This is a genomic window from Vasconcelosia minhoensis LEGE 07310, from assembly GCF_015207255.1.
Classification (GTDB): Bacteria; Cyanobacteriota; Cyanobacteriia; order Phormidesmidales; family Phormidesmidaceae; genus Vasconcelosia; species Vasconcelosia minhoensis.
On the sequence record NZ_JADEXG010000012.1, the window covers coordinates 1 to 55,067 of the forward strand.

Genomic DNA, 55,067 nt, shown 5'->3' on the forward strand with positions numbered 1-55,067 from the left:
CCTCCACCCACTACCCCCTTACCCCATCACTCCCCAGCCCATCACCCTAAATGCGCCTCCGCAGCCGCAACACCCCCATCCCCACCATCGACCTCATCCCCATGCTCACCGTGATGATGGGCGTTCTAGCATTCTTCGTAGTGCTCGCCGTCTCCCTCGGCAGCGAACAGCTGATCGAAATTCAGCTGCCGCCGGAGTCGTCCGACCCGCCGCCCGCGGAGCCGATTGTCGCCGACCCGTTTATTGTCGAAGTGGATTCCCAGGGTCAGCGCCTGCTCAACCAGCAGCCGATTGAAGCCGAGCAGCTGAATGCCGAAATTCAAGCCTATCTGGCCCGCAGTCCCGAGAATACGGTCTATCTGCTCCCCAGCCAGGAGCTGCCCTACGAAACGGTGATGCAGTTTCTGGGCGAGATGCGGGCCGTCGGCGGCGATCGCGTTTCCCTAGCGATTGAGGAACCCTGATGGCGCTGCGCTCCAGAGACCGACCGCGATCGCGGATTCCTGAAGTCAACCTCGTGCCGATGATGGACGTGCTGATGACGGTGCTGATCTTCTTTGTCGTGATCGCGATGAACCTGACCGGCGTACAGATCGCCGGCGTCACCCTGCCCAGGTCGGTCGAAGGCACCGAAGAAGAGCTGATTAACCAGGCCGATATTGAACCTTTAGTCGTCGGCCTGACTGCTCAGGGCGAGCTCATCCTGGCGGGCGAATCGATTACCCTAGATCAGCTATCCCGCGAAATTCGCACCTACTTCGCCGCAAACCCGGAGGGCAACCTCATGCTCAAAGCCGACCGCACCCTGCCCTACAAACAGGTCGCCGACCTGCTCACCGACCTGCGCAGCCTGGGCGGCAACCGAGTCACCTTAGCGGTGGAATAGCCCACCCACTACCCATCACCCCATCACCCCATGAACCCCCACCACCTCACCCGCCTCCTCGACGCCCTCAAAGCCGCCGATGAAGGGATCCGCGAGCAGGCCACCGCCGAACTCTGGCATACCTGGTTTCACCAAAAGGGCGTCGCTGGCATTGAGCGTCTGGTCCAGAGCCAAACCCAGCTCAACGGCGGGGATGTCCGCTCTGCCGAAGCTGAGCTGACGGCGCTGATTCAGGCTCAGCCCGACTTTGCCGAAGCCTGGAATCGACGGGCGGTGCTCTACTACATACAGCAGCGATATCGAGACGCGATCGCCGACTGCCAGATGACCCTTGAGCTAGTGCCCTATCACTTTGGGGCACTGCACGGCTTAGGGCTATCCTACATGGCCCTGGGCCAATATGCCGCCGCTATTCAGTCCTTTCGCCAGGCGCTAGAGATTCAGCCCTTTGCCTCGGTGAATCAGCGGCTGATTTTAGAATGTACGGCCCAGCTGAGCTAGGCCACTCAAAAGGCCTGCTTCTATGGCACCCTGAAGGAAGTCACCCGACCTGAACCCCACCTACGGCACCATGCAAACCCTGTCCTCACCTCCCGCTGCCGCCCCCGAAGCGGCTTTCGACACTAAAATTACCCGCCGCCGCACCCGTCCGGTGAAGGTGGGCGACGTCACGATTGGCGGCAGCGCCCCGGTCGTCGTCCAGTCGATGATCAACGAAGATACGCTGGATGTAGAAGCGGCGGTCGCGGCGATTCAGCGGCTGCACGAACAGGGCTGCGAAATTGTCCGGGTGACGGTGCCCAGTATGGCCCATGCCCGGGCGCTGGCGGATATTCGAACGCGGCTGTTACAGGACTATCAGCCGGTGCCGCTGGTGGCCGATGTCCACCACAACGGCATGAAAATTGCCCTGGAGGTGGCCAAGCACGTCGATAAGGTGCGGATTAACCCAGGGCTCTATGTCTTTGAGAAGCCTACTAGCGATCGCACCGAATACACCCCCGAAGAATTCGCCAAGATCGGCACTAAAATTCGCGAAACCCTGGAGCCGCTGGTGATTTCACTGCGCGACCAGGGCAAGGCGATGCGAATCGGCGTCAATCACGGTTCGCTGGCCGAGCGGATGCTGTTCACCTACGGCGATACGCCCGAGGGCATGGTCGAGTCGGCGCTGGAGTTTATCCGCATTTGCGAATCGCTAGAGTTCTACAATCTGGTGATTTCGCTCAAGGCCTCTCGGGTGCCGGTGATGCTGGCTGCCTATCGGCTGATGGTTCACCGGATGGACGAGTTAGGGATGGACTATCCGCTGCATCTCGGCGTCACCGAGGCAGGCGATGGTGACTACGGTCGGATTAAGTCTACCGCCGGAATCGCGACGCTGCTGGCGGCGGGCATTGGCGATACGATTCGAGTGTCGCTAACCGAGGCCCCGGAGAAAGAAATCCCCGTCTGCTACAGCATTCTCCAGGCGCTGGGGCTGCGCAAGACGATGGTTGAATATGTTGCCTGTCCCTCCTGCGGCCGGACGCTGTTTAACCTGGAGGATGTCCTCCATAAGGTGCGATCGGCCACCAGCCACTTAACCGGACTGGATATTGCCGTAATGGGCTGCATCGTCAACGGGCCGGGGGAAATGGCCGACGCCGACTATGGCTATGTGGGTAAACAGGCCGGCGCGATCGCGCTCTACCGCGGTCGGGAGGAAATTAAGCGGGTGCCCGAAGCGCAGGGAGTCGAAGAGCTAATTAACCTGATCAAGGCCGATGGTCGCTGGGTGGATCCTTAGTTCACAGATCAGATCAGGAGTCGAACAAGAGTCGAACAAGAAAAGCTTGAAGATACGAACAATCCCGCTTGACTCTAAAAAGTCTATGCTAGATTGGGCGTAGTTCCCCCTCTATAAACATTGGATTTTCTTTGTCTATGGTGATTACAAAGCGTGGCCTAGTGCTCGGCGCAACGGCACTAGCGAGTATGGCAGCTGTTGTGACGGGCGCGGGGATTCATCTCTCCCAGGGTCAGGCTTTCTTCAAAGAAAGTCCAAAAGAGCTGGTCGATGAGGTTTGGCAGCTGATCGACCGCGAATACGTCGATGGTTCCTTCAACGAAACCGACTGGATTGAGGTGCGCTCGGAGTATCTGGGCCGCAGCTACGAGTCCCAGGAAGATGCCTACGAAGCCATTCGCGAAATGCTGGAGCAGCTGGAGGATCCCTACACTCGATTCATGGATCCCCAAGAATTTCGCAACATGCAGATCGATACCTCGGGCGAACTAACGGGCGTCGGCATCCAGATTTCCCAGGACGAAGAGACCGAAGAAATTGTCGTCGTCGCGCCGATTGAGCAAACCCCGGCGTTTGAGGCCGGGGTGCGCCCTGGCGATGTTATCACTGCGATCGACGGCCAAAGCACGGAAGGGATGGACCTGAATCAGGCCGTTAGCCTGATTCGGGGGCCGGTGAACTCGCAGGTGACGCTAACCCTCAGGCGCGAAGACGAGTCGATTGACTTTGAGCTGACTCGGGCGCAGATTGAGATCCACCCCGTCCGCTACAGCGTTAAGGACGGCCCTGAGGGAACCGTGGGCTACATTCGGCTTAACCAGTTCAGCGCCAATGCCGCAGATGAGATGCGCGAGGCCATTCAGGCGCTGGAAGAGCGCGATGTGACGGGCTATGTCCTCGACCTGCGCTCTAATCCGGGTGGGCTACTCTACGCCAGCATTGACATTGCCGAAATGTGGCTTGAGTCTGGGACTATCGTTTCCACCGTAGACCGTGAGGGCATTACCGACGAAGAGGTCGCCCACAACCGGGCACTGACGGATAAGCCCCTGGTTATCCTGGTCGATGGCGGCTCAGCCAGCGCCAGCGAAATTCTCTCCGGCGCGCTGCAAGACAATCACCGGGCTTCCCTAGTCGGTACAAAGACCTTTGGCAAAGGACTGGTGCAGTCAGTTCGGGGGCTGGCTGACGGCTCAGGGGTCGCGGTCACCATTGCCAAGTATCTCACCCCCAGCGGTCGCGATATCAACAAGCTCGGTATCGAGCCCGACGTCGTGCTTGAGCTTTCAGACGAGCAGCGCGACGTACTCGGCGAAGATCTGGAAAAAATCGGCACTGCCGAAGATCCCCAATATGTCGAAGCGTTAGACGTGCTTGGCGACGTCATCCGCAGCGGGCGTCAGTCGATCAGCAGCGCCCCCGAAAACTAAGCGCCAATGCCTGTCTGAAGGGATTGCCCTGACGATTGAATTAACCTGCCCTATCTCAGCAGTGAGGTAGGGCAAGTTTTTGACGTGAAACGTCGAGTTGGACGGTGAATCTTATTTATCGGCTGAGACCGGAAAAGATAGCCTGTAGGTAGCCGGGTACACTTTTCACCCGCCGCCTGTTCAGATAATGCAGTACAAATGTTTTATCAAAATCTCTGAACCAGCTTTACAGTAGGAATAGTTTGACCTATTGAGGTGGCGCGATGGCGGAGTACCAGCGGGTTGAATATCGGATTGGGAAGGACGGCAAGGTGACCGAAACCGTCCTCGACGGTCAGGGCGAAAGCTGTACCCTGGCGACGGCGGAGATGGAGCGTTCCCTAGGCCTGGTGGAGTCGCGGGAGCTGCTGCCCGAGTATACCGCCGAGGCGCAAAATGGGCTTGGGGTTGAGCAGACTCAGTCGGTTCAGGAGTAGCCAATGACTGCGGTACCGCTAGCGATCTCGCTCCTCCCCGAGCCTACCGCTAGCCTGATGACGCTGGGGTAGCCGTGCCGCCGGTGGGCCGTTCATAGCCGAGAAAAGCCTATTTTGCTTAGGGTACCCTGAACCATTGCCAGTTAGGACAGCTATTTAGCGCCGCGATCGCCAGCGCTGCTGGTCAAACCTGAATTAAACTTACGAACGAATGTACTATTCGCCAGGTCTTTCATGGACAATGAGTCCATGAAAGACCCGTTACAGACTTGGAGATGCTAGGTACAATCAACTAGACTGAAAAATACAGATACTTCGGATCGCCTCAGATTCGGGTCATGTTGCAGGCAGGGAGGCCCTCGTTTTGGCTAAGCGTAAAGGGATTCGAAAGCAGCTTTCCCAGCTTTCAGCTACAGGTCAAACGCTGGAGAAGCAGGTCAATAGCCTGATCGAGCAGAAAAAGTTTTCGCAGGCGATTCGCAAGCTGCAGCAGGGGCTAAAGCGCGACCCCAACCAGCAGCTGGCGGTGAGTGAGGCCAACATCTGGCAGCAGCAGGGTGAGTATGAGCTGGAGCAGACCCGCTATCCTCAGGCGGAGTCTTCCTTCCGCCGGGCGATCGGCCTGGGGCTGCGGGGCGATTCTGACTATGGCCTGGCCAAAACCCTGCTGGCCCAGCAAAAGCAGGCTGCGGCCTTGGAAGGTATGCAGGCCGCCTTTGAAGACAAAACCCTGCCGAAAGATCTGGGCGGGTGCTACCTGAAGCTGCTGTTTCTGAATCACCAAGCCGATCTGGTTAAACAGCTGGTCAAAGCCCAGGCCAAGCGTTTCCAGGCTGCTCACCTGCACTGGGCCAGGGGGGCCCTAGCCCTTGAGTCAGGCGATCCTAAGTCTGCCCTATCTCACTTCAAGAAAATGGGGCAACCGGTCAGCCCCGACGACCATTTGATGGTTTGGGAAGCCTATGCCCGCCAGCGGGCAGGCGACTGGTCTCAGGCGGAAAAAGATCTGGAGATGACCCAGCCGTCATCTAGTTCGCCCTTTAGCTCACTATTTGGGGGGAGCCTTCGCCCCAAGCGGCACAAACACCCTGCGGAAGCGCGGCTGACGATGCTCCAGGCCACTCATACCGAGCGCAGTCTGTCTGACTTTGTAGATCTAGACGACCCCGAGCTGCCAGAGCGCGATGCCGCCTGGGCTTTAGCAATCCTACAGCTGGTTCGCGCAGAGAATTTCCACGACGCCGCCCATTTAGCCCTGGATCTGCCCGAGCAGACGCTGGCCCAATATCCCGAGCTCAAGGCCCTGTACCGACCGCTGATGCTGCTAGCGGGAGATCAGGCCCGTCAGCAGGGCGAGCTGGACTGTACCGCCCTGTTTTTGGCTGACGTGGTCAACGAACCGGAGTTTGACCCCAAGGTTGCCCTGCATTTGTACAAGGCGCTAGAGCTGACCGAAGCGCACCATCAGGCAGAGCAGCAGCTGGAGCAGCTTTTGGCCTGGGTGCAGCAAGCGGCGAAACAAGATCCCGCCGCCTGGCCTGAGTCGCGGCTGAGCTCGACTTTAGCCAAGCTGCACTGCTTGATAGCCGATAACCAGGTGGTGGCAGGGCGCGATCGCGAGGCCAGACGCAGCGTTCGCAAAGCGGAGCAGCTGGCCCCCAAGCACCCAGATGTGATTGGTCGGAAGGGGCTGGAGGCCGTCGCTAGCGGCGAAGCAAAAGCCGCAGTGCCGCTGCTGACCCAGGCGCTAGAGGCGGGCTGTCGCTTTCCCGAAGTTTACAGCGTGCTGCTAGAGGCTTTGGCAGCCGACCCGGATACGGCTAAAGCGGTCCGGCGCAAGTTTGGCAAGCATTTTGGCGATCTGGGAATCGAGACCGAAGTGGAGGTGCCCGCCTGGGTTGAGGCTCTGACCTTCCAAAACTACACGGTGATGGAGCAGTTCGTCAGCGAGGAGAAGCGGGCTACGCCTGCCCTAGAGGCGCTGAAAATTTTTCTAGACTCGGCGGCGGACCGGCCCAGCAGCAGCCAGAAGGTGGCGCTGAACCAGGTGCAGGCGGTGCCGCAGTGGGAGGAGCTGCTGCGATCGCACCCCCCGGTTGAGCAGGTTGAGATCATCAAGGCGATCTATCTGGTTCTTCAGCAGCACGCTAGGCGCAATCAAAAAGGCATGGTGGCGCTGCAAGCCAACTATTTGGACAAAATTGCTCAGCTCTCGTCACAGCAGGTGCCCGGAGCGGATATCGCCTACCTGATGATTCTGGCTCTGCGAACGACGCCGCAGGATCAGCTGGAACCGGTTGCCGCCCAGATCCTGAGCCGCGCTCGCCAACCGGCGACGACCCTGGCTCAGGCGCAGCTAGAGCTGTGTCGGTTTGGTCCCAACCGAACCCTCATGCCCTTGATTGAAGCCCAGCTCAAACAGGAGCCCCAGCATCCGCAGCTGCTGCTGGCTAAGGCTAACCTGTACCCCAGAAATAGCGAAGAATACCAGACATTTTACGACCAGGGGTTTGAAATTGCCCGGCGGCTGCAAGATGCCGCTGCCCTGCAAGCCTTCCGGGAAGAAGACTGGTTTAAGGCTCAAGCGATGGCCGGTCGGGTCATGGGCGCTCAGATGGGTAAGCTGAATGACCCCAGCCAGATAGACGTCATTGATATGCTCACGCGCATGGCCCGTGAGGCGTTTGGCGTGGATATGCCGCCTGAGGTGATTGCCCAGATGATTCCAGAGCTCGAAGCCCAGATGGATAGCGACTTTCTAGATGACGATGAGGATGAGTTTGAACCGATCTTTCTGCCGCTGCCGCCGCGCCGGGGCAAATCGTCGAAAAAGCGCAAGTCCTGGTACCAGCTTTAAGATTTCGCTCTGGTTTACGCTCTGCTTTGATTTACGCTCTGCTCTGACTTAAAGGAATCCGATGCAAGACCATTACAATCAGCTGGGGCTGACACCTGGGGCTAGCCCAGCTGAAATTAAAGCCGCCTATCACGCCAAGCTCAAAGCGTTCCCGGCCCACAGCCACCCCCGGGAGTTTAAGGCGACCCGAGCCGCCTACGAAGCCCTGCGCAAAGCTCCCCAGGCCGCCGATGACTTTTTCGACCTGAAGTCGTTTGCAGCAGAGCTCGACCCGGCCCTGCTCAAGCAGATCCAGCAGCGGGCCACAGCGGCGGTGGATGTGACTTTAGCAGATCTAATCCTACTGACCTTTTAAGCTGCTTTCAGCAGCGAACCCAGATGACGCGCTCTCCCCGAGAACTGGCCAACCAGAAAATTCAGCTCCGCCAGCAGCAGGAAAAGCTGCTGAAGGATCTGCTGGCGGTGGTCGATGCCCTGGATCGCGCTGCCGAGCATTGGCACCAGGCCGAGCAGGCCCAGGAGCAGCTGGCCTCGGCTCCCCGAGCGCAGCCCTGGTGGCAGCGCCAATTGCAGTACTGGTGGCAGTGGCTGGTCCAGCCCGATGCCGAAGCTGCCGAAGCTGACGAACCGTCCCCCACGGCCGAAGTGGTGACCAGCGCCCGAGCTGGTATCGACCTAATCCGGGAGTCAATGCTGACGGTGCTCAGCCAGCATCAGGTACTGCCACTGCCGGCTCAGGGGCAGCCGTTTGACCCTAGCCGCATGTACGCCCTGGGGCAGCAGTCAGTCCCCAATGCAGCCCCCAATACGGTGGTGCAGGAAGTGGTGCGCGGCTATCTCTGGCAAGATCGGGTTTTGCGGGAGGCCCAGGTGATCGTCGCCGCTCCTGAAAAACCGCTATCGTCCGCTCCAGAGGTCTCTTCTTAAAGGTATTTGCTGTAGATTGATCAAAAAGGGACAGACATCCATGGGAAAAGTTGTTGGCATCGATTTAGGCACAACTAATTCACTGATTGCGGCCCTCGACGAGGGGCAGCCCTGGGTCATCCCCGATGACGACGGAGAGCTGCTGCTGCCCTCCTACGTGGGGATGAGCGACGGCGGACAGCTGCTGGTGGGTCAGACCGCCCAGCGCCAGCATGCCGCTGCCCCCGAACGCACCGTCAAATCGATTAAGCGGCACATGGGGACGGACTACACCGTTACCCTGGCCGAGCGCAACTATCGGCCCCAGGAGATTTCTGCGATTATCTTGCGATCGCTCAAGCAGCGAGCAGAAACCGTCTTAGAAGACGACGTGATCCAGGCGGTAATCACCGTACCGGCCTACTTCACCGATGCCCAGCGGCAGGCGACTAAAGAAGCCGGAGAGATTGCCGGTCTTGAGGTGATGCAAATTCTAAATGAGCCAACGGCGGCGGCTCTGGTGTTTGATGCGAGGGCTGAAGAAACGGAAAATGTGCTGGTCTATGACCTCGGCGGCGGCACCTTCGACGTCTCGATTGTCGAAATTACTGGCGACGTCACCGAGGTGCTGGCCAGCCACGGCAATAACCGACTGGGCGGCGATGATTTTGACCGTCAGCTCCAGCGCCACCTGGCCGATCGGTTTTTGCAGGCCCACGATACTGAAGTGCCGAACGATGCCGCCACCCAGGCCCGGCTGCTGCAAGCCGCCGAGCAGGCCAAAATTGCCCTCAGCGAACATGCCTTTGCGCCAGTGCGGGTTCCTTTCCTGGTGAGCAAAGGGGAAACGGCGCTGCATCTGGATGTCGAAATCGCTCGAGAAGATTTTGAAAACCTGATCAGGCCCTACCTCAAAGAAACCTTGGAGGCGATCGATCGGGCCCTGAGCGATGCCAATATGACGGCTGATGATATCGATCGGGTAATTTTAGTCGGGGGCTCCACCCGCATTCCGCTGGTGCAGCAGCTGGTGGAAGCGCACCTGCTCGACACCCCAGTTAACAGCTTTAATCCCGACCTCTGCGTGGGACTGGGGGCAGCCCTGCAGGCGGGAATTTTGGCCGGGGAAGCGATTGATTCGATTCTGGTCGATGTGACGCCCCATTCCCTCGGCATCGCAGTCGTGATGGATACGCCCATGGGCCTGATGCCCGGCGTGTTTAGCACGATCATTCCGCGCAACAGCGTGATTCCAACTTCGCAATCCCAGGTCTATTCCACATCCTCTGATATGCAGGAGACGGTAGAGGTTGAGGTTTTTCAAGGAGAAAACGCGATCGCGCGAGAGAATGTGCCGCTGGGGAACTTTCTAGTCGAAGGGCTGCCCCCCAAACCGGCAGGGGCGGTGGATGTTGAAGTCCACTTTGACTTTGACCTGAATGGCATCCTGACCGTCACCGCGACCGAAAAAGGCAAGGGACAGAAAAACTCCCTGGTGGTCAACGATGCCGAAACCGGGCGGCTCTCTAGCCATGAGCTGAACCAGGCCCGAGAGGCGATCTCATCCCTATTTGATACCCCCATCGATGCCTCAGCGATCGCGGTTGACGCGACTGAAGAAGAGTAGCTGACCGTTTCCCACTACCCCTAAGCGGGCTTACATTTTCCGGCTCGGATCAGGCCGACCCGTTTGGCGATCGCGTGCGCCTGGTCTTCAAACGGCCCCCAGCTTTCTGCTTTCTCAGCGTTGGCTAAACTGTCGAGCTGGGACTGGGTTAAAAGCTGGCACTGCTCGTCCTCAGCCTTAACAACGTACCAGCTAGATTCTGCGTGTTCTGCGTTTTTCATATTCGTATTTTGCGATGAAACAGCTCCAAAAATTTATTTTGGGGGTTGCTATCCTAGCATCAGCACCCGGCGGCGTTAATGATGCTAAAGGCGGTTTCTCGCTCTGCCCAACGGCAGATAGCATCATTGGCCTTCTCCCAGGTTGGCTCGGATAGTTTGGGCCATCTCACCCATAATGGAAAAGGGTTACCTTTACTTTTCTAAACGATGGCGAAAGATCTGCGGGATTTTCTACAGCTGGTGGAGCAGCGGGGGCAGCTGCGACGAATATCGGCGCTGGTCGATCCAGACTTAGAAATTGCCGAGATTGCCAACCGGATGTTGCAAACCGGCGGCCCGGCGCTGCTGTTTGAGCAGGTTAAGGGCTCGCCCTACCCGGTCGTCGTCAACCTGCTGGGGACGGTGGAGCGGGTCTGCTGGTCGATGCAGATGGAGCAGCCGCAGGAGCTAGAGGCCCTGGGCAAAAAGCTGGGGATGCTCCAGCAGCCGAAGCCGCCAAAGAAAATTTCCCAGGCGGTAGAGTTTGGCAAAGTCCTGTTTGACGTGGTCAAAGCCAAGCCGGGCCGCTCGCTGCTGCCGGTCTGCCAGCAGGTGGTCAAGCTGGGACCTGAGGTTGACCTGACGCAGATTCCGATGATCCGGCCCTATCCCAAGGATGGCGGCAAGATTGTCACCCTGGGGCTGGTGATTACTAAAGATTGCGAAACGGGGACACCCAACGTTGGCGTTTATCGGCTTCAGCTCCAGGCCAAAAATACGATGACGGTGCAGTGGCTGTCGGTGCGGGGCGGGGCGAGGCATTTGCGCAAGGCGGCGGAGCGGGGTAGGAAGCTAGAGATCGCGATCGCGATCGGCGTCGATCCGCTGATCATCCTGGCCGCCGCTACTCCTATCCCGGTGGACCTGTCAGAATGGCTGTTCGCCGGGCTCTACGGCGGTAAAGGTGTGCAGCTAGCCAAATGCAAGACGGTGGATCTGGAAGTCCCCGCCCGGTCAGAATTTGTCCTGGAGGGCATCATTACCCCCGGTGAAGTCGGGACGGATGGCCCCTTTGGCGACCACATGGGCTACTACGGCGATACCAACGAGGCCGCCCCACTGATCCGCTTTCACGCCGTCACCCATCGCCGCGACCCGATCTATCTCACCACCTTTAGCGGTCGCCCGCCGAAGGAAGAGGCGATGATGGCGATCGCGCTCAACCGCATCTACACCCCCATCCTGCGGCAGCAGGTCTCTGAGATTGTGGACTTTTTCCTGCCGATGGAGGCACTCAGCTATAAGGCCGCCGTCATCTCTATCGACAAAGCCTACCCCGGTCAGGCGCGCCGCGCCGCCATGGCTTTTTGGACGGCGCTGCCCCAGTTCACCTATACCAAGTTCGTGATTGTGGTGGATAAAGACATTAATATCCGCGACCCCCGGCAGGTGGTCTGGGCGGTGACCTCCAAGGTAGACCCCATTCGAGACGTGTTCATCCTGCCGGATAGCCCCTTCGACTCCCTCGACTTTGCCAACGAGCGGCTGGGGCTGGGCAGCCGCATGGGCATCGACGCCACCACCAAGGTCTACCCCGAAACGGAGCACCCCTGGGGCGAAGCGCTGCGGTCCGACCCAGAAATCGCGGCCATGGTCGAACGGCGCTGGGCCGAGTATGGCCTGGCCGACCTGGTGATGGGGGAGGCCGACCCCAACGTGTTTGGCTATGACATTCGCTAAGGTGGTTGCTGGAGGCCCTTTCGCCTGTGAAATTTCGGCTCAGACGAAACCCGCGGCCCTGGTTTTCGACCCTGGTTCGCTGGCGGGGGTCGGTGATTCCTTGATCGCTTTTGGGAAGAGCGCAAGCTCCTGCGTGAGTCAACCCGAGTTAGGTCGTTTATTTACGAACGAGCCCTTAGATTCAGCACCGGCTTCAGCGCAGCTCACCGCACATCTGACAAACGCGAACCGGCCTCGCCCCAGAGAACGAATTACCCATGTTTCGCCCTCGTCCAAAAGCTGCACAATTCGTTTTGGAAAAGATCGCTTGAATCCGTAGGCATGCAGCACCGAACTCAGTCCTTGGGATAGGTTAAGCTGCTGGGCCTGAGTCGCCTGTTGGAGCGCTTCAAGTTCAACAATCACCTGATCGGTATTGGGCTGATATTGTTCAAAAAAGACATTTTCAATCAGCCGATCGTACTGTCTAAGCCGGGCAGCTTCAAACCCAAAATCAATCGAGATTTGCCGCGAAAAGCCCGGCCACTCTAGGACTAATACTTCTTCGCGCAGCTGTTCATTCGTCACCGATGACGTTCTTGTTCTAAACAGATCGATTGATGAAATCTCATAGCCCAGCTCATCGGCAATCCCTGCGAGCAGCTCTCCCGTCCGAATCAGAACCTTCAGATAGGACGCCTGATCGCCTACCACGTAGGCCAGCTGAGCGCCGGGCTTAAGCGCTGTTCTCAGCTCTGCCAGATGTCGCTTCATGCCGCCAAAGTAGAGCCGGGTGGCTCGATGATACTTGCGTTCAAAGCCAGAGGTCTTGCCTAGCTCAATTCGCTTGCGCTCGATTTCCTGAGCAATTCTGGCCACCCGACTTTCCGCGGCAATCAGCCGATCGTCGTCATCTTGGGCATAGACATTTCTCGAATTGGACCGCAGGAGATGATTTTTGACTGTTCTCAAGTCAGATTTGTTTTTCAAAAATCCCAGCAGTACGGACTCCAGTCGCGTAGTGCGAGTATAGTCTTTTTCATTCGGGTAGGGTGGAGAAGTAATCACCGCATCTATTGAGTTCGCAGCCAGAACAGAACAAGGGCTGCGGGCATCAGCGAGATGACAGATTGTGAGTGGGAAAGAGAGTTCTTTTAGCGCCGTCAAATCGTTTAGCATGGTCAGCACTTTGGCATACCAGCTTTCAAATACATCGGCATCTTCTTTTCGCTTTCGACGAACGCTGACCTCTGGCCCAAAGCGCAGATTGCTGGCTTCGTAGACGGCGACGTAAACCAGCGCTAGCAGTAGGAAGCCTCTGAGCTCAGCAACAGATTCAGCCTGAATAGTTTCAAGCAGCAGCAGGCACTTATGCAGCGGTAGTTCGCAGATAGAATTGGCCAAAACAACAGACTGCTGTTCTGAAGTAAAGCTTTTTAGCGAAGTGGACTGACTGTATTGAATAGAGACTTGGTAGAGGATTCGTTCGGCGGCTCTTTTAACATCGCTAGTTTTAAGCTGCCAGCTCGTTTTCACCGTCGATGCAAAATGCGAGGTTGGGATCGCTTCGATGCCTACTGCGGCGACCGATTGCTTCTTTGCCTCGACCAGCGTAGTGCCCGTGCCGCAGAAGGGATCCAAAAGGGTGGCTCCTTTAGCTAGCTCAAATCGGTTCAGGTAGGTTCTCACTAAATGGGGCGGGAAGGACAGAATAAACCGATACCAGTCGTGAAAAGCTCTATCTGCAATGTGTAGCCGATTATTCCTGACGTCTTTGGGGTCGGCAATTTCTTCGTAGGTTTGAATCATGCTGGGGCTCAGAAATTGCACCGCTGTGCCGTCAGTCGCTTCCTTCAAAATAGCTGATAATAGGCCAATTCACCCTGGGCAAGATCAATCGTACTAGGCCAGAGATCGCTTTTCAAGCAAAGACCCTGATTATTGATAAGGTATAGGGATAGTAACAGATGACGATGAGCGCCATGGTTAGATTCTTACTGGTTTTGATTCCGGCTGTACTGGTGCTCGCGATCGCAATCCTCTCGGTCCAAAACGCCACCCCCGTCGCCCTCAGGTTTCTGACCTTTCGCTCCGTAGCGCTCCCCTTCGGCCTCTGGCTCAGCTTCGGCCTGGTGCTCGGCCTGGTCGGCACCGCCATCCTGCTCCTGCTCTTCCGCGACAGCCCAAAACGTCCCAATAGTCGTTACTAAGCTGTGTTCAGTACTGTAGAGTGCGTTGTAGCAATAGCCCAGCGCACCGCTATGTTTAGCTTTGATGCGTCACTAAACCTTAATATCTATATCTTCTCCAGCCCAAAGCACCTGCTGTGCGGTTAGCTCTAGCGCTGGAAATACCTTAGAGACCAGACGAGTCTCCCCCTGGCAAACAGCTTCTTCGTACAGTCCGTCTACGAGCGTCAGCACGATTACCTGAGCCTGTCCCGGATCCACAATCCAATATTCAGAAATTCCCCGAGCCGCATATTCGGAACGCTTATAGCGATAGTCTCGGGTTGAGTTCTCTTTTCCCGGCGAAACCGTTTCCACAACTAGGGCGGGCGGTGGCATGTCGCTGGTCGAAATACTTCGAGAAGCGCCCTTCAGAGCCGTAGCCAATTCCTCTGTCAGCACCATCAGGTCGGGAACCCGTACCGTTGCCCGAGAACCCGTCACAACAACCTCAGACCCCCGACGTAGCAGGCGTGGAGAGATAAACTGAAGGAAGACACTCATCAAATATATCGCTATTTGATTGTTCAAGTCACTTTCGGACGGTATCTTCCTTAATTCTCCATGCTCCAGCTCATAGCGCTGGTCGGTGCCGTCATCAAAGTCAAGAAACTCTGCCAGGGTGAATTTTTTAGTCGTTGTAACCATGGCTGCCTTACCGGAGGATTGACTCTATAGCCCATTTTAGCGGGCGTCCCCGCCCAGAATCAGGGTTTATAACCTGCATTAGCGCAGCGATGATGCACGGGGTCTGGCATACGCTACCAGCTTTTTGCTGACCAGCCAGATTGCCATGATCGGCACGCAGCGATCGCGATCGCTCGACTTCCCGGCCAAACCGGTCCTACCCCAGGGCGGACTGGTTGAAAGCCTGCAAGGGCTGGCGAATATACCGGCTGAGGAGGCTGCTGGCTAACTTTTAACCCCATCTGTGCCTCGGACTACAGACTGTACCGAGTTAGAAACATCACAATATTGCCGTTGTGGGTGATGGATTGACGACATGGTACAGAATCGGCAGGGAAAGCTAGCAGATTGGTTTGAGGGGCTAAAGCGGCAGGTGGCGCGATCGCGGGTTTTCCTCAGGTTCGGGCTCATCGCTGTGCTAGCAGCGACGACTTTGGGACTAGTCGCCATCCGCAGCGAGGCCCAAACCCCGATTATGGTGCCTTCAACGACCGACCATGTGATCTGGGGTGAGCTGTTCAAGCCCGACAGCGAGCCGATCATGCGGGTCAGCTCTGGCGACGTGATTCAGATGGAGACGATTTCCCACGAAGTGATTCTGCCCGATCAGGGAAATACGGTTGATTTTCTGACCAAAGCCGGGATTAAAGCCTCAGACATTCTGTCCGACCAGCTTGCGGTCAAGGCCAGAGTTCCTAAGTCTGGCCCGGGTCCTCACGTAATCACCGGCCCGGTCTACGTCGAAGGGGCCGAACCCGGCGATGTGCTAGAGGTCAAAACGCTTCAGCTCGACTATCGGGTGCCCTACGGCGTTATTTCCAACCGGCACGGCAAGGGCTCGCTGCCCAATGAATATCCCCAGGGTGACGCCCAAATCTACACCAAGGTGATTCCGCTCGATACAGCGCGGGAGGTCGGTATTTTCAGGCCCGAAAATGACCTGCCCGATTTAGAAATTCCACTCTATCCCTTCATGGGCATCATGGGCGTTGTCCCGGCCGACCCGGAAGAGACCGTGAACTCAGTGCCCCCCGGTGCCTACGGCGGCAATATCGACATCAAGCATTTAACCGCGGGCAGCAGCCTATATCTGCCCGTGCAGGTGCCCGGAGCGCTATTTTATTCTGGCGATCCGCATTGCGCCCAGGGCAATGGCGAAGTGGCGCTGACCGCAATCGAGTGCTCGCTGACGCCGACCTTCGAGCTCACCGTTCACAAAGACATGTCGCTGAACGGCCCGGTGGGAGAAACGCCAGAGTCCTGGCTGGCGATTGGCCTCGATGAGGACTTGGACGAAGCGATGAAAGCCTCGGTGCGCGAATATTTACGCATCGTCAATGACCAGTATGGCTTGACCAAACCCGACGCCCTACTCTACGCCAGCGCCGCAATTGATTTTGAAGTTTCGCAGGTGGTCGATATTGTTAAGGGCATCCACGGCGTCATTCCGAAGGCTGCTTTTGCCCCACTAGACAAATAAAAATCATCCAAATTTCTAGCCTGTCTCGACTGGAAACGACCGAAGCCGATATTTCTCAGCTAAAGATCGGTCTGATGCAGCTTCGAGTCAATCTTGAAACCCTGGGACAGGAGTCTAAGACGGGGTTTTCTGGGCTACGCAATCTTCTTCAGCACCTCGTTTGACCGCGATCGCAGCCCAGACCCAGCAGCTTGAAACTCGTTTGGGCTCCGCAGAGCAGACCTTAGGCTCAATCCAGCAGACCGTCAGCGAGCGGCTGGCGGCTGATGGGGCGGCTCGGGCCGACTGGAACCTTGACCTGCCCGAAGCAGGAACGATTTCAGCAGTCGAGCCGGACGGGCCGCCGGACGGACCGCCAGACTGGCCGAATGATCATGAATCGACTCAGCCAGTCGAGCCAATGGAAAAATCGGGCAGCCTCCAGGCTTTAGAACGGGCCTTGTAGAAAGCCCGCGGGCAGCTACTGCGGCCCTGGACTGCTGGGATAGTCATCGTCTGGGGCCGAAGGGTCACGCTGCTCCGGGCGTTCGTTGTAAGGACGCACGTTGAGTGGCCGGTCAGTGGGTCTTGGCGGTCGGTCAGCGGGCCGACCAGAGCGCTCAGATGGACGATCCGGCCGGACGGGTGGACGCGAGCCCGACGGTGGGCGGCGCGGCGGAGTATCTTCCCAGTAACCTGGAGGAGCCCCTGTACCCCTGTCAAACTGTCCTTCAGACGGGCGGGGGCGACGCGGATCCTCGCTTGGTTTTAGGCGGCCCGCCGGCCGGCGGCGCGGGTCGTAGGGTGGGCTCTGCCGATACTCATCGCGATAGTCATCGTCGTAGCCGTAGCGATCGCCGGAAATGCTGCGATCGCGGCGATCGTCGAACCGGTTCCAGTCGTCGATCTCAGCCCGGTAGACCCGGCTGACAGGTCGATCATCATCGACTAGCGGCGTCTGGCGCTTGGCCTGCTCGGTAGCAATGCCGCGCAGGCGGATACTCTCATAGGCAAAGAAAATAGCAGACGAGGCCAGCAGCAGCTGACCAAACTGCATAATCGGGTCGTAGCGCCAGCCGTTAAACAGCATGATCGCCCCCGCCCCTAGCGCCACCGCCGAAAAAAAGACATCGTAGTCGCGGGCCAGGTTGGGACGAAACTGGCGCAAAAAGTAAAGTGCCGCACCCGCAAGTGCGAGCGCGATGCCCAGAAAGCTGACAAAGTTGAGATTCGCGTTGACCATTGAGTTTCTCCGTCTGGCGCTTTAATTCTAACCCGGGGCGACCCAGACTGTCTTTGGGGCGTTCGAGGTTGGGCCGTTTGAGGTTGGGCCGTTTGACAGGGATGGCCCGAATAGCAGAAGGGGCCGCACCAAGATGCGTCCCCAAACGAGCAAATTCATTAAATTTAACTCAGGTGACTGGCTTAGGTCAGCGCCCTAGTCTCGCTGAACCTTGTCACGCTGACTCACAAACACGAGCCCAACCGTAACGGGAATCAGGACGATTACCGCTCCAGCCAGCAAACTTAGGAGAAAATTCATAAGAGAGGGAGTCATAGCTTTGCCACAGGGTTACTAAACGGTTACAGGCTAATAGTGAACTCGCAAAATCAACGAAACAGTTCCTCTACTATCTTATCGACATGTCGCAGACTTGAAAAGGTCTGGCTGACGGGCGGCTGCTCCCCGCTGACCTCTTGAGAGGTCAGCGGGGAGCAGTTCGAAAAATAAATGGGCATGACGCTAGAGTAGGGATATGTTGACCTAAAGAGACGCTATGCCTACTGCCGCGATCGCCAGTTGGATTTTAGGGCCGCTGCTCAGCCTGCTGACGCTCCTATTCATTTTTCGGATTGTCCTCACCTGGTATCCCCAGATTGACCTCAGCCGCTTTCCTTACAGTCTGGTAGCCTGGCCAACGGAGCCCTTTTTAATCCCGGTGCGAAAGCTGGTACCGCCAATTGGCGGCGTTGATATTTCTCCCGTCATCTGGGCAGGCATCGTCAGCCTACTGCGGGAGCTGCTGGTGGGACAGCAGGGCCTGCTGCGAATGTTGGCCTAGGAGGGGTCCATCATCTGGCTAACAAAGTTGGTATAGATATCGCCCGTAATGAACTCGGGCCGGTCTAGTACTTTTTGGTGAAAGCTAATCGTCGTCGGTAGGCCGGTAATCGCACATTCCCTCAGGGCGCGCTTCATCCGGCGAATCGCCGTCGCCCGATTCGGCCCCCAGACGATTAGCTTGCCGATCAGCGAATCATAGTAGGGAGGAATCTCATAGTCGGTGTAGACGTGAGAATCCATCCGCACGCCCAAGCCGCCGGGAGCTAGATAGCCACTAATCCGGCCGGGATGGGGGCGAAAATCGTGGTCTGGATCTTCGGCATTGATTCGGCATTCGATTGCGTGGCCCCGCAGTCTGACATCTTCCTGCCGCAGCGACAGCTTTTCGCCTTGGGCCACGCGAATTTGCTCCCCAATCAGGTCGATTCCCGTGACCATCTCCGTCACCGGATGTTCGACCTGAATGCGGGTATTCATCTCCATAAAATAGAAGCTGCCAGAGCCGTCTACCAAAAACTCGACCGTGCCTGCCCCGACATAGTTAATCGATTTAGCAGCGCGCACAGCGGCCTCTCCCATCTGCCGCCGCAGATCGGCATTGAGGGCGGCGCTGGGCGCTTCTTCCAGCAGCTTCTGGTGTCGTCGCTGGATGGAACAGTCCCGCTCGCCCAGATGAATGACGTTACCGTAGGTATCCGCCAAAATCTGAAATTCGATATGGCGGGGGTTCTCAACAAATTTCTCTAGGTAGACGCCCGGGTTACCAAAGGCGGCTTCGGCTTCGCCCTGGGCAGCGAGGAGCATTTTGGTCATTTCAGCGCGATCGCGGACCAGCCGCATCCCCCGCCCGCCGCCGCCCGCTGTCGCCTTGATGATAATCGGATAGCCAATTTCAGCAGCCAGCCGGGTCGCCTCAGCTTCGTCGGTCAGCAGGCCTTTACTACCGGGGACGGTTGGCACCCCGACGCGCTGCATGGTTGCCTTGGCGGTGGACTTATCCCCCATGGCGCGCATTGCAGCGGGCGAAGGACCGATGAAGGTTAGCTTGTGGTCGGCACAGATTTCGGCAAAACGGGCATTCTCAGCCAGAAAGCCGTAGCCGGGATGAATGGCGCTAGCCCCCCGGGTCAGCGCTGCGGCAATAATGTTAGGAATATTGAGATAGCTCTTGCTGCTGGGCGCTTCGCCAATGCAGACCGCTTCGTCGGCAAGCTGAACATGCAGGGCGTGGCGATCGACGGTGGAATGGACCGCGACCGTGGCGATCCCCATCTCTTCGCAGGACCGGAGAATGCGCAGGGCAATTTCTCCTCGATTGGCGATTAAGATCTTAGAAAAGCTCATCGAGTAGGGGCTCGCACCGTCTGACTACAGGCCGCATCTGATTGGGTTATGAAATAATCTGAATAATCATGATGGTAGCTGATCGTATCACGCGACTGAAGACTGAGGGCTGTTTCGATTGCGATCGCGGCTGCCCCAAGCTGCCCTTTTTGAGCTATGGTTAGAAACTGAATATTCGGCGCAATCAGGCGCTAGAGTTCTGCGGATGTGGTGGAATTGGTAGACACGCACGCTTGAGGGGCGTGTGGCTCACGCCTTGCGAGTTCGAGTCTCGCCATCCGCATCGGGTGGTCTGGCCTAAGGCCAGACCACGGTCCAAGCCATAGGCTAACGAAGGACTCATGGACGATGCAGGCAGCGGCTAGAAATACTATGATATTTCTAGAAAATGTAAACTTTTACAAATCGTTTTGACTTCAGTTCTGCAGCCTGCTTCCAATCCCGGGCAAACGGGCGATCCTCAATCTGCTGCTAAGGCCCAGGCCGATCTGGCCTGGCACGCCCTACGAGACCTTTGGCAGGGTGACGAAAAATCGGTACAGCAGGGGCTGCCCCACGATCAGCTTTCGCCTGCCTGGCAAATTTTACTGCTTGGCGACGGCTCACCCACGCGACATTTGCAGCTGCTCACCCGAGAGCAGACTGAAGTGGATGTGATCGACATGTCTCGGGTCGGTGACCGGGACGATCGAGCCCCCGACCTAATTCGCGCCGTGCCAGGCCCGCATCTGCGGCGTCAGGTTTGGCTGCGGACCGCCTCGGGGCAGCGGCTGGCCTATGCCACTTCCTGGTGGGAGGCCAGCCACGTCGATGAGTATCTGAAAAATCGTTCACTGCCGGTCTGGGCCAGCTTGGCGCAGCTGCGCACAGAGCTCTATCGAGATGTGCAAGGGCTCCACTACGGCTATTCGGCTCCGCTAGAGCAGGCCTTTGACCAGCGAGGACCGTTTTGGGGACGTCATTATCTGTTCTGGCATCGCGGCAAACCCCTGACGCTGATCTACGAAGTGTTCTCGCCCTACCTGGTGCGCTACCTGGGGCCAATGCGTTCAGAAGGCTAAGGTTCAGAGCACTAGGGTGAAGGCGGCGGTTCGGGCTGGTAGGAGCCCGGCATGTATTCCATCGGGGTGTACATTTTCTCGACCCAAATTTTGGCTCGCAGCGGGCCGTACTGCTGCCGCAGCGCATTTTCAACCCGCTCACCAATGACGCTGGCCATGCTGGCAAATTCGGGGTGGAGGGCAATGTGCAGTTCGACCCAGACTTGGCGACCGACCATGCCCCGAGACAGAATCCGGGTACAGCGGGTGACGCCTTCTACCTGACCGGCCACCTGGGCGATCGCTTCAGGCGCGATCGCGGTCGGCCGCAGCAGCATCGGCAGCTGGGATAGCAGCATTCGCCAAAAGCTTCTGATTGAAAAACCGACTAGCGCGATCGCCACCAGCGGATCAACCCAGCCGTAGCCGCGCCAGATCGCCACCAACCCTAGCAGCATCGAGGCCGTCAGCCAGGCATCTTGCAGCAAATGCTGGGAGTTAAGCCGTAGGGCCAGGCTGCCTAGGGTACGGTTCTGATAGGCAGACAGCAGCGCCAGCCCCAGCGTAATGACTACCATCGCCGTTACCAGTTGAATCAGCGTTATCGTGATCTCGACTGGAAAGGGAACAGCGGACTGCTGCCAAAGCCCCTGCAGCTGGCCGATCGCCAGCAGCAGCAATGTCAAGTTTGAAAAGCCTAGAATCGCTGCTAGCAGAAGCGCTCCGGCGGCTTCACCACGACCATGACCCCAAATTTCGCGGCCCAGTGTGCGCTGGGGTGAGGCAACCGCAATCAGGCTCAGGCTGGTGCTAAAAACATCGATTAGCGTGTGCAATGCTTCGGCTAGCAGGCTCAGGGAATGGCTAACCCAGCCCGCTGTGACCTCAATTGCTAAGACTAGCAGCGTTGCCCATAGGATTGCTAGCAGCAGGCGATAGCTGATGCGCCGCTGGTGTCCGCCCTCGTTCATAGCCCACAGGCTAGCACGGAACTTAGAAAACCCGTGTTTAAAAACAGAAAGGGCACCGACGACTGGCCGTGTTTCGTCTCGGTGCCCTGACTGGTTCGCTCCTCACACAGTCACTACTATACGAGGTATTGAAGAATTTGTCATCCAAAACCCAGACTTTCAACGCTTTTTTTGACAAATTTTGACAAAAAATCCTCGCTCCGAAGCGGAAAGCTAGCGCTAGGTAAGCCTACCATGGGTAGCTGGCTCGGGGCCGAGTTCTGGCTGAAAAAGTCAAATTCGTACCCCATAGCCGGCGTCTAAATCCGGCAATTTACGGAGAACGCTCAGAAGAGCAGGCGGGCGCCTCTGCGGCTGCGCTGCTTGCAGCAGCGCAGCTAAATATGCAGAAATTCTAAGTCTGACCTGGAGCCGATTGCGCTTTTGTTTATTTAGGCAGAGCTATCAAGTTTGGGGTGAGTATAGAGTCGCAAAAGGTTTGGCTAAGGCAACCTTTCTGAGATATTTTTTGGGTAGGACGGACTGAAGTCGCTATCTTTTCTTCTTAAGTAGATCGGGGCCTGGACCAATCCGTGAAAAAATGCAAAATCCTGCTTGCTGGCCCAGGTCTACCGACCGGGCAGCTATTTCAAACCTTTCAGGCGCCACCTGGTGAGGAAAAATAGGCTTTATTCGACGGGATTCGAGGCAGCGCTCATGGCCTTTTTGCGCTACTCTACAAGGGAGTCTGAGCCGGTTAACCCGTCGCCATTTCTATGAACATCGGAAAAGCATCAAAGCACAAAAAATAGCGCCCCAAAAACCGGAAAACTGTACTAATCTACTTAGAACAATTTAGCTGTATCTCTGACTCACAGGGTTGCCCCCCTCTGCAGCAGCTGTGCCCCCAGAATTTAATATAAATCGACCGTCTGTTATCGCCTGAACTGCTTTATTTCATTGGCTTAGCTGTCTTTTAGACAGACCAGCTACATGGGCAGGGCTTGAGGTTTAGTTTGATCAGGTTGGTAAATATTTTTACATCCCGAGCCCTGTATACCCTACTTCGCCCTACTTCGAATCATTCGAAGTACTTAATTGAATTGACGTGATCCTCGGTTTGGATATTAGATGTCTCTCTATACCCTTGAACCTATCCCCGGCGTTTCCCCCATGTCTTCTCCTTCTCAACCGGATAGCGCTCGGCCTTTCTTGTCTTGGCAGCGGATTTCTGACTGGGCAAACGAACACTACCGCTGTCGGGACTTTAGCAAAGACGAGAAGATCCCCACTCGGGCTGGGTTGCTCTACTTGGTGCAGCGTGGCGCAGTACGCCTGGTGGGCAACGCCCAGGTCAGCGCCACCGTGAGGCAGAAGGGCTCAGCCGCCCGTATACCGCTGGTCGCAGCGGAGGAGGCGTTTCTCGGCTTTGTCGGAGCGGGACAGCCGTTTGAGATTGTAGCCCAGCCGCCTTTCACGCTCCAGAGCTTTTCCCACGTCGATCAGACCACCATCATCTGGCTCTACTGGAATGATTTAGATACCTGGCCCCATTTCCGTCGTGAGGTGCTGGATGCGTTTCGGCGGCAGCATCAGCGGAAGCTGCTTTGGCTTAGCACCCTGGGCCAGCGGCGGACAATCGACCGGCTGCTGGGATTCTTAACCCTGCTGATCGATGAATATGGCGAATCTTGCGAGGCGGGTGACTATCTGCCGTTTCCCCTGACCCACGCTCAGATTGGTAGCGCCATTGGCTCTACCCGAGTCACCGTGACCCGCCTAATGGGTAAGCTGCGCCAGCGGGGGCTGATTCAAAACCATGGTGAAAATCTAATCTGCATCCCGCCTGGCGCAAGCTGGTCTCAGCAGGCCCATACAAATTACGAATCGCTACCTTAGCGCATTGGATTTGAGCCGGTTGGATTCAAGCTGGTTGCGTCTGGCGGGGCTCAGTTAGTAGCGGGGATTAGATCAACTGGGACGAAGTCGTAGCCGTAGCCGGAGCGGCTGCCTTCAACCACTTTGACCAGCTGGGAAGGCTGATTGCGATCGCCCGACGCAAAGAATCGCACGGGCTGGGTCGCGCCCGCTGGATTGAACCCGGCAGCCTGAAGCGACGTCTGAATACCCTCGCGGGTCGGGTTGGACTGCAGGGCCGCGACCAGCGCCTGGGTAGCGTCGTAGGTCATCGCGGTACGCCAGCTCACATCGCCCCCCCAAAGCTGCCGTGAGGAGGGTACAAAGGGCGCCTGGGGCCGATCGAGAATATGCCAGGGCACCGCCACGACTAATCCTAACGCTCTATTGCCGCCGACCTCCAGAATTTTGGGATTGTACAAACTGTCCCCACCCAGCATGGGAAGCTGCTGTCGGTTGACCGCGATCACCTGCAAGGCTTCGTCTAAAGTAGCGGTATTGGCAGCTAGCACTAGGACTTCAGCATCCTGCTGGAGGGCCTGGCGGACCAGCTGGCCAGCGTCAAAGTTATCGCTACTGAGGTCAAGCTCAGCCACCATGTCTCCCCCGTCGCTCAGCAAAGCCGTTGTAAATTCATTTTTGATCGAGCGGCTATAGTCGCTTTCAGACGTGAAGAATACCGCCGCCCGCTGTGAATCGAGGTCGGTCAGCATGTATCGGGCTAGGGCACTGGCCGCTAGGCGGTCGCTGGGTACCGTGCGGTAGATGTAGCGACCGGCGTTGGACAGACTGACGGCGGTGCTAGTCGGCGAGATCATCACGAGCTCTCCGGCCTGATAGATGGGCGCAGCGGCTAAGGTTGTACTGCTGCCAAAGTGCCCGATCACCGCCAGAATATCGGGATCGTCTACCAGCAAACCGGCCAGCCCAGCGGCCACGTTGGGGTCATCGTCATCGCTGACAATCACCACCTCTAGCGGCACCCCGTTCACCCCACCCGCTTGATTGATCTCCTGCTGCGCCTGGGCAACGCCGCGTAAAATTTCCTGCGCGGGCTTGGGTTCGGTCCCGATCGGCACGGCCACGGCTAGGGTATAGGAGGGAGCCTGGCCAATCCGAGCATTGTTTAGATAGATTAGCGTTTCAGGATTGTTACGCTGGTTCTGGAGGGCCGCTTCAAACTGCTTAACCGCAGTCGCATAGTCTCCTGCGGCAAAGGCGTCCAGGCCCTGCTCGATAGTGGGCGTAACGCTGCCGGGCAGCAGCGACAGCTCTCCTCGACTGAGTCGCCCCGCTAAAACCTGCCGAGACACGGGGCGCACCGGTGTGCCTGGCCGAAACAGGCCGGCCACGGCATCGAGGGGCAGCCGCGATCGCATCAGATATAGCCCGCTGGCCAGTAGCGCTAGGGTCACCAGTAGCGAGACGACGAGCGCCGGAATCTCGTTTCGTTTGGACATAGGCAGAGGCTAAATCAATCGAGACACTAGGCGGAAAATCAGGCGAAATAGAACCGCGATCGCGACCGTACTCAGCCCTGCCAGGATGGCAAGCATTAGCACAGTCTGCATCGGCTGCCCGCCGCTGACCGGCAAAATCACCTGCTGCAGTCGCGGTAACAGCAGCACAGCCGCACCGGAAATACCCGCAATTACTAATAAGTCTAACCGTTCGATAATCCGTCGCAGTTGCAGAATGATCAAAATGATCATGAGCCCTAGCCAGGTCCCGCTGCCTAGCAGAGTCGTACCCAGCAAGCTAAAAATTGCGATCGCCAATAGCCCACCTTCAACGCCGGTAAACGCCGCCGCCCCCAAGAAGGCCGGTAACGAGCTGAGACGGCTAGTGGGCAGCAGGGTGGCTGATGGCGCTGGCGGGGCAGTCGGTGAGGGGGAAGCCAGCGGCGACGGTGCAGCCGCGGCGGGCGACGGTGAAATCTGGGCTGGGAACGACGGATTGGGGACGGACATCTTACCGGCCTCGCGCGTTAGGGCAGCCAGCGCCTCATCGGCAGACTGATAGCGACTATTTGGCGTGGCCTGGAGCATCCGATTGAGCACTGCCGCCAGACCCGGGCTCACCTGGTGCTGCTCCTGCCAGCGCCAGGTATGGGTGTAGCTATCAAATAGCTCAGCCGTCGGCTGGTTCGTCAGCAGTACGACGCAGGTCACCGCCAGCGCGTAGAGGTCGGTCGAGGGAAATACCTGACCGCCAGACATCTGCTCCGGGGGGGCATAGCCGGTCGTATAGATACCGGTTGACTGACCCGACCCCGGTCCGACCGTGACCTGCTTCACCGCGCCAAAGTCGAGCAGATATAGCTCGTTATTGCGGCCTTTCATAATATTCGAAGGCTTGATATCGCGGTGGATTGTGCCATGCTGATGGACAAACGCCAGTACCTGCAGCATAGAGACCAGCACGGCCCTAACCGCCTTTTCGGACAGTGGCCCGCGGCGGTGGAGAATTTTGCCAAAATCCTCACCGTCGATAAATTCTTGGACTAAATAAAAATACTCTTCGCATTGGTCAGACCGCAAACTCGGCACTACCAGCGGAAAGAAAGCATAGAGATTGGGAATCTGCGGATGCTGATTCCCCAGCTGCTCTAGCACCTCAGCTTCGCGCTCGAACAGCATCTGGGCCATCTGCAGCTGCTTCGGCCCCAGGCTGGACGAGGGCTGAAATAGCTTTACAACACAGTGGCGCAGGGTTGGCGTGTAGCGATCGCGAGCTAGAAAAGCCGAGCCAAAGCCGCCCTGCCCCAGCAGCCGCTCCGACAGATAGCGACCGCTGAGAAACAGCTCCATGCCACAGCTCGTACAGTACTTTTGCTGCGCCTTTTTGAGAGCTGAGTGGTTATCAAGGTCGTCAAACTGATTGACCGGTCGAGGACAGCTCGGACGAGTGCAGTAAAGTTGCATAGGCCTTTACACGGCTGGCGTTAAGGCTCAACGGCTCACTTCGGCGGAGGAAGAATCGGCTGTCACCGTCTTAGCTTTAGCCGTCACCCGAGCCGCGCCGTTGTCCCGCTTAGCCTCTTTACTAAATTCTATTTGCTGGTTGGTGAACTGGGGCAGAATTTCTCGGGTAAAAGCTTCTGCCGCCTTCGACCGATAGCGATTGGGATTAAAGATCACCGATAGCGTTCGCTTCACCACTACGGCCTCGATTCGAGCCCGATGAATAGCCCCCATCTGCAGCTCCTTTTCGATTGCAGAAACAGACACAAAGGCCACGCCCAAGCCCGACTGCACCGCATTTTTAATCGCCTCGATTGAGTTCAGCTCCATTTCAATCTGCAGCCGCCGGGTTTCGATGCCGCAGCGGGTCAGCACCTGGTCAATCACCTTGCGAATCGTGGACTGCGAATCGAGGGTAATGAACTTAAGCTTGTAGAGATCGCTCCTGGGAATCACATCGCCACTAGCTAGAGGATGAAACACCGGCATGATCAGCGCTAGCTCGTCTTCGGCATAGGGAATCACCTCCAGCGAATCCTGCAGCTCGGGCGGTACCTCGCCGCCGATAATTGCCAGGTCGATCTGGCCGTTGGCGACACTCCAGGAAGTGCGGCGGGTGGAATGGACATGGAGCTGCACCGCCACGTCTGGATAGCGCTGCCGAAACAGCCCAATCATCCGCGGCAGCAGATAGGTGCCAGTGGTCTGGCTGGCCCCGACGATCAGCGTCCCGCCCTGGAGGTTTTGCAGGTCTTCGATGGCCCGACAGGTTTCCTGACAGAGGCTTAGGATGAGGTCGCCGTACTCCAGCAGCAGGTGTCCCGCCTCGGTCAGCTGCGCCCGGCGACCGCCGCGATCGAACAGCGGCACGTCGAGCTGACGCTCCAGGTTCTGCACTTGTAGACTGACCGCGGGCTGGGAGACGTATAGGCTGTCCGCAGCCCGCTTAAAGCTGCCCTCGGCGGCAATAGCCTTGAGAATGCGGAGCTGGTCGAGGGTGAAAGGGAGGTCAGACATTGGGACTAAACCTGCATAGGTAAGAATTTAGGATGGTGGAATCATCCTGAAAGCGGGGCCGGGGTCAGCCCAACTGATTCGCCAACTGATTCGAACGAGAACCTGGTGCACAAGCGCGGGGAGCACAAGCTAGCCGGGACTTGTCAACAAACTAGAAGCAAAAACGACAATTGTGTATAGATTAATAACGCCAGCGCGGATCGAAGACTTTTTGAATTTACCAGGAATTGAGGGTGTTGCCCTAATTGATGGTAGCAGCCTGGCTTTTTTCACCGGCCAGTTCGTCGGAGAATAGCGCCATCCTGCGGGTTATCCCGGATGTTCGGGATTCTCAAGTTTCTGTTAAGGTAAATCAAATCTAGCAACCTACTCAGTTTTTCCACCGTCTATGGAAAAGCCGGTTCAGCTCAATGCTCGACAGCAGCGCGTCCTCTGGGCGACGGTGCGCCACTATGTGATGACGGCTGAGCCCGTCGGGTCTAAGTCGCTAGCGACCGGCTATGATTTGCAGGTCAGCTCCGCCACTATCCGCAACGCGATGGGGGTGCTGGAGCGTTCTGGACTGCTCTACCAGCCCCATACCTCAGCCGGGCGAATTCCCTCAGATTCGGGCTACCGCTTTTATGTCGATGACCTGCTAGAGCCGTCGCCTTCCCTGACTCGCCAGGTCGAAGCTGCCCTGACCGAGCGCTTGGACTGGGAGGGCTGGAGCGTAGAAGCTCTGCTGCAAGAGACAGCCCAGGTGCTGGCTCGGCTCAGCGGCTATATCGCGCTGGTAACGCTACCCCAGACCCATGCGGTTTGCCTCCAACACCTCCAGCTGGTGCGAGTTGAAGGCGATCAGATTTTGCTGGTGGTGATGCTGGACGCTTACAGCACCCGCTCCATCCTAGTGCAGTTTCCCAAGGCGACCAGCCAGGCTGGGAAAGAGCAGCTCGATCGGGAGTTGCAGATTCTCTCTAATTTCCTCAATCATCGGCTTCGGGGTAAACCGCTGTCGGCCATTGTCGATCTGGAATGGGCTGAGCTAGACCGGGCCTTTCAGCACTATGCCGAAACGCTACAAGGGGCGATCTCGGGACTTGCCCAGCGCACTCGGAGTACGCCTGCTAGCCAGATTGTCTTCAGCGGTCTGGCCGAAGTCCTACGCCAGCCTGAGTTTGCCTCTGATCAGCTGCACGACCTGATCTATCTGCTGGAGGACGGTCGCGACCAGCTCTGGCCGCTGATTGCTGCCGCTGGCGAACCCGCCGCCGAGCCGCTGCGAATTTGGATTGGGGCTGAAAATCCGCTGGAACCGATGCAGACCTGCGCCCTCGTGTCGGCGGTTTACAGCAAAGACCGCAAACCGCTGGGCAGCGTCGGCCTGCTGGGGCCAACCCGCATGCTCTACGAAAACGCGATCACGGCCGTCGAGTCCGCCGCCGCCTACCTGACTCGCGCGGTGACCCAGGGCTTTCGTGGACTAAACAGCGGCACCTAATGGCTAAAATTCAATAGGCTTCATTGGCGGGCCAGCAGCCGGGCTGCCAGCGCTCCGCCAATGAAGCCAAACAGATGCCCTTCCCAGGAGATGCCTGGCTGCCCTGGCAGTACGCCCCAGACAATGCCGCCGTAGAGGCTGATCACCAGAATGGAAAACGCGATCGCCACTAGGCTGCGCTCAAAGTAGCCCCGCATCAGCAAAAAGCCGAAATAGCCAAAGAGGATGCCGCTCGCGCCAATATGGGACGTGTTAGCCGCCCCAATCAGCCAGGTCCCCAGGCCGCCAACCAGCGCAGACAGGACAGTTACCACCAGCCAGTCGCCAGTCTCGCGCAGCATCACCAACCAGCCTAAAACCAGCAGCGGCAGCGTATTGGCTGTCAGATGCTCAAAATTGCCGTGTAGAAACGGGGCAAATAGGATGCCCCAAAGCCCAGCCAGCTGACGTGGGCGAATGCCGTAGCGATCGAGCCGACCGCCAAAGATAACCCAGTCGATAATCTCGACGAGCCACAGCAGGGCCACAAAGCCGAACAGGGCCGTCGCCTGGGTTTTGGCCTCGCTTAGCAGGGACGGTTTGGCGTCTGCCTCTCGCATTCCCAAATGCGACCTCCTTAAAGTAGTCCGACCAGATGCAGCGGGCCATGGCCGCTGACGATTTCCAACAGTAATGCTAAGAATCCCAGCATTGCTAGGCGACCATTCCAGACTTCAGCAACCGGCGTCATCCCCCAGGCCGACTTGTCCTGGGGGTAGATTTTGACCGGCTTGTCCGGCTGCACCACGTCTGAGAAATGCTGGGGCGGCGATGCTAGGGACTCCCTCACCATAGCGGCCAGGTCGTCGATGAACCCCGCATGGGTGTTCATCGCTGGTACTCGCTGAAACCGCTCAATCCCAGCGGCCTCGGCTAGCTCACGATACTCGATGTCAATTTCTTGCAGCGTCTCGATATGCTCAGAGACAAAGCTAATCGGAACCACCACCAGGTCTTTCACACCCTGCTCGGCCAGTGCCTCAATGGCATCTTCGGTATAGGGCTGGAGCCATTCGATTGGGCCAACTCGGCTCTGGTAGGCCAGGGTATGGGCATTGGGCCGGTTCAGCGCCTGCATAATCAGGTCGGTGCAGTGCTCGATTTCGCGCTGGTAGGGATCGCCCGCTTCGGTGACGTAGCTGACGGGGACGCCATGGGCGCTGAAGAAGATATGGGCCTGGTCAGGATTGGGCAGCTGGTCTAGGGACTGAGCAATCAGGTCGGCCATCGCCCGGACATAGCCGGTGCGGCTATACCAGGAAGGAATTACCGTGTAGTCAATCTGACTAAGGGCGGGGTCATCCTGCCAGAGCTGCTCGAGAAGGCGAAAGCTGGAGCCGCTAGTGCTGATTGAAAACTGCGGATAGAGGGGCAGCACCACCAGCTGCTCAATGCGATCGCGCTTGATATGGGCCACCGCTTCTTCAGTAAAGGGATGCCAGTAGCGCATGCCGATGTAAACTTTAGCGTCCTGCCCCTGCTGCGCCAGGCTTTGTTCCAGCGCATCAGCCTGCTGCTCGGTGATCTGGCGCAGGGGCGAGCCGCCGCCGATCTGCTGGTAGTTGGCCCGGGACTGCTTGGCTCGACGGGTCGAAATCAGCCAGGCCAGAGGCTGCTGGAGCGCTGCAAAGGGCAGGCGGATAATTTCTGGATCGGAAAACAGATTGAAGAGAAACGGGCGTACATCTTCCGGCTTCTCTGGCCCACCCAAATTCAGCAGTAAAACCCCTACACGGCCCATGGCAAATCGCGTATCCTTGTGCGCAGTTTTAATCTTCTTTGCTTAGCTTAACAACTAACCCCTAACCTTGAAAGATTGCATTTTGTAGAATCGCCCGGGTTGAGCCAGGCCGCCCCGCCACAAACCCAATCGATCGGCGAACAAAGGCGAATAAAATAAATAGGCTGCTGCCACCGACCTAACCTCTATGACCGCATCCCATCCGCTCGATCTGGCCCTTGCCCAGGTGAACCAGCGGCTGAAGGCCGCCCGCCTGGGTCTGAAAATCGACCGGCGCGGCGATAGGCTCAGCCTGCGGGGTACGCTACCGCCTCGGCCGGGCAGCCCTAAGCTGCGATCGCACCAGCAGCGCATTCCTCTAGGCTTGCCTGCGACTAAAGCGGGCCTGAAGCAGATCGAGCAGGAGGCCAAGCTGATTGCCGCCCGGCTGATTCAAAACAGCTTTGACTGGCGCGACTACCTCGGTCCGGTGGCTGTCCTGCACCGGGCTGGGGCGAATTTGGAGGAGCAGATCGCCGCTTTTCAGCAGCAGTTTTTTGCCGAACGGCCGCTGGGTAACGCTTCTGCCCGCACCACCTGGGAAAAAGCCTATGCCCCCTATTTACGGAAGCTTGCCGCGATCGCGGCTCAGCACCGCGCCTATAGCCTGCCGGAGGCGATCTACGCCACCCTTCAGAGCACCCGGGCGAACAGCCGCAGCCGCCAGGTCTGCTGCACCGCCCTGAATGCGTTTGCGGAGTTTCTCAACCTGGCGCTGCCGACCGAGCTGAAGGCGTATTGGGGCCGCTATGGCAGCAGCCAAACCCAGGCGCGATCGCTGCCCACAGACGAGCAGATCTTAGCCACCTATGCCGAAATTCCCAACCCAGCCTGGCAGTTTGTCTACGGCATGATGGCCACCTACGGGCTGCGCAACCACGAGGTTTTTTTCTGCGACTATCGGGCGTTGAAGAGCGGCGATTCTGAGGCCATCATCGAAGTTCAGGAAACGACTAAAACCGGACTGCACGATGTTTGGCCCTTTTACCCCGAGTGGGTGGAGCGGTTCAACCTGCGCCAGGTCAACCTACCGCCGGTCAGCACCGACCTCAGCCGCACTACCCTCCAGCGGGTCGGACAGCAGGTCTCTACCCAGTTTCGCCGCTATCAGATTCCCTTCTCGCCCTACGACCTGCGCCACGCCTGGGCCATCCGCACCATCCATATGGGTCTGCCCGACACCGTCGCCGCCAAGATGATGGGCCACTCCGTCCAAATTCACAACCGTACCTACCACCGCTGGATCAGCCGCCGCGACCAGCAGGCTGCGGTTACAACAGCTTTGAGTAGGTCATAAAACTCAGCGGCCCCATATATCCGAGACGTTTAGCTCAAAGCCCGGCATGGCTTCGCCTAAATTCACCTGGTTAGGATTGCTCAAAACTTCAGCTCCTCTATCCGGTCGGTAGATTTCAACCGTCTTTTGCTGCAGATCGATCATCACCCCGAGCTGGTCCCCGTTGCGAATAACTGCTCACGACTGACCACGGGCTTCAAACCCATCGGCCAAGCGACAGTAACTGTTTTTTGTTCTCCCGATGCAGAACTTTGCCGATCTATCTTTTGAGCAGAGGTCACGATGACGAAGTCGCCTTTTTACCGGTGGCTATCAGAATAGACAGCGCACTTTATCAGTCTAGCGACGATTTTCTGACTTCAGGTATCGGAGAGCTATTGCATCACCATGCCGCCATCGACGTTCATCACCTGACCGGTAATGTAGGCCGCCGCCGGATCTGCCGCCAAAAAGCGAATCAGTCCGGCCACTTCCTCTGGCTGACCGTAGCGACCGAGGGGAATGTACTTGAGGATTTCTTCAGTGTTTTTCAGGTCCTCGGTCATATCAGTGGCGATAAAGCCGGGGGCAACGGCATTGGCGGTCACGCCGCGCGGGGCCAGCTCTTTGGCAATGGTTTTGGTAAAGCCAATCACCCCGGCTTTGGCGGCGCTGTAGTTGGCCTGTCCGGGATTGCCCATCAGCCCCGCTACTGAAGAAATATTGATAATCCGCCCGGAGCGCTGCTTGAGCATGACTTTGCTGACCGCCCGGGTGCAGAGAAAGACGCCGGTCAGATTGAGGTCGATTACGGCCTGCCAGTCTTCCGGCTTCATCCGCAGCAGCAGCGTGTCGCGGGTGATGCCAGCATTGTTGACCAGCACGTCAATTCGGCCAAATTTATCCAGGGTGGCTTTGACCATCGCGTCTACCTGATCGGCTTTGGAGACATCGGCCTGGAGAGCTAGGGCTTCCCCACTATTCTTCTCAATCTCAGCGACCACCGCATCTGCCGCCTGACTAGAGCGAGCGTAGTTCACCACAATTTTGCTGCCCTGCTCAGCGAGAGCTAACGCCGCCGCCTTGCCAATGCCCCGAGATGAGCCGGTAATGATGGCAACCTTACCGTCTAGCGCTCCAGCCATGATGAGTTCACTTCCTTAATTGCGCAGCCCAATTACTGTAAACTTTCGAGGGGAAGCGGGGCAATTACGAATGTTAATACTGAGTGTCATTACAAGGCTTCAATCTTGACAAGGCCACCTGCAATGGTGTCTATCTTTAGTTTATATTTGTAAAGCATTGCCATTCCAATCAAAGGTTCGGCTTCTGAGCCAGCCACATCGACTTTACGGTACTGCCCGTCCCAGATGACATCAACCGAAAAAAGGTCAAACAGGACTTCACTGCCATCCCCTAACGTCCCAATGTCAGACGCTCTCCAAGGCAACGATAGGGTTGAAATGATGTCAGGCGGCAGGCTAAGAAATCCACTGAATCCGGTATCTATCACAGCATCAATCAGCTGTCTCTGTCCGTTGCTATTTCCGACAACGAGTGGAACTATGGCTTCACAACGGGGATTTACAACGCCGTAAATCACTATTTTTTCAAACTCTTTGACCCAAAGTGGTAAACCGCCCGGTGCCCAATCCGAATAACCCAGGGTTGAGCCTCGGGATAGCGCTCGAATAATCGGTCGGTTGCAGGGATTACGGTGTTATCGACTTCAAAAGCACCCGTCTCAATGTCAATGGCAACAATTCTGCCCTCGTTGCCTGCTTCCACCTGCGCCCGGATGCCCGACTCGTAGAGGTCTTGTCCTCGTCTGTACATTTCCTCTTTGCTGTAACGGCGTTGGCGAACTGACATATCAAATCTGCTGCTGCTTACCTTGCCATCATTGTAGCTAGTAGGATAATGAATCAGTCTAAAAATGGCACATTCCCAAGCTTCAAAACATTAATCCATTGTCCGATGAAAGGCTTAAGCATCGTAATCCGTTTGGGATGTGGCACCGAAGTCACATTCTTAGAGCATATTTCAAATACCGTAGATGAAGTATTGTAAATCCCTAAATTAATCGGAAGCGAACCCCACATCTCTCAAGCGGGCTACTAGCATGGGAAGAAGGTTTTTACTTCGAATAGCACGCCCATGGCAGTCAAACAGCAGTTCAATAGCTTCGATGAGATGGTCAGCGGTTCCGAGCAGCCGCTGCTGGTCGATTTTTATGCCGATTGGTGCGGCCCCTGCCAGATGATGGCGAAAATCTTGGATCAGGTCAAGGCGCAGGTGAAAGGTGAGGTCAAAATTGTCAAGATCGACACCGAGCGCTATCCACAAATTGCTTCCCAGCATCAAATTCACGCTCTGCCGACGCTGGTTTTGTTTAACCAGGGACAGCCCATCGACCGGATTGAGGGTGTTCTGACCGCAGAGCAGCTGGTCAGCCGGATTCGCGAAAAAATCGGCTAGGGCAACCGCAGCTAACTCAGATCGGCAGCCCAACGCAGCCTAATCCTGAGTTAGCTTAGGAAGAGTGTTCTAGCTGAGTGATGACGGCGCTTTCAAATCAAACTATCGACTGCGCGATCGCGCTCGGCAGCAACCTAGGCGACTCTAGAGCTACCCTGCTCCAAGCCATCGAGCTGATTGACCAGACCGAGGAGGTTGAGGTAAAGGCGCGATCGCGGCTTTACCAAACGGCAGCCGTTGGCCCGCCCCAGCCCGACTATCTGAATGCCTGCGCCCTGTTGCGGACCACGCTGCTTCCCCATGCTCTGCTGAGTCAGCTGCTGGCCGTCGAAACGTCCTTTGGCCGAGTCCGGCGCGAACGCTGGGGTCCGCGCACCCTCGACATTGACCTGCTGCTGTACGGCGACTGGGTAATCGAGCTGCCGGGCCTCAGCGTGCCCCATCCCCGCCTGCATGAGCGCCCCTTTGTGCTGGTGCCGCTGAGTGAGATTGCGCCAATGTGGCAGCATCCGCTGTTGGATAAGTCGCTATTCCAGCTGGCGGAGGCGGTTGGCAATGAGGGCGTCGCTCGGCTGGAAGCGGATGAGCCAGAGCGGTAAGATAGGGCCAGTTTTGCTCCAGCTACAGGACTGTGACCCGCTATGCCAACTGGACAGGAACCGCCCCAGCTGCTTAAAAATCGGCTTTTCTACGCCGGTCGCAAGTTCAACTTTGAGGTCTCTCGCTTTCGCCTGCCCAATCAGGTCGTCGGCGATTGGGAATGTATCCGCCATCCCGGCGGAGCGCTGGCAATTCCAGTCACGAGCGATGGGCAGCTGGTGCTGGTACGGCAGTACCGCTTTGCTATGCAAGGACGGCTGCTGGAGTTTCCTGCTGGGACCATCGAAGCGGGCGAAACGCCGCTGACCACGATTCAGCGGGAAATTGAGGAAGAGACCGGCTACCGGGCCAAAAACTGGCTGTCTCTGGGCAAATTTCCCCTGGCGCCGGGCTATTCCGATGAAATTATCTACGCCTACCTGGCTCGCGACCTGGAAAAGTTAGAGACGGCGCCAGCGCTAGATGTCGATGAAGATCTGGAGGTGCTGCTAATGACGCCAGCTGAGCTAGAGCGGGCCATCCAGGCGGGGGAAGCCGTCGATGCCAAGTCAATTGCCAGCTTTTTGATGGCGCGATCGCACCTGAACCTCTAGACCTGATGGGTGTATTTCACACCCCGATAGGTCAGCTCTACGGTTTGGTGAGCATGGGGCCGCAGCCAAGAGACAGAATAGGGATGACCAAAATGCCGCCAATTGCAATAAAAGGGAAATTTTGTGTGACTAGATACAGTTTATATCTGGAAATATGCATTGCCTCCATTTTATTCACAAGTTAACAGAAGCGGGGGCAAAATGAGGCGATTGGGCCTAGATCCGCGCCTGCAGCAGCATTGCTTTATCGAATGAGCCCTTTAAAATTGCTGTAGGCGATAACGATATAAAGGATTTTTGCGTTCATGGCTGACCTGGTTCTGTTCTGGCACCGGCGAGATCTGCGCCTCAGCGATAATTTGGGTCTAGCGGCGGCGCGCGATCGTAGCGCCAAACTGATCGGCCTGTTCTGCTTAGACCCAGGCATCCTAGAGGCAGATGACGTCGCACCGGCCCGGGTAGCCTACATGATTGGCTGTCTGGAAGCGCTTCAGGACAGCTACAAAGCCGCCGGGAGTGAGCTGCTGATTTTACAGGATAACCCGATCAAGGCCATTCCCAAGCTCGCCGCGGCCCTGGGTGCCGTCGCCGTTTATTGGAACCGGGATGTGGAACCCTACTCCCGCCAGCGAGACACGGACGTGGCTCAGGCGCTGAAGGAAAAGGGGATTGAAATGCATACGAAAACCTGGGACCAGCTGCTGCACGCGCCGGGCGAGGTTAGAACTCAGGCTGGCGACCCCTACACGGTCTATACCCCCTTCTGGCGCAACTGGATCGGCCAGGCTAAGCCAGAACCCGTGCCCGCCCCGAGCAATTTAACCGGGCTCAGCCCCAAGGAAAAATCTACGGCCAAGGAGGCCGGAGCGACTGAGCTGCCATCGGCCAAGACGCTGGGATTTACCTGGGACAATGGATTTTTGCTCGACCCCGGTGAAGCACCAGCGCTGGCCCAGCTAGAAAACTTTTGTGAAGATGACCGCGAGATCGCGGCCTACGATCAGCAGCGCGATTTTCCAGCCATTCCCGGCACCTCCACCCTAAGCGCCGCCCATAAGTTTGGCGCGATTGGCATTCGCACGGTCTGGGCCGCTGCCGATGCGGCCTACAGCCGCTGCCGTAGTGACGAAACCCATGCCAATGTCCGCGTCTGGCAGCAGGAGCTGGCCTGGCGCGAATTTTACCAGCACGTCATGTACTTTTTCCCAGAGCTAGCCGAAGGCCCCCACCGGGAGCAGCTGAAGGATTTTCCCTGGGACAATGACAAGGATCTTTTCCAGGCCTGGTGCGAAGGTAAAACCGGCTACCCGATCGTCGATGCCGCCATGCGCCAGCTCAACCAGACCGGCTGGATGCACAACCGCTGCCGGATGATTGTCGCCAGCTTTTTGAGCAAAGACCTGATTATTGACTGGCGCTGGGGCGAGAAGTACTTTATGCAGCATCTCTATGACGGCGACCTCTCAGCTAATAATGGCGGCTGGCAGTGGAGCGCTTCCAGCGGCATGGACCCCAAGCCGCTGCGGATTTTCAACCCCGCTAGCCAGGCCAAAAAATACGACCCCGAGGCCGAATACATACGCGAATGGCTGCCGGAAATTCGCCACCTCGACACCCAAATGCTGGTGACGGGCGATATTCCAGCAGAGGAGCTAGAGGGTACCGGCTATCCCGCCGCGATCGTGAATCACAAGGAACGACAGGCCATCTTCAAGGCGCGATATAGCGCCCAGAAAGATAAAGTGAAGCGCTAGGCAAAAAAGGGTAAAGGGAGGCCAGTGCTAACACCGACACCCCCTTCATCAACGCGAACTGGAGTCACTCATCAAGCCAGCTTAAACTGCTGGTGCCTTTTATCCTAGCGCTTACTGACTCGCCAGGCTACCTCCCCGCCGGAGCGATAGCCCGCTCGGGTGAAGACAAACCCCGCCTCGTAAAACTGATAGTCAAAGCGCTCAATTTCCTTAGGCGGCAGATCGAGCAGGTAGGCAACTTCTGAAGTTTTGAGCTGCCAGCCCTTTTGAGCAACCTCCTCAAGCGCCCGATAGTAGGCAAGGGGGTCAGGCTCGGGGCTGGGTGGCTGAAATCGAGAGGACATTTCAGCCATGATCGCCCGCACCAGACCAACAATATCCGGCGGGGTCACAGACAGACCTGAGGACAGATTGGGCGACTGTCCTGGATTCTTTCCGGACTGGGCTATCCCCATGCGGTCAATAAACTCTGCGGTCGTCCCGCCACTGTTGATAAATCGATGGAGTTCATCCAGCAACCCGACCTGCTGGGCATTGACGAAGGAGCGATTTCCGACCTTCTGAGGTTGGATGCCGAGCGCTCCCATGCGCGTATAGACCGCACTCCTAGCCAGCTCGTATCGGGCGGGGAGCTGACTTACCGGAAGCCGATCGAGTTCTCCGTTGCTCATCCCACGTCCTCTGGACTGTCCTAAGGAAACATTATATCTATACTGTCCTAAGGACAACAAAGATAGATGAATTCTATATAAAAATTAGTCTCTACCGCTTTACATTGGCAGGCTACAGCGATCTGCCAGCTCTACCATCCGTCAAACGTTTTGGAAAAAGCCAGTTGTCTTTAGGACAATCCTCAGGACAATCCTCAGGACGTGCTATAGTAAAAGCGTAAAGACTTGAGGGCTCAGGGAGAGCGACCTCCACTGGTGGGTCAAGCTCCTGCTGGCGAGTATTCGCCAGAGCGGTTGAAAGTCCGTCACCTTAACAACTGAGGTGATGCCAGTGCTAACTTCAACACCCCTCTCATCAACGCTAACGAAACCGAGTCACTCAACTGGAGCCAGCAGAGTTTGCTGGCTCTTTTTTTTGCTTTAAAGCTCTGTCAAGCTGCCTTCTACGGAAATTGTCCTCTAGATAATCCAGAGGACAGTCCAATGAGCATGCTATATCTAGGATTTATTTCGCCAACCCCTTCAGTCATTCCCCAAAAAAGGGCAGCCCGTGACGGCTACCCTAACCCTAAGAGGTACTGAAAGCAATAGGCTAGCGGCGGCTGGTTTCCGTCGGGAAGGCGCCAGGCCGGACGGCTAGATCTACCGTGCGTCCGCCCCGGCTGACCGAAACCTGGAGCGTATCGCCGACGCGAGTGTCCTGGACAATCTGCTGGACTCGTTCAGCCGTATCGACCGGGTCATCGTTCATCCGCAGAATGACGTCGCCGACCTGAAAACCAGACTGGGCCGCAGGCGAATTGCGAGCAATGCCCAAAATCACCACGCCCGAGTCGGCCTGTAGGTTTAAATTAGCGCGGCGATCTTGGTTGATCTGCTGCCGCAGCTCTGGCGTTAGCGTCCGCATTTGGATTCCCAGATAGGCATGCTCGACTCGGCCGTTGGCAATCAGCTCCTGAGCAACTTCCTGCGCCGCTTGAATGGGGATGGCAAAGCCCAGCCCCTGAGCGCCGCCAATAATCGCCGTATTCATCCCAATCACCTCACCGCGCTCGTTTAGCAGCGGTCCGCCGGAATTGCCCGGATTAATCGCGGCGTCGGTCTGAATAAAGCTGACTCGCTTATCGGGCACCCGCACCTGAGCACTGGTGCGGCCCGTAGCGCTGATGATGCCAGCCGTGACGGTATTGTCCAGGCCCAGCGGGTTGCCGATCGCGATCGCCCATTCCCCCGGTCGTAGGCTCTCCGAATCGCCCATCGGCACCGTCGGCAGGTCTGTCGCCTCGACTCGGATCACAGCGACGTCGGTCAGGGAGTCCGTACCCAACACCTCACCCCGTAGCTCGCGCCCGTCCTTCAGCGTAACGGTGACCTGGTCTGCCCCGGAAACGACGTGAGCATTGGTCAGAATGGTGCCGTTGCCATCGATGATAAAGCCCGAGCCGGTGCCCCGCTCAACGCGCTGAGTGGGCTGCTCCGGAACGCCCATATCGCCAAAAAAGTCTCGAAAGAAGGGGTCGTTAAACACCGCTGGACGGCGCCGCGTCACCGTCCGAGAAGAATCAATCCGAACCACCGCTGGCCCCACCCGCTCAACCGCCGCGGCGATAAAGTTGGCATCGCCGGTGAGTAGGCGGCTGGTACCAGCGGGCGCTTGGCTGATGAGAGCCGGACTAGTCGAATCGGCCATGACAGCAACTGAAGGCAAAGATCGCCCAGCTGCTAGAAAAATCGTACCGGCACCAGCCGCAGTGACGAGCAAATAGGACCATGGCGACCGAACCAATTGCGAATAGGGGTGCTTCATCATTACCTTGATAGATCAGCGCGCTCAAACGCTGAGGGCATCTACTTGTCTTATATCGCTACACTGTGACAGCTGTGTGAAAACGACGTGACAATTCCACAACAGGTCTGCCTAATCGGGAATTATTTTCTGACTCACAGGTCACAGTTCAGAAGCAACGATTCACCGTATCTTCTTAAAACTCAGCCAACGTCGAAAAACCCCAACTTTAGCCGTTCGGGGTTAAATTCTCTAGGTAGAATATTTCCGGGATGTCCATATATAGATTTGTAGAATTTTTCTGTCTCCATATCTAGTACTCTGAATAGATCACTGGGATTCAAGCAGGGGTCATACTGGGATTGGGACTGCTGGGTAGCACCCAGACCCATGGAGAGCAGAGCAGCTAGCCCGATGTTGGAACTAGTTCCCATAGGTTTGAGCACTGTAGAGGTAGGGTTAGTCGTGGATAAGGCTGTAGAGGGTCTTTGGGATCAGGTTTTGGGACGACTGGAAGGGCAGCTCAGCGGGCCGACCTTTGAAACCTGGATCAAGCCCGCCCGCGTACAGGCGCTTTCGGAGAGCCAGCTGACGCTCTCAACGCCCAATCCTTTTGCCCGCAACTGGCTCCAAAAGCACTATCTGCAGACGATTGCCAGCGCCACCAGCGAAGTGCTTGGGCATCCGATTGAGATTGTGGTGACGGTGACCAACGATGTCGCAGCGCTGCCACCGCCGCCCCTACAGGCCTCTGAGCTAGTCACGAAACCGGCCGACTCACAGCCAGCCAAACCCAGCTCAGAATCAGCCGACCTGAATCCCAAGGCCGTCTTTTCCCGATTTGTGGTAGGGGCAAACAACCGGATGGCCCATGCCGCAGCTTTAGCGGTCGCCGAGTCACCGGGTCGCGAATTCAATCCGCTCTTTCTCTGCGGCGGAGTTGGGCTGGGCAAAACCCACCTGATGCAGGCCATTGGCCATTACCGGCTGGAAATTGAAAAAAAGGCCCGAGTCGCCTACGTCTCGACCGAGCAATTTACCAACGACCTGATTTCGTCCATTCGTCGAGACAGTATGCAGCGGTTTCGAGAGCAGTACCGAGCCGTCGATATTATTCTGGTGGATGATATCCAGTTCATCGAAGGGAAAGAGTACACCCAGGAAGAATTTTTTCACACCTTTAATACGTTGCACGAAGCCGGGCGGCAGATTGTGCTGGCTTCGGACCGGCCACCGAATAAGATTCCTCGACTTCAGGAGCGACTGTGTTCGCGTTTCTCCATGGGTCTGATTGCCGATATCCAGCCGCCGGACTTCGAGACGCGCATGGCGATTTTGCAAAAGAAGGCGGAGTACGAAAACGTCCGCCTGTCGCGGGAAGTGATTGAGTATATTGCGGCGTCCTACACCTCGAATATCCGCGAGCTGGAGGGAGCGCTGATTCGCGCGATCGCATATATCTCGATCTCCGGCTTGCCAATGACGGTCGATAACCTGACGCCAGTGCTGAATCCCCCGTCTGAGCGGATTGAAGCCTCGCCTAAGTCAGTGATTGGGGCGGTATCAGCAACCTTCAAAATTTCGATTGATGATCTCAAGAGCAATTCTCGCCGCCGCGAGATTAGCTTAGCCCGTCAGGTGGGCATGTACCTGATGCGCCAGCACACCGACCTCAGCCTGCCTAAAATTGGCGATGAGTTTGGTGGCAAAGACCACACTACGGTGATGTACAGCTGCGACAAAATTGCTCAGCTGATCAAGCGTGACCTCAACTTAGCGCAGACGATTCGTCAGGTCAGCGATCGCATCACATTGAGCAGCCGCAACCCTTAGCTAGCCGTCCCTATTGGCCGTCACATAGCCAGCGAATAAAAAGCCCTGCCTAGGCAGGGCTTTTTATATGTAAAAAATGAATAAGAATTTCACATTTTCCCCTGTGGAAAACCTGCCTTTTCTTGTGGAAAACGGGTTGACACGGCGGGGAAAAGGATCGCTTTAAAGTGGAAAAAAACTTTACTTTGCAGGGGCTGTGGAATACAGACGGACTTTTCCACATCTTTTCCACAGGCTTAAAAACGCCAAACCATTTTAGCTCAGGTCGGTTTAAGCTACACCTCCACAGTTTCCACAGGCTCTACTACTCCGATCTAAAAGTCTTTTAAAGCAAAGAAATTATAGAAGTAGTCAGAAAACATCGAACTAAATCCGCGTTGAAGGGAGCAATCAGGGGTGTTACGATTGGCTTCCAAGCCGCCTTGACTCTCGAGTCTTCTTCAGCATTCCCATGAAATTTAGCTGCACCCAGATCGACCTCAATGCCCATCTATCGCTAGTCAGCCGGGCCGTTTCATCTCGTCCCAGCAAGCCCGTGCTGGGAAATGTGCTGATCGAAGCTGAGCCCAGCCTGCAGCAGGTCACCCTGATCGGGTTTGATGAAACCCTGGGAATCCAAACCGCTTTTCCAGCTGAGGTCGAACGGGGTGGAAAGTTAACCGTTCCGGCTAAGCTGCTTGGGGATATCGTTTCGCGACTGCCGAATGAGACGATTGAGGTGAGCGAATCTGAGTCTGAGCCCGTCGTTACGCTAGATTGCTCCTCGGGTCAGTATCGAGTCAGGGGCATAGAGGCGGACGACTATCCCAATCTGCCTTTAGTCGAAGCGGGGGAAGCGGCTAGTTTGTCCGCCGAAGCGCTGCTAGAAGGGCTGCGAGGTTCTCTATTTGCGACTAGCGGAGATGAGACAAAACAGGTGCTGACCGGGGTTCACCTGGCCACTAACACCGATAGCTTAGAATTTGCCGCAACCGACGGCCATCGGCTAGCTGTAGTCCAGACCGTAGACGCTGACAGCCGGGCCGCCTCAAACCGTCTAGATATGCGGGTGACGATTCCAGCAAAGGCGCTGCGAGAGCTAGAGCGAATGCTACAGATGTACCAGGAAACTGAGCCGGTGACCCTGCGCTTTGACGATACGCAGGTCGTTTTTGAGCTGGGCCAGCAGCGGATAACGACGCGCCTACTGGAGGGTCAGTATCCTGACTACCAAAGACTCATCCCCCATCAGTTTACGCGGCAGCTGACCCTCGACCGTAAGCAGCTGCTATCTTCCCTCGAGCGGATTGCCGTCATGGCCGACCAGCGTAATAATATTGTTAAGCTGACTCTGATCAGCGGCGATCAGTCCTTAGCGCTGTCGGTAGAAGCCCAGGAGGTCGGCAGCGGGCGCGAGCGGCTGCCAGCCCAGGTCACCGGCGAAGACCTGGAAATTGCTTTCAACGTCCGCTATCTCCTGGACGGGCTGAAAGCACTGCCAAGTACAGAAGTACAGCTTCAGTGCAATACAGCTACTAGCCCATCTATTCTCACACCGCTCAGCGGCAGCAAGATGACCTACCTCGTGATGCCAGTGCAAATTCGCAGCTAAAGTCGGTTGGCTGGGTTAATCGCTTCTATTTCCTTCTATTTCTAAATTGGGCTAGAAAACTTAACCCGCCAGTCGGGAATACTGGGCAGGACATTACAGTGACCCAATCTCACTATGGATATGGCCCTGATTACAATCGTTTTTGGTAGGGTACTGGTGCTTTTCACCAAAGAGGTTCTGAAATAAGCCCAGAGGCGAAGGGGCTCAACTAGCCGCTCGGGTACCGAAAAAGTCAATCCGATAGTCGGTGATTTTGACGCCGGTTTGAGCCTCGACCTGACGGATAATCTCGGGGGGTAGCTCAATCTTGATATCAATAATTTGAGCAGTGTCGGTGCAGTTTACATGACTGTGGGACGAGTTAATATGTCCATAGAGCCGCCCGTTGGAACGCTCGACACATTCAATAATGCCCTGGTCAGAAAGGGCTTCAAGGTTTTGATAGACCGACGTATGGCCAATATTCTGGCCTTGCTGATTGAGCCGGTCATAAATTTCACGGGCGGACAGGTGCTCCTTAACCTGCCACAGGAGCTCTAAAATATAGCGGCGCTGACGACTCAAACGCATGCCCAACACCTGACAGCGTTCGACGGCATCGTCTAGAGATAGGATAGGTTGAAGGTCAGAAGCCGGGCTATTCATGGAAGAAGTGAGAGAGCAATGAGTTTAACTAAGCTTCAACTCAGCGCTGGAACCTGACCAGCAGCAAAGCTCGCCAGAGAATGAATTAAATCATAGTCATTCCACCTTAGCTCGAAATCGATGGGATTGTCCACGCGAACAGCGGTGCTATCGGGCTGATCAGCCGCAACGAGCAGCTTACCCAATTACTCAGATGAGTTAGACAAGTCCTGTCGGAGGAACTGATCAACCAGTCCGTCTAACTCCGCATGAGACTTCTCTCCCGGTTTGAGTCCTAACTGATCAACAGCCTGCTCCGAGGTATTGGTCGTTAGCTGTGGCGAGAACGAGGCTAGCTCAGACTTGGATTCGAGCTGGCTGTGCTCGCGAGGGACCGCTGGTAGCTCCGCAGATACGGTTGAAGTCCGAACCGACGCCTTCAAGTCAATGCCGGGCAGCTGAAAAATATCGCCTGATTCGTCAGCGGGAGCAGGCTGCTCGGCGCTGGCTGGCCCTTTAGTATCAGGAACCGATACGGCAGCGCTTGATGGGGGTACAGCTGATGCTTCTCCCCGAGCCGTATTTGCCTGATCAAAGGCCCCTAACGCCGCCGCGATCGCGTCGATCCGGCGCTCCTGGTCGCGGCTGATGCTGTAAATATTATTGCCCAGACCCGGCGCGTTCCAGCGCTGGGTGTCGGGGTCAATGTAGGCCCGAGTCCGGGCATAGAGGATGGCCTCGCGATCGCTCATGCCAAGCTGATAGGCCTCTGCCAGCCGCTCAATATAGCCGCCGCGGTCAAGCGCCGCCAGCGGCGCTTGATTGGCCAGGTCCAAACCGTTGAGCTTCTCATCCAGAGAAAGTTTGAGACCGTTGGCCTGAGCTTTCCGATCGAGCGTTTTTGCCTGACTTTGAAGCCGCTGGAGCTGCTTGGCATCGGCTTCTTCCGGCGACCTCGCCCCGTGCTGATAGGAGAAGGTCCCCAGGTTCCAAACACCGTTTCCTGGGTCGGTATGGCCGTAATAGGCGCGGTTGCGATCGCCGTTAACAGACCGGGTGCCTTCAGCACTCCCGACTGTCCGGGCGACTAGGGAATCAGACCCGCCGTTGAAAATCCATCTATCGTCTGGCGCTGCTTCCGATGGGTTGGCTGACCCTAAAGAGGCTGGGACGACGGCCTGCTTTTCTGCTGGGGTGACCGCTGCGACCGTCGCCAGCTCAAATTCAAGCCCGACTGAGGCCTTGGATAGTCTCGCCGGCGGGGGCGTCGCCGCCCTGGGCGCACTGGCAATGGGCGGCAGTACAACACTTTGGGGAACTGGCGAAGGCGGTGTCAGGTTTGCCAGGGACTGGCCGGTGCTAACCGGCGGCTGACTGGCAGCGGGCGGCACTGGCAGCGGTTTCAGCGCTCGCTCGGCAGGTTTCGACGCTGCCGCCAGAGCTGGCTTGGGATTGGGGAGGGAGACAGCAGCCGATGGCAGACTGAAATCTAGCTCAGGGCTGCTAGCCTTAGTGGCTAAGGTCGGGCTGAGCCAGGCCACGAGTAAGCTGACCGCAAAGATAAATGGCGATTTTAGCATGGCAGCAAAGGCGCTGAGGCGAGTTAGCAGGGTTGAATAAGGCTGCGGGCAACCTATTTGACCGGGTCGGGCAGGGCTGAGCGAATTCCCGGACTGAGGGCACGTTCTAGAATGCCGGTCGAGGGCTCTACGATGATCCAGGTGCCGCTGGGCTGACGCCTTAGGGTTGCGAAGTTGAGATAATCTCCACTCCCCAACGACTGGCCGGCTCGAACGGAGCCAAAACGGGTTCCGGTTAGACCGCAGAGCCGAAACAGATAGGCGGGTACTTCAGGCGTCGAATAAATGGCGCAGCTGGCTTGCTCTGCCGGTTCTATCTCGCCATCGAATGGGGCGTGGAACTTGCTGCCCGCCAGCTGGATGGTCACATCTCCCAGCCCCCCAGTCACCACCCGTCCGCCAACTTCGTCGCCTGGCTCCAGTTCCCAGGTTTGCTGTAAGTTGACTACCCGAGCCGGGCGAGCTTGGGGCTGTCGGCAGCCGCTGAGCAAAAGCAGGCTGCTGCATAGCGCCACCAGTAAGCTCCGGAATTTCGTCCAGGTAGAAAAGAAGGTCGAGCTGTCAGTCGGCTTGATTCTGCCGGAGCCGCGACCGCGGCCAGGTTTGATGCTCCGAGAAGCCAGCCAGCGGGTTGGCCGGATTCTGCCAGAGCTGCGATTAGAAGCTAAAACGATAGCCTGCATATTCATCGTTCTCATAGAGGATGACTAAGGTCGTCTTGGGATCGAACTCCAGGGGGTAGGCTTCACGCTCTGCTTCGACTCCAGAGCGCACTTTCAGCATGGGCAATGTACAGTAGGGCTGCTTGACAACCTGTCTGACCCTCGCTTTAGAATCGCGCTCAGGAATCGTTAGCAGCTGGGCCAGCTGAGCTCGCGAAAGCTTGGCACCAGCTTCCACGACCGATTCACATTGCCGGGTAGGATTGCTGACCGGCACAGTCGGCTTGCTTAAAAAAGTTTTCATCCCTTGAAAGTCAAAGAGCAGCCCGACCAGAGCGAACATCAGCCCGCCTGCGAGCAAAGGCTTTACAGACCACTGGGAGGTCTGCGAGGGGGAAGTTTGGACCATTGTTTGAAAGACCTCGTAGGCGTTGACACAAGTAAATGGGGACTAGGAAAAGGGCTCGACTAACCGTGACAAGAATTGGGCCAGCTGGCTGAGATGGATTGCTAGATCAGGCCACCGACTAGGACACCCGCGATCGCAATCAGCAGTCGGTAGCTCAAACCCGCGCTGGGGTAAGGTGTCAGCAGCGTGCGGTAGAGCGCGATTGCAATTAGCGTCAAAACCACCATCACTGCGGGCAGCCATAAAACCGGGTAGGCCTGTAGGACCAGGTCAACCCCCAGCCGAACAATGGCTGCCCCGCTGAACCAGATAGCCCCGTCTAGCCAGGTAAATGCTGCTGGTTTTGGCCGCCGACCGGTCTGAGATTTACGCGCAGGTCGCTTGGGCCGCAGCCGCGATCGCAGGCATTTTTCCCAGAGCTGTCTGGCCTGGCTGAAGGCGCTAGGCCAGCGGCGAGACGATGACCGTCGAGACATTGCTGGGGAGAGGGGCTGAGCAAAGGGGCGATGGCTGAATCCCATGCTGCGCTCCCGTAGCGCCTGAGCATTGTCCGCAGCGTCGTATTCGGCCTGGTAAAAGTCTACGGTGCGATAGCTTAGCTCAAGCTGACCAGTCAGGTCGCAGTTGACCTGAGGGATGGCAGCCGACTCGCATTCACGACAAAACTGGGCGATCGCGGCTGTCGCTGGATGAGTCCATAACCCTCGGTCGAGCAGGTCGGTCTCAGCCCTAGTGGCTAAGGTCCTAAGCGCTGATAAAGCGGCAGCCTGCTGTTGAGAAAGCCGGTTGACCTGGTCGATCTGCCCCTGGAGTTGGGCCGTAGCCTGGGCAATGATGCGCTCAGCTGGAACGGTGGGGGTCGCTCTCAATGCTGCGCTGGGAATAGCGGCTTGGCTAGAGCGCTGCTTTAGGGCAGAAATTGCCGCCGCGTTTTCAGCGACCATAAACGGCGGGCTGGCAGATTGTGCTGCTCCAAACTGTTCCAGCTGTGAGGGCGACCAGGGCAAAGCTTCACTTTCCGGAGGTTCGGCTTTGAGTGATTGCAGCTTTTCTCGAATAGCTTGCAGTTCCATATCGGTTTCGTTCATAGGTTGCTGAGCAGCAAAGCCAAAGGCGGGGGATAAGCTATCCCCGCACTTGTTTGGTACAAATGTACTATACCCAAATAAACCCTAACTGCGCAACTTTTTTTGGAGTCAATTCCACGAATCGGACTTGTCAGCTGGGAAGGCCATCCGAAAGACTGCGGATAGTAGGTTTAAAGAGATTCAGCGGCCTAAGCGGGGCGATGGCGTTGATTTATGTCCCAAAAATTCACACTTGCTTTAATAAAATTCAGAAGAATAGCGGTTGTAACTGAAATTAAATTCATTAATCGGGTTTACTGGTATTGGCGATTGTGTCGAGGAGCCCTATTTTGATGGTCAAGGCGTTTAGGGAGAAAACTGAGATTTGGCAAAGGTTCTATGCTCCCCCATCGCGGTTGCATCCTGAAGTCGCTCGGAATTCTGAAGCGGAGGCTGATAACCCGGTCTACCACTCTTCGATGGCCATTTTGCTGGCCGGTCAGGTGATGGTGCGGCTAATCCGGGGCCGCTGCTGTAGCCGAAATATCATGCAGCATATGATTGCAGCGGGGCCTCGCTGCCTAGCCCCGGTGGTGATGACCAATATCTGCGCAGGCCTGATTTTTGCCATTCAAAGCGCTCGCGAAATGAGCCGATTTGGCGCAATTAGCGCTCTGGGCGGCGCTTTTGCGGCGGCCTACTGTCGTGAGCTAGCGCCTTTGCTGACGGCGGGAGTGCTGGCCTGTCAGGTCGGCTCTGCTTTTGCCGCTGAGATCGCCTGTATGAAAGTGACCCAGCAAATTGACGCGCTCAAAGTTTTCAAGACCTGTCCAGTAGAATATTTGGTTGTGCCCCGGGTGCTGGCCTGTAGCGTTATGCTGCCGGTATTATCGATGATCGGCTTGTTTGTAGGTACCGCTAGCGGGGCGCTGATTACAACGCAGCTTTATGGCGTTACTCTGGCGAGCTTCCTCGACGGTATGCATTATTTTTTGAGCGTCACTGATATCATAGCCGTGATCGGCAAGGCCACCCTGTTTGGCGGTGTGATTGCGATCGCAAGCTGCAGCCGCGGCCTCACCTCTGCGCTTCATGGACGCGGCGTTGGCGAGTCGGCGACTTCAGCTGTGGTCACAGCCTGGGTCGGACTGTTTACCATTGACCTGATTATCTCGCTACTGTTTTTCCGCGGTGCAGCTTTGTAAGCTTGAGACAGCTGAAACCGCGATCGTCATACCTTTGATAACTTGCTGCCACACCGCTGCCATACCGCCCAGTCATCCTTTTAAATAGGAGTGATGTTCCTCACAAACTAAGCCAGAAGTACCTGTTTTTAAGGGTTTCTGGCTTTTTTATTGGATTCACTCAAGAGCCTGACTAATCGGAATTTCTATCCAAAACTCTGTGCCCTGGTCCGTTGCAGAGTTACACCAAATTCTGCCACGGTGGGTTTGGGTGATAATCTGGTAGCTAATTGAAAGGCCCAGTCCGGTCCCTTGCCCAACTGGCTTGGTGGTAAAGAAAGGGTCGAAGAGCTTGGCCCTGACTTCTGCTGAAATCCCAGTGCCGTTATCTGTTACGCAGAATACAATCCGCGCGTTGGCAGTGATCTGAGTTCGAAGATGAATTTGAGGCCTATCCGTCAACTGAGTCTCATTGGGCTGAGGTCGCAAAGGACAGGTGGAGGCCTGAGCTGGAGTCGCTGCGAAGTTATCATCTAGGGCATCGATGGCATTGCTCAGCAAATTTAAGAAAACCTGATTGAGCTGGCTGGCATAGCATTCGACCAGCGGTAGGGAGGCGTAATCCTTCACGACCGCAATTTCAGGTCGGTGGGAAGTCTGTTTGAGTCTGCTTTTCAAAATTAGCAGCGTACTCTCCAGTCCCTGATGAAAATCAACCCGTTTTAGCTCATACTCATCGAGCCGGGAAAAGTTTCGCAAACCTAGCACAAGTTCACGAATCCTCTCTGTGCCTTGCTGCATCGATGCAAATACTTTGGGATAGTCTTCTTTCAGGTAGGGTAAGTCAATCTGCCTAAGCAAGGCTTCAACTGCGGGGGAAGGCTTTGGAACCGAGGCCCGATAGCCTTGGACCAGGTCAATCAAGTCCAGCATGTAAGATTGGGCATGGGAGATGTTGCCATGAATAAAGTTGACTGGATTATTGATTTCATGAGCAATTCCGGCAACCAGCTGCCCCAAGCTCGACATTTTTTCGGTTTGAATGAGCTGGGCCTGGGTCTCTCGCAGTCTGGTCATCGCTTGGGCCAGCTGTTGAGCCTGCTGCTGGGCTCTGTTTGCTGCAGTTTGGGCTTCTTTGTAGAGAGCAGACTGGTCAATGGCAATGCCCACCTGGTCGGCAATGTCTTCCAGCAGCTCAACTTCGTGGCGCTGCCAGCGTCGCAGCTGATGAATTTGCTGACAGGTCAAAAGGCCCGCTCGCTGAGGGCTGACGTCAACCAAGATAGCGATTAAAGACCGGATGCCTGCGGCCTGTAGAGCCAAGCGATAGGGCTCTGGCAGCTGGCGATCGCGCTCAATATTATCAATCAGAAGTGGCTGTCGCTGGATCAGTCCAGGCTCAAAAAAATAGGACTTGAGCGCATTGGCAATGGGGTCGTCAGTCAGCTCAAACCAGTCCGGGCTGATGGTACCCGCCTGGTGGCTAGGGGCGATTTGGACCGCATCAGAGCTAATCTCACAGCCGTAAAACTGGCAGCAGTCCACTTGGAGCAGCGCATAGATTTCTTGAACGGTCGTATTGAGAACGGTATTGAGGTCTAAAGAGCGGCGAATCTGGCTAGAGAGGTTACGTCTCAGCAGCTCCATTCGATCGGATAGGGTTTGCAGCTGCTGGTTAGCCTCGGCCAGCTGGCGAGATTTCTGGTCAAGTTCGCAGCTGTATTGAATAGACTGAGAGACCTCAGCCAGCATATCGATGATCAGTCCACGACCGTTGGTGCTGTAGGTTTCAGCTCCCAGCCAGGGCTGAGGTAAAGTGACCTGAGGGCTAGAAAAGACAATCTCGAACTGACCTGTGGGCAAAATTTGGCCAATGTGGAAGGGCTTCTGGAGATGGTGATTGCGGGATAGGGTCACCTGTCCGCTGGGCGCGTTGAAGGTTTGGCCACAGGCGGCAGCTCTTACGGCTGCGGGCGCTATAGACTGGGCCTGCTCCACGGCCTGCTGCCAGAGATAGACCTGGGTGTAGGCTGCTTCAATCGGATCGCTGGTCACGCGCTGGGCTCCGTAGCGAGCTTGAAAGCGTTGAATAAAGTCGCGATTGGCAGCGGTATCCAAGCTTTGAAAATAGCTCCAGGCCGCGTAGTGACCGGCGGCGACCGGGCCAATTTCCTGGGCTTCCTGCTCGGAAACGCTCATTGCCATAATCGGCAGCTCGTCGTCATTTAGCCCGGCGGCATGATATTGCTGATAAAGATAGATGTTGGCATCACCGTTGACCGTGCTGAAAATCACATCCGGTTGGACCTGCCGAATGTCCTGGATAATTTCCTGGAAGTCTTTCTGCCCCAGGGGGGGATAGACTTCACCGACAAGGCTACCGCCCAGCTGATTCAGCTGAGCCTTAATGACCTTATTGGAAACTCTCGGAAAAACGTAGTCCATCCCGAGCAGATAGAAGCGATCGCGCCCCTGCTCCAGCAGCCATTTCACGGCGGGCTCCACCTGCTGATTGGGACAGAGCCCGGTATAGAAAACCTGCGGCGAGCACTCCAACCCTTCATACTGGACGGGATACCAGAGCTGGGCGTCGAACGCTTCTAAAACCGGTATAGCTAGCTTGCGACCGGTCGATGACCAGCCGCCAAAAAAAGTCGTGATCCCGGCCTGCGCCAGCTCGCGCACCTTCTGCTGGAAGGTGGCCGGGTCAGAAGCGCTGTCTTCGACGATGGGACAAATTTGCTGCCCCAGGACGCCGCCCGCCTGGTTGATTTCCGCGATTGCCATCAGCGCCGCATCCCTCAGGGGTGCTTCGCCAAGCGCCAATGTGCCAGTCAAAGAATGCACAATGCCAACGCGGATTCCCTCAGCTTGAGCTTGTTTAGACCCGTTCAACATTGCTTTTTGTGCATGGTCACTATCCAAATGCTAAGCCATCTCAGCGGCTCCGATTAGAATACCCGCAAAGCTGGCAGAACATAGGATGACCCGCGCTTTCTTATACCGGGTGTCTATCAATCCTCTACATTGAAAATTAGTTTCCAGATAATATGACTTAGCCGCTGAAAGAACTTGATTTAATTCAGGCGAATGGGCAAGCTAAAGAGCGCATCTTCTTTGGAGAACGAACAACTGTGCTGGATTTCATCACGCTGCCTGACGCCCTATCGCCGCTGGCTCCCTATTCCCACGCGGTCAGAGCGGGAGACTTTTTGTTTGTAACCGGGCAGCTGTCAGAGGATCCGGAAACGGGCAAAGTCGTCCAGGATTCCATCGAGGTGCAAACCCGGCAGGTCATGGAAAACCTCAAGCGAGTGCTGACCCATGCCGGTACCGGGTTTGACAAAGTGGTGATGGCCCGGGTATTTGTCACCGATTTTCGCTATTACGAAGTCGTCAACCAGGTCTATGCTGAGTATTTTAAGCGCGATCGCTTACCCGGACGCACAGCGGTCGGCGTGACAGGCCTGGCCGGGTATGGCGATGTCGAGATTGACCTGGTCGTCTACTGCGGCGATTGAGCCCTGAAAATCTTAGGTTAGTTGACCTAACCTGTCACTGCTTTGAACGCTTCTGTGACCCAGTCACCTGCCTCCTTTAGATTTTGCCGGAGGGGCGGCTGCGTATTCAAAAAGTCAAGAATCCTATGCGCAGGGCTGATTCCAACAGCGCTCTAGCCTCTCAATCTGCTCGCTGCGGGAGGCCATCACCTGGCGCGTAACGCTCCAGAGCTGCAGGGCCGCGATCGCGCTTTTCACCTGCACCCTGAGCGGCTGGCCGCGCTCACACCAGCAAGGGATAGAGAGCTCTTGCAGCCGATGATAAATGCTCCAGCGATCGATTGGATCGACCTGCATGAGTTCGCTGAGTTCGCTGGGGGAAAGGGATTCCATAGGATATAAGCGCCAGAAAAAAGAAGGGCAGGTGACTTAGCCGCACCTGCCCAGTTGAGAGGAGAACCCATTTGGGCCAGAGTGAACGCTAAGGCTCAGACTTCAAAGCTGCCAGGTTGGCCAGAGACGACTGTAGAAGCCGGTCTGAATCGGCGAAGATCGCTTTGAGACAATCTGCCAATGTCCCCCGCGATCGCGCTTCAGCGCGACCCGGTCACCGATGCTCAGCCTGCCGATGTCGGGACTAGCTGCCCGCCATAGCCCCAGCTCTTGGCCGTCTACTGTTTTGAAGACGGTATAGACGCGATCGCCCCGTCTGGTCGGACAAAATTTGAGTGAAACTACTTGCGCTTCGGTCAGCATGGCTTGGCGGCTTGACAGGGTCTGATTAGCACTGTCTGAGGTAAGGAGAGTCTATAGCTGCGCTAAGCAATTGAGAATAAGTCTCAAAAGCAGAACGTGAGTTTACTCTAATCTCAGTTGAGATACATTGTCAATAATTTGAGCTGATTTTTAAGTTACTCATCCCCTCCGCAGACAGCATACGGAAATTTTTAAGAATTTTCCCAATCGACGTCGCTAGTGACTATGATTTTTCTGGAGACTTTCAAGATTTCCTAACGTTGTCTGTGCTCAGATTTTTTAAGAATTTACCCCATTGCCAAAAGTGACTATGGTTCGCCGTCCTATCCGCCGCTATTCAGCTCGTTTCCTAAGTGCTTTGGTTGCAATTTCATCCCTGGCTATCCCTGGCAGAAGCTCAATCGCAGAAGCTGCGCCGCCGCCGGATGAGACCGTCGAATGCGAGCTGCTGATTGTCGGCAGCGGCCTGGCTGGGGCAGCGACTGCCTATGAAAGCCTTTTGGCTGGGCGCACCGTTTGTATGACGGAGCTGACGGACTGGGTCGGCGGACAGATTTCGTCCCAGGGCACCTCGGCCCTGGACGAGGCCAAACGCCAGCGAGAGCTGCTGTTCTACGCAGCGGGCTACAAGGAACTGCGGCAGCGAATCGAGGAATTCTACGGTCGCCAAAATCCGGGTGGGTGCTGGGTCAGTGCCTCCTGCTTTTTGCCTCGGGATGCTCACACTATTCTGACTGAGCAGCTGGAGGATGCAGCCGAGGAGGGTGGGGGTGAGCTCAAGTGGTTTCCCTCAACCGTAGTGAAGGAGCTGGAGCTGAGTCCAGACGGGCGTATGCTGGATGGCGCGATCGCCATCCAGCATACGCCTGCCCCGGGCATCCCACCGCTCAATACTGAACCGCTATCCCAAACGTTTGAAGACGCCTACCGCTACGAAGATTCCGAGCGATTTACTAAGTCCGTCATTCGCTTTGTCCCACCCGCCGCTGACTCAGCGGGTCCGGCAGACTGGTATGTTGTCGAGGCGACGGAAACTGGAGAGATCGTTGCCCTAGCAGGCGTTCCCTACCGGCTCGGGCTGGACCCGCGCTCCTATCTCAACCCCTCTTCGCCGACGGCGACCGGCGACCCTTACTGCACCCAGGGCTTCACCTACACCTTTGCCATGGAGCGCACCGAGGAGCCCCAGCCTCAGGATATGCCGTCCTACTATCCCCAGTACGAGCCCTATTTCAGCTACGAGCGTCCCCGAGAGAGCGGCGATTACTTCGACTATGTCTTCACCTATCGCCGGATTTTGGCCCCCAAGCCGCGCCCCGAGGAAAAAATGTTCGGTGTGTCGGCGGTTAAGCCGGGAGACATCTCCATGCAAAACTGGACCTGGGGCAATGACTATCGCCCCGGCACGCCGTTTGACAATCTGGTCTATAACCCTGAACAGCTCGCCCTGACCGGTCAGCTGGAGCCGGGCGGCTGGCTCGGCGGTCTGCGGGTTGAGTCTCTGGAGAAAGCTGAAGAAAACGCCTATAGCTATTACTATTGGCTGGTCATGGGAGACACCGATTCGCAGCTCGGTGCAGGCGTGAAAGAGCCCCATCCCAGCCATCGGTTTATTTCTGGCCTAGATGCTCCGATGGGGACGGCCCATGGCCTCTCCAAGTATCCCTACATTCGCGAGGGGCGACGGATTGTCGGGCGGCCATCCTACGGCTTTCCCCAGGGCTTTGCGGTGAATGAAATCGACATTTCCCGGGCCGAATACCGCGATCAGTACTACCAAAACACCCTGAGCCGCTATGACTATCTAAACCTCTGGTGGGCGCTGGCCGGTTTGGAAGCGA

The 55,067-nt window shown here is 56.6% G+C and carries 55 protein-coding genes and 1 tRNA gene (1 of these 56 running past the window's edge); 30 read left to right on the forward strand and 26 right to left on the reverse strand.

Annotated features, from left to right (window positions below):
• Positions 1–50: 50 nt before the first annotated feature.
• The 10 genes from IQ241_RS06945 (at position 51) to IQ241_RS06990 (ending at position 9,971) form a co-directional block, all read left to right on the forward strand.
• On the forward strand, positions 51–464 hold the full coding sequence (locus IQ241_RS06945; RefSeq protein WP_193905698.1) for an ExbD/TolR family protein: 414 nt from the start codon (positions 51–53) through the stop codon (positions 462–464).
• Entirely contained in the window at positions 464–886 is a 423-nt protein-coding gene (locus IQ241_RS06950) for an ExbD/TolR family protein (protein WP_193905699.1), read from the forward strand. Before IQ241_RS06945 ends, IQ241_RS06950 begins: the two co-directional genes overlap by 1 nt.
• A 30-nt stretch (positions 887–916) precedes the next feature.
• On the forward strand, positions 917–1,387 hold the full coding sequence (locus tag IQ241_RS06955) for a tetratricopeptide repeat protein (RefSeq protein WP_193905700.1): 471 nt from the start codon (positions 917–919) through the stop codon (positions 1,385–1,387).
• A gap of 70 nt (positions 1,388–1,457) precedes the next feature.
• Positions 1,458–2,675 (forward strand): (E)-4-hydroxy-3-methylbut-2-enyl-diphosphate synthase, encoded by a 1,218-nt coding sequence (gene ispG, locus IQ241_RS06960; protein WP_193905701.1) that lies wholly within the window; start codon positions 1,458–1,460, stop codon positions 2,673–2,675.
• A 137-nt stretch (positions 2,676–2,812) separates the two neighbouring features.
• Positions 2,813–4,105, forward strand: coding sequence for a carboxyl-terminal processing protease CtpC (gene ctpC, locus IQ241_RS06965; protein ID WP_193905702.1), 1,293 nt, complete (start codon positions 2,813–2,815; stop codon positions 4,103–4,105).
• A 263-nt stretch (positions 4,106–4,368) separates the two neighbouring features.
• Complete coding sequence (locus tag IQ241_RS06970; RefSeq protein ID WP_193905703.1) at positions 4,369–4,581, forward strand: DUF2997 domain-containing protein; 213 nt, start codon at positions 4,369–4,371, stop codon at positions 4,579–4,581.
• Between the two features lie 364 nt (positions 4,582–4,945).
• Positions 4,946–7,438 carry a hypothetical protein gene (locus IQ241_RS06975; protein ID WP_228021458.1) on the forward strand — a complete coding sequence of 831 codons (2,493 nt, stop codon included), beginning with the start codon at positions 4,946–4,948 and terminating at the stop codon, positions 7,436–7,438.
• 61 nt (positions 7,439–7,499) lie between these two features.
• On the forward strand, positions 7,500–7,793 hold the full coding sequence (locus tag IQ241_RS06980) for a molecular chaperone DnaJ (RefSeq protein WP_193905704.1): 294 nt from the start codon (positions 7,500–7,502) through the stop codon (positions 7,791–7,793).
• A 23-nt stretch (positions 7,794–7,816) separates the two neighbouring features.
• Entirely contained in the window at positions 7,817–8,365 is a 549-nt protein-coding gene (grpE, locus tag IQ241_RS06985; protein WP_193905705.1) for a nucleotide exchange factor GrpE, read from the forward strand.
• Between the two features lie 40 nt (positions 8,366–8,405).
• Positions 8,406–9,971, forward strand: coding sequence for an Hsp70 family protein (locus IQ241_RS06990; protein WP_193905706.1), 1,566 nt, complete (start codon positions 8,406–8,408; stop codon positions 9,969–9,971).
• Between the two features lie 20 nt (positions 9,972–9,991).
• Here IQ241_RS06990 and IQ241_RS06995 read toward each other — a convergent pair whose 3' ends face one another.
• Positions 9,992–10,192, reverse strand: coding sequence for a hypothetical protein (locus IQ241_RS06995; protein ID WP_193905707.1), 201 nt, complete (start codon positions 10,190–10,192; stop codon positions 9,992–9,994).
• A 207-nt stretch (positions 10,193–10,399) separates the two neighbouring features.
• On the opposite strand from IQ241_RS06995, the gene IQ241_RS07000 reads away from it, so the two are divergent.
• A complete protein-coding gene (locus IQ241_RS07000) occupies positions 10,400–11,911 on the forward strand; it encodes a UbiD family decarboxylase (protein ID WP_193905708.1) in 1,512 nt (503 codons plus the stop codon).
• 138 nt (positions 11,912–12,049) lie between these two features.
• Here IQ241_RS07000 and IQ241_RS07005 read toward each other — a convergent pair whose 3' ends face one another.
• Positions 12,050–13,747, reverse strand: a complete 1,698-nt coding sequence (locus tag IQ241_RS07005) for a DNA methyltransferase (protein WP_228021459.1) — start codon at positions 13,745–13,747, stop codon at positions 12,050–12,052.
• A 125-nt stretch (positions 13,748–13,872) separates the two neighbouring features.
• On the opposite strand from IQ241_RS07005, the gene IQ241_RS07010 reads away from it, so the two are divergent.
• A complete protein-coding gene (locus IQ241_RS07010; RefSeq protein WP_193905710.1) occupies positions 13,873–14,100 on the forward strand; it encodes a DUF1049 domain-containing protein in 228 nt (75 codons plus the stop codon).
• 72 nt (positions 14,101–14,172) lie between these two features.
• On the opposite strand, the gene IQ241_RS07015 is transcribed toward IQ241_RS07010, so the two are convergent.
• The gene (locus IQ241_RS07015) at positions 14,173–14,766 is read right to left on the reverse strand and encodes a Uma2 family endonuclease (RefSeq protein ID WP_193905711.1); all 594 of its coding nucleotides are present in this window, start codon (positions 14,764–14,766) and stop codon (positions 14,173–14,175) included.
• A gap of 124 nt (positions 14,767–14,890) precedes the next feature.
• Between IQ241_RS07015 and IQ241_RS07020 the strand changes: the two genes are divergently transcribed.
• From IQ241_RS07020 to IQ241_RS07030, 3 genes are all read left to right on the forward strand, one after another.
• Complete coding sequence (locus IQ241_RS07020) at positions 14,891–15,034, forward strand: hypothetical protein (RefSeq protein WP_193905712.1); 144 nt, start codon at positions 14,891–14,893, stop codon at positions 15,032–15,034.
• Between the two features lie 87 nt (positions 15,035–15,121).
• The gene (locus IQ241_RS07025; RefSeq protein ID WP_193905713.1) at positions 15,122–16,285 is read left to right on the forward strand and encodes an acetamidase/formamidase family protein; all 1,164 of its coding nucleotides are present in this window, start codon (positions 15,122–15,124) and stop codon (positions 16,283–16,285) included.
• 160 nt (positions 16,286–16,445) lie between these two features.
• Entirely contained in the window at positions 16,446–16,730 is a 285-nt protein-coding gene (locus IQ241_RS07030) for a hypothetical protein (protein WP_193905714.1), read from the forward strand.
• 15 nt (positions 16,731–16,745) lie between these two features.
• Here IQ241_RS07030 and IQ241_RS07035 read toward each other — a convergent pair whose 3' ends face one another.
• Both IQ241_RS07035 and psbX read right to left on the reverse strand, forming a co-directional pair.
• On the reverse strand, positions 16,746–17,507 hold the full coding sequence (locus IQ241_RS07035; protein WP_193905715.1) for a Ycf66 family protein: 762 nt from the start codon (positions 17,505–17,507) through the stop codon (positions 16,746–16,748).
• 195 nt (positions 17,508–17,702) lie between these two features.
• Positions 17,703–17,822 (reverse strand): photosystem II reaction center X protein, encoded by a 120-nt coding sequence (gene psbX / locus IQ241_RS07040; RefSeq protein ID WP_193905716.1) that lies wholly within the window; start codon positions 17,820–17,822, stop codon positions 17,703–17,705.
• 220 nt (positions 17,823–18,042) lie between these two features.
• Between psbX and IQ241_RS07045 the strand changes: the two genes are divergently transcribed.
• Positions 18,043–18,327, forward strand: a complete 285-nt coding sequence (locus IQ241_RS07045) for a YggT family protein (protein WP_193905717.1) — start codon at positions 18,043–18,045, stop codon at positions 18,325–18,327.
• Here IQ241_RS07045 and accC read toward each other — a convergent pair.
• Positions 18,324–19,673 (reverse strand): acetyl-CoA carboxylase biotin carboxylase subunit, encoded by a 1,350-nt coding sequence (gene accC / locus IQ241_RS07050; protein WP_193905718.1) that lies wholly within the window; start codon positions 19,671–19,673, stop codon positions 18,324–18,326. The two genes, IQ241_RS07045 and accC, sit on opposite strands and share 4 nt — an antisense overlap.
• A gap of 201 nt (positions 19,674–19,874) precedes the next feature.
• Between accC and IQ241_RS07055 the strand changes: the two genes are divergently transcribed.
• A tRNA-Leu gene (locus tag IQ241_RS07055) sits at positions 19,875–19,956 on the forward strand.
• 205 nt (positions 19,957–20,161) lie between these two features.
• Positions 20,162–20,734: a chorismate lyase gene (locus tag IQ241_RS07060; RefSeq protein WP_228021470.1), complete on the forward strand. Its 573-nt coding sequence runs from the start codon at positions 20,162–20,164 to the stop codon at positions 20,732–20,734.
• A gap of 11 nt (positions 20,735–20,745) precedes the next feature.
• On the opposite strand, the gene IQ241_RS07065 is transcribed toward IQ241_RS07060, so the two are convergent.
• On the reverse strand, positions 20,746–21,684 hold the full coding sequence (locus tag IQ241_RS07065; protein WP_193905720.1) for a cation diffusion facilitator family transporter: 939 nt from the start codon (positions 21,682–21,684) through the stop codon (positions 20,746–20,748).
• 1,152 nt (positions 21,685–22,836) lie between these two features.
• Here IQ241_RS07065 and IQ241_RS07070 point away from each other — a divergent pair.
• Complete coding sequence (locus tag IQ241_RS07070) at positions 22,837–23,562, forward strand: Crp/Fnr family transcriptional regulator (protein WP_193905721.1); 726 nt, start codon at positions 22,837–22,839, stop codon at positions 23,560–23,562.
• 50 nt (positions 23,563–23,612) lie between these two features.
• Here IQ241_RS07070 and IQ241_RS07075 read toward each other — a convergent pair whose 3' ends face one another.
• Genes IQ241_RS07075 through IQ241_RS07085 form a run of 3 tightly spaced genes read right to left on the reverse strand, consistent with a single transcriptional unit; the run spans position 23,613 to position 27,560 of the window.
• Complete coding sequence (locus IQ241_RS07075) at positions 23,613–25,040, reverse strand: ABC transporter substrate-binding protein (protein WP_193905722.1); 1,428 nt, start codon at positions 25,038–25,040, stop codon at positions 23,613–23,615.
• A 9-nt stretch (positions 25,041–25,049) separates the two neighbouring features.
• Positions 25,050–26,504 carry a serine/threonine-protein kinase gene (locus tag IQ241_RS07080; protein ID WP_193905723.1) on the reverse strand — a complete coding sequence of 485 codons (1,455 nt, stop codon included), beginning with the start codon at positions 26,502–26,504 and terminating at the stop codon, positions 25,050–25,052.
• 27 nt (positions 26,505–26,531) lie between these two features.
• A complete protein-coding gene (locus IQ241_RS07085) occupies positions 26,532–27,560 on the reverse strand; it encodes a LysR family transcriptional regulator (protein WP_228021460.1) in 1,029 nt (342 codons plus the stop codon).
• A 388-nt stretch (positions 27,561–27,948) separates the two neighbouring features.
• Between IQ241_RS07085 and hrcA the strand changes: the two genes are divergently transcribed.
• Positions 27,949–29,043 carry a heat-inducible transcriptional repressor HrcA gene (hrcA, locus tag IQ241_RS07090; RefSeq protein ID WP_193905724.1) on the forward strand — a complete coding sequence of 365 codons (1,095 nt, stop codon included), beginning with the start codon at positions 27,949–27,951 and terminating at the stop codon, positions 29,041–29,043.
• A gap of 20 nt (positions 29,044–29,063) precedes the next feature.
• Here the strand turns inward: hrcA and IQ241_RS07095 are convergent, their stop codons facing one another.
• The gene (locus tag IQ241_RS07095; protein ID WP_193905793.1) at positions 29,064–29,642 is read right to left on the reverse strand and encodes a rhomboid family intramembrane serine protease; all 579 of its coding nucleotides are present in this window, start codon (positions 29,640–29,642) and stop codon (positions 29,064–29,066) included.
• Between the two features lie 17 nt (positions 29,643–29,659).
• Positions 29,660–30,823, reverse strand: coding sequence for a ferrochelatase (gene hemH / locus IQ241_RS07100; RefSeq protein WP_193905725.1), 1,164 nt, complete (start codon positions 30,821–30,823; stop codon positions 29,660–29,662).
• Between the two features lie 187 nt (positions 30,824–31,010).
• Between hemH and IQ241_RS07105 the strand changes: the two genes are divergently transcribed.
• A complete protein-coding gene (locus IQ241_RS07105) occupies positions 31,011–32,159 on the forward strand; it encodes a site-specific integrase (RefSeq protein WP_193905726.1) in 1,149 nt (382 codons plus the stop codon).
• Between the two features lie 3 nt (positions 32,160–32,162).
• Here the strand turns inward: IQ241_RS07105 and IQ241_RS07110 are convergent, their stop codons facing one another.
• From IQ241_RS07110 to IQ241_RS07125, 4 genes are all read right to left on the reverse strand, one after another.
• Entirely contained in the window at positions 32,163–32,303 is a 141-nt protein-coding gene (locus IQ241_RS07110; RefSeq protein ID WP_193905727.1) for a hypothetical protein, read from the reverse strand.
• A gap of 230 nt (positions 32,304–32,533) precedes the next feature.
• The gene (gene fabG, locus IQ241_RS07115; RefSeq protein WP_193905728.1) at positions 32,534–33,283 is read right to left on the reverse strand and encodes a 3-oxoacyl-[acyl-carrier-protein] reductase; all 750 of its coding nucleotides are present in this window, start codon (positions 33,281–33,283) and stop codon (positions 32,534–32,536) included.
• Positions 33,284–33,372: 89 nt separating this feature from the next.
• Positions 33,373–33,741: a clan AA aspartic protease gene (locus IQ241_RS07120; protein ID WP_193905729.1), complete on the reverse strand. Its 369-nt coding sequence runs from the start codon at positions 33,739–33,741 to the stop codon at positions 33,373–33,375.
• Positions 33,741–34,010, reverse strand: coding sequence for a hypothetical protein (locus tag IQ241_RS07125; RefSeq protein ID WP_193905730.1), 270 nt, complete (start codon positions 34,008–34,010; stop codon positions 33,741–33,743). The genes IQ241_RS07120 and IQ241_RS07125 overlap by 1 nt, the downstream gene beginning before the upstream one ends.
• A gap of 285 nt (positions 34,011–34,295) precedes the next feature.
• On the opposite strand from IQ241_RS07125, the gene trxA reads away from it, so the two are divergent.
• The 4 genes from trxA to IQ241_RS07145 all read left to right on the forward strand — a co-directional run bounded on the left by trxA (position 34,296) and on the right by IQ241_RS07145 (position 37,563).
• Positions 34,296–34,616 carry a thioredoxin gene (trxA, locus tag IQ241_RS07130; RefSeq protein WP_193905731.1) on the forward strand — a complete coding sequence of 107 codons (321 nt, stop codon included), beginning with the start codon at positions 34,296–34,298 and terminating at the stop codon, positions 34,614–34,616.
• A gap of 80 nt (positions 34,617–34,696) precedes the next feature.
• Positions 34,697–35,215: a 2-amino-4-hydroxy-6-hydroxymethyldihydropteridine diphosphokinase gene (folK, locus tag IQ241_RS07135; RefSeq protein WP_193905732.1), complete on the forward strand. Its 519-nt coding sequence runs from the start codon at positions 34,697–34,699 to the stop codon at positions 35,213–35,215.
• Positions 35,216–35,257: 42 nt separating this feature from the next.
• Positions 35,258–35,809: an NUDIX hydrolase gene (locus tag IQ241_RS07140; RefSeq protein ID WP_193905733.1), complete on the forward strand. Its 552-nt coding sequence runs from the start codon at positions 35,258–35,260 to the stop codon at positions 35,807–35,809.
• A 305-nt stretch (positions 35,810–36,114) separates the two neighbouring features.
• On the forward strand, positions 36,115–37,563 hold the full coding sequence (locus IQ241_RS07145; protein WP_193905734.1) for an FAD-binding domain-containing protein: 1,449 nt from the start codon (positions 36,115–36,117) through the stop codon (positions 37,561–37,563).
• Between the two features lie 104 nt (positions 37,564–37,667).
• Here IQ241_RS07145 and IQ241_RS07150 read toward each other — a convergent pair whose 3' ends face one another.
• Together IQ241_RS07150 and IQ241_RS07155 are read right to left on the reverse strand one after the other, a co-directional pair.
• Entirely contained in the window at positions 37,668–38,234 is a 567-nt protein-coding gene (locus tag IQ241_RS07150) for a hypothetical protein (protein WP_193905735.1), read from the reverse strand.
• 592 nt (positions 38,235–38,826) lie between these two features.
• Positions 38,827–40,044, reverse strand: coding sequence for an HhoA/HhoB/HtrA family serine endopeptidase (locus tag IQ241_RS07155; protein WP_193905736.1), 1,218 nt, complete (start codon positions 40,042–40,044; stop codon positions 38,827–38,829).
• Between the two features lie 441 nt (positions 40,045–40,485).
• Here IQ241_RS07155 and dnaA point away from each other — a divergent pair, with 441 nt between their 5' ends.
• Positions 40,486–41,853 (forward strand): chromosomal replication initiator protein DnaA, encoded by a 1,368-nt coding sequence (gene dnaA, locus IQ241_RS07160; RefSeq protein ID WP_193905737.1) that lies wholly within the window; start codon positions 40,486–40,488, stop codon positions 41,851–41,853.
• Positions 41,854–42,304: 451 nt separating this feature from the next.
• A complete protein-coding gene (gene dnaN / locus IQ241_RS07165; protein WP_193905738.1) occupies positions 42,305–43,444 on the forward strand; it encodes a DNA polymerase III subunit beta in 1,140 nt (379 codons plus the stop codon).
• 204 nt (positions 43,445–43,648) lie between these two features.
• On the opposite strand, the gene IQ241_RS07170 is transcribed toward dnaN, so the two are convergent.
• The 5 genes from IQ241_RS07170 to IQ241_RS07190 all read right to left on the reverse strand — a co-directional run bounded on the left by IQ241_RS07170 (position 43,649) and on the right by IQ241_RS07190 (position 47,792).
• Positions 43,649–44,089 (reverse strand): Fur family transcriptional regulator, encoded by a 441-nt coding sequence (locus IQ241_RS07170; protein WP_193905739.1) that lies wholly within the window; start codon positions 44,087–44,089, stop codon positions 43,649–43,651.
• 185 nt (positions 44,090–44,274) lie between these two features.
• On the reverse strand, positions 44,275–45,648 hold the full coding sequence (locus IQ241_RS07175) for a hypothetical protein (RefSeq protein ID WP_193905740.1): 1,374 nt from the start codon (positions 45,646–45,648) through the stop codon (positions 44,275–44,277).
• A 53-nt stretch (positions 45,649–45,701) separates the two neighbouring features.
• On the reverse strand, positions 45,702–46,337 hold the full coding sequence (locus IQ241_RS07180; protein WP_228021463.1) for a hypothetical protein: 636 nt from the start codon (positions 46,335–46,337) through the stop codon (positions 45,702–45,704).
• Positions 46,306–46,719 carry a hypothetical protein gene (locus IQ241_RS07185; RefSeq protein ID WP_193905741.1) on the reverse strand — a complete coding sequence of 138 codons (414 nt, stop codon included), beginning with the start codon at positions 46,717–46,719 and terminating at the stop codon, positions 46,306–46,308. Before IQ241_RS07185 ends, IQ241_RS07180 begins: the two co-directional genes overlap by 32 nt.
• Before the next feature lie 101 nt (positions 46,720–46,820).
• Positions 46,821–47,792, reverse strand: a complete 972-nt coding sequence (locus IQ241_RS07190) for a hypothetical protein (RefSeq protein ID WP_228021464.1) — start codon at positions 47,790–47,792, stop codon at positions 46,821–46,823.
• 347 nt (positions 47,793–48,139) lie between these two features.
• Here IQ241_RS07190 and IQ241_RS07195 point away from each other — a divergent pair, with 347 nt between their 5' ends.
• On the forward strand, positions 48,140–48,991 hold the full coding sequence (locus tag IQ241_RS07195; RefSeq protein WP_228021465.1) for an MlaE family ABC transporter permease: 852 nt from the start codon (positions 48,140–48,142) through the stop codon (positions 48,989–48,991).
• 156 nt (positions 48,992–49,147) lie between these two features.
• Here the strand turns inward: IQ241_RS07195 and IQ241_RS07200 are convergent, their stop codons facing one another.
• On the reverse strand, positions 49,148–51,868 hold the full coding sequence (locus IQ241_RS07200) for a transporter substrate-binding protein (RefSeq protein ID WP_193905743.1): 2,721 nt from the start codon (positions 51,866–51,868) through the stop codon (positions 49,148–49,150).
• A 236-nt stretch (positions 51,869–52,104) separates the two neighbouring features.
• On the opposite strand from IQ241_RS07200, the gene IQ241_RS07205 reads away from it, so the two are divergent.
• Entirely contained in the window at positions 52,105–52,491 is a 387-nt protein-coding gene (locus IQ241_RS07205; RefSeq protein ID WP_193905744.1) for a RidA family protein, read from the forward strand.
• Positions 52,492–52,614: 123 nt separating this feature from the next.
• On the opposite strand, the gene IQ241_RS07210 is transcribed toward IQ241_RS07205, so the two are convergent.
• On the reverse strand, positions 52,615–52,863 hold the full coding sequence (locus IQ241_RS07210) for an Asr1405/Asl0597 family protein (RefSeq protein ID WP_193905745.1): 249 nt from the start codon (positions 52,861–52,863) through the stop codon (positions 52,615–52,617).
• A 102-nt stretch (positions 52,864–52,965) separates the two neighbouring features.
• Positions 52,966–53,226: a hypothetical protein gene (locus IQ241_RS07215; protein WP_193905746.1), complete on the reverse strand. Its 261-nt coding sequence runs from the start codon at positions 53,224–53,226 to the stop codon at positions 52,966–52,968.
• A 310-nt stretch (positions 53,227–53,536) separates the two neighbouring features.
• Between IQ241_RS07215 and IQ241_RS07220 the strand changes: the two genes are divergently transcribed.
• On the forward strand, positions 53,537–55,067 hold the 5' portion of the coding sequence (locus IQ241_RS07220) for an FAD-dependent oxidoreductase (protein ID WP_193905747.1). Its footprint extends 512 nt past the window's final position; only the first 1,531 of its 2,043 coding nucleotides appear in the window; its start codon is at positions 53,537–53,539; its stop codon lies off the right edge, out of view.

What these genes read in the sequence shown, in the direction of transcription:
- IQ241_RS07150 (WP_193905735.1), bottom strand. Translation starts at nt 38,234, where the DNA reads ATGAGCAACGGAGAACTCGATCGGCTTCCGGTAAGTCAGCTCCCCGCC.
- IQ241_RS07170 (WP_193905739.1), bottom strand. Translation starts at nt 44,089, where the DNA reads ATGAATAGCCCGGCTTCTGACCTTCAACCTATCCTATCTCTAGACGAT.
- IQ241_RS07145 (WP_193905734.1), top strand. Translation starts at nt 36,115, where the DNA reads ATGGCTGACCTGGTTCTGTTCTGGCACCGGCGAGATCTGCGCCTCAGC.
- hrcA (WP_193905724.1), top strand. Translation starts at nt 27,949, where the DNA reads ATGGAAAAGCCGGTTCAGCTCAATGCTCGACAGCAGCGCGTCCTCTGG.
- IQ241_RS07155 (WP_193905736.1), bottom strand. Translation starts at nt 40,044, where the DNA reads ATGATGAAGCACCCCTATTCGCAATTGGTTCGGTCGCCATGGTCCTAT.
- IQ241_RS07125 (WP_193905730.1), bottom strand. Translation starts at nt 34,010, where the DNA reads ATGTCAGTTCGCCAACGCCGTTACAGCAAAGAGGAAATGTACAGACGA.
- ispG (WP_193905701.1), top strand. Translation starts at nt 1,458, where the DNA reads ATGCAAACCCTGTCCTCACCTCCCGCTGCCGCCCCCGAAGCGGCTTTC.
- IQ241_RS06955 (WP_193905700.1), top strand. Translation starts at nt 917, where the DNA reads ATGAACCCCCACCACCTCACCCGCCTCCTCGACGCCCTCAAAGCCGCC.
- IQ241_RS07190 (WP_228021464.1), bottom strand. Translation starts at nt 47,792, where the DNA reads ATGGAACTGCAAGCTATTCGAGAAAAGCTGCAATCACTCAAAGCCGAA.
- IQ241_RS06995 (WP_193905707.1), bottom strand. Translation starts at nt 10,192, where the DNA reads ATGAAAAACGCAGAACACGCAGAATCTAGCTGGTACGTTGTTAAGGCT.
- hemH (WP_193905725.1), bottom strand. Translation starts at nt 30,823, where the DNA reads ATGGGCCGTGTAGGGGTTTTACTGCTGAATTTGGGTGGGCCAGAGAAG.
- IQ241_RS07095 (WP_193905793.1), bottom strand. Translation starts at nt 29,642, where the DNA reads ATGCGAGAGGCAGACGCCAAACCGTCCCTGCTAAGCGAGGCCAAAACC.
- IQ241_RS07105 (WP_193905726.1), top strand. Translation starts at nt 31,011, where the DNA reads ATGACCGCATCCCATCCGCTCGATCTGGCCCTTGCCCAGGTGAACCAG.
- IQ241_RS06970 (WP_193905703.1), top strand. Translation starts at nt 4,369, where the DNA reads ATGGCGGAGTACCAGCGGGTTGAATATCGGATTGGGAAGGACGGCAAG.
- ctpC (WP_193905702.1), top strand. Translation starts at nt 2,813, where the DNA reads ATGGTGATTACAAAGCGTGGCCTAGTGCTCGGCGCAACGGCACTAGCG.
- accC (WP_193905718.1), bottom strand. Translation starts at nt 19,673, where the DNA reads ATGAGCTTTTCTAAGATCTTAATCGCCAATCGAGGAGAAATTGCCCTG.
- IQ241_RS07035 (WP_193905715.1), bottom strand. Translation starts at nt 17,507, where the DNA reads ATGGTCAACGCGAATCTCAACTTTGTCAGCTTTCTGGGCATCGCGCTC.
- IQ241_RS06980 (WP_193905704.1), top strand. Translation starts at nt 7,500, where the DNA reads ATGCAAGACCATTACAATCAGCTGGGGCTGACACCTGGGGCTAGCCCA.
- IQ241_RS07065 (WP_193905720.1), bottom strand. Translation starts at nt 21,684, where the DNA reads ATGAACGAGGGCGGACACCAGCGGCGCATCAGCTATCGCCTGCTGCTA.
- IQ241_RS07045 (WP_193905717.1), top strand. Translation starts at nt 18,043, where the DNA reads ATGCCTACTGCCGCGATCGCCAGTTGGATTTTAGGGCCGCTGCTCAGC.
- IQ241_RS07080 (WP_193905723.1), bottom strand. Translation starts at nt 26,504, where the DNA reads ATGCAACTTTACTGCACTCGTCCGAGCTGTCCTCGACCGGTCAATCAG.
- IQ241_RS07025 (WP_193905713.1), top strand. Translation starts at nt 15,122, where the DNA reads ATGGTACAGAATCGGCAGGGAAAGCTAGCAGATTGGTTTGAGGGGCTA.
- IQ241_RS07185 (WP_193905741.1), bottom strand. Translation starts at nt 46,719, where the DNA reads ATGGTCCAAACTTCCCCCTCGCAGACCTCCCAGTGGTCTGTAAAGCCT.
- IQ241_RS07000 (WP_193905708.1), top strand. Translation starts at nt 10,400, where the DNA reads ATGGCGAAAGATCTGCGGGATTTTCTACAGCTGGTGGAGCAGCGGGGG.
- folK (WP_193905732.1), top strand. Translation starts at nt 34,697, where the DNA reads ATGACGGCGCTTTCAAATCAAACTATCGACTGCGCGATCGCGCTCGGC.
- dnaN (WP_193905738.1), top strand. Translation starts at nt 42,305, where the DNA reads ATGAAATTTAGCTGCACCCAGATCGACCTCAATGCCCATCTATCGCTA.
- IQ241_RS07075 (WP_193905722.1), bottom strand. Translation starts at nt 25,040, where the DNA reads ATGTCCAAACGAAACGAGATTCCGGCGCTCGTCGTCTCGCTACTGGTG.
- IQ241_RS06990 (WP_193905706.1), top strand. Translation starts at nt 8,406, where the DNA reads ATGGGAAAAGTTGTTGGCATCGATTTAGGCACAACTAATTCACTGATT.
- IQ241_RS06945 (WP_193905698.1), top strand. Translation starts at nt 51, where the DNA reads ATGCGCCTCCGCAGCCGCAACACCCCCATCCCCACCATCGACCTCATC.
- IQ241_RS07085 (WP_228021460.1), bottom strand. Translation starts at nt 27,560, where the DNA reads ATGTCTGACCTCCCTTTCACCCTCGACCAGCTCCGCATTCTCAAGGCT.
- IQ241_RS07200 (WP_193905743.1), bottom strand. Translation starts at nt 51,868, where the DNA reads ATGTTGAACGGGTCTAAACAAGCTCAAGCTGAGGGAATCCGCGTTGGC.
- IQ241_RS07070 (WP_193905721.1), top strand. Translation starts at nt 22,837, where the DNA reads ATGTCTTCTCCTTCTCAACCGGATAGCGCTCGGCCTTTCTTGTCTTGG.
- grpE (WP_193905705.1), top strand. Translation starts at nt 7,817, where the DNA reads ATGACGCGCTCTCCCCGAGAACTGGCCAACCAGAAAATTCAGCTCCGC.
- IQ241_RS07110 (WP_193905727.1), bottom strand. Translation starts at nt 32,303, where the DNA reads ATGATCGATCTGCAGCAAAAGACGGTTGAAATCTACCGACCGGATAGA.
- trxA (WP_193905731.1), top strand. Translation starts at nt 34,296, where the DNA reads ATGGCAGTCAAACAGCAGTTCAATAGCTTCGATGAGATGGTCAGCGGT.
- IQ241_RS07175 (WP_193905740.1), bottom strand. Translation starts at nt 45,648, where the DNA reads ATGCTAAAATCGCCATTTATCTTTGCGGTCAGCTTACTCGTGGCCTGG.
- IQ241_RS07195 (WP_228021465.1), top strand. Translation starts at nt 48,140, where the DNA reads ATGGTCAAGGCGTTTAGGGAGAAAACTGAGATTTGGCAAAGGTTCTAT.
- IQ241_RS07010 (WP_193905710.1), top strand. Translation starts at nt 13,873, where the DNA reads ATGGTTAGATTCTTACTGGTTTTGATTCCGGCTGTACTGGTGCTCGCG.
- psbX (WP_193905716.1), bottom strand. Translation starts at nt 17,822, where the DNA reads ATGACTCCCTCTCTTATGAATTTTCTCCTAAGTTTGCTGGCTGGAGCG.
- IQ241_RS07015 (WP_193905711.1), bottom strand. Translation starts at nt 14,766, where the DNA reads ATGGTTACAACGACTAAAAAATTCACCCTGGCAGAGTTTCTTGACTTT.
- IQ241_RS06950 (WP_193905699.1), top strand. Translation starts at nt 464, where the DNA reads ATGGCGCTGCGCTCCAGAGACCGACCGCGATCGCGGATTCCTGAAGTC.
- IQ241_RS07140 (WP_193905733.1), top strand. Translation starts at nt 35,258, where the DNA reads ATGCCAACTGGACAGGAACCGCCCCAGCTGCTTAAAAATCGGCTTTTC.
- IQ241_RS07215 (WP_193905746.1), bottom strand. Translation starts at nt 53,226, where the DNA reads ATGCTGACCGAAGCGCAAGTAGTTTCACTCAAATTTTGTCCGACCAGA.
- IQ241_RS07210 (WP_193905745.1), bottom strand. Translation starts at nt 52,863, where the DNA reads ATGGAATCCCTTTCCCCCAGCGAACTCAGCGAACTCATGCAGGTCGAT.
- IQ241_RS07180 (WP_228021463.1), bottom strand. Translation starts at nt 46,337, where the DNA reads ATGAATATGCAGGCTATCGTTTTAGCTTCTAATCGCAGCTCTGGCAGA.
- fabG (WP_193905728.1), bottom strand. Translation starts at nt 33,283, where the DNA reads ATGGCTGGAGCGCTAGACGGTAAGGTTGCCATCATTACCGGCTCATCT.